This window comes from Xenorhabdus sp. Sc-CR9, assembly GCF_963897815.1.
Lineage (GTDB): Bacteria > Pseudomonadota > Gammaproteobacteria > Enterobacterales > Enterobacteriaceae > Xenorhabdus.
The window spans coordinates 1-57,671 of record NZ_CAWQTY010000167.1; the positions used below are offsets into that span (position 1 = coordinate 1).

45 protein-coding genes, 1 tRNA gene and 3 pseudogenes are annotated in these 57,671 nt (G+C 41.5%); 17 read left to right on the plus strand and 32 right to left on the minus strand.

Annotated features, from left to right (window positions below; all coding sequences use genetic code 11):
- Positions 1–204: 204 nt before the first annotated feature.
- Positions 205–519 (plus strand): annotated as a pseudogene (locus AACQ81_RS08180) (IS30 family transposase); the annotation flags it as partial.
- On the opposite strand, the gene AACQ81_RS08185 reads toward AACQ81_RS08180, so the two are convergent.
- Positions 470–808 (minus strand): hypothetical protein, encoded by a 339-nt coding sequence (locus tag AACQ81_RS08185; RefSeq protein WP_237385219.1) that lies wholly within the window; start codon positions 806–808, stop codon positions 470–472. The pseudogene AACQ81_RS08180 and the gene AACQ81_RS08185 sit on opposite strands and share 50 nt — an antisense overlap.
- Before the next feature lie 147 nt (positions 809–955).
- Positions 956–1,510 carry a hypothetical protein gene (locus AACQ81_RS08190; protein WP_237385220.1) on the minus strand — a complete coding sequence of 185 codons (555 nt, stop codon included), beginning with the start codon at positions 1,508–1,510 and terminating at the stop codon, positions 956–958.
- A gap of 40 nt (positions 1,511–1,550) precedes the next feature.
- Between AACQ81_RS08190 and AACQ81_RS08195 the strand changes: the two genes are divergently transcribed.
- Positions 1,551–1,766 (plus strand): hypothetical protein, encoded by a 216-nt coding sequence (locus AACQ81_RS08195; protein ID WP_237385221.1) that lies wholly within the window; start codon positions 1,551–1,553, stop codon positions 1,764–1,766.
- 383 nt (positions 1,767–2,149) lie between these two features.
- Entirely contained in the window at positions 2,150–3,094 is a 945-nt protein-coding gene (locus tag AACQ81_RS08200; protein ID WP_237385222.1) for a Thoeris anti-defense Tad2 family protein, read from the plus strand.
- 203 nt (positions 3,095–3,297) lie between these two features.
- Here the strand turns inward: AACQ81_RS08200 and AACQ81_RS08205 are convergent, their stop codons facing one another.
- Entirely contained in the window at positions 3,298–4,086 is a 789-nt protein-coding gene (locus AACQ81_RS08205) for a DUF2829 domain-containing protein (RefSeq protein WP_237385223.1), read from the minus strand.
- A 403-nt stretch (positions 4,087–4,489) separates the two neighbouring features.
- Between AACQ81_RS08205 and AACQ81_RS08210 the strand changes: the two genes are divergently transcribed.
- The gene (locus AACQ81_RS08210; RefSeq protein WP_237385224.1) at positions 4,490–4,873 is read left to right on the plus strand and encodes a LecA/PA-IL family lectin; all 384 of its coding nucleotides are present in this window, start codon (positions 4,490–4,492) and stop codon (positions 4,871–4,873) included.
- A 329-nt stretch (positions 4,874–5,202) separates the two neighbouring features.
- On the opposite strand, the pseudogene AACQ81_RS08215 reads toward AACQ81_RS08210, so the two are convergent.
- A pseudogene (locus AACQ81_RS08215) lies at positions 5,203–5,560 on the minus strand (Arm DNA-binding domain-containing protein); the annotation flags it as partial.
- A gap of 174 nt (positions 5,561–5,734) precedes the next feature.
- A tRNA-Ser gene (locus AACQ81_RS08220) sits at positions 5,735–5,822 on the minus strand.
- Between the two features lie 182 nt (positions 5,823–6,004).
- Here AACQ81_RS08220 and tusE point away from each other — a divergent pair.
- Complete coding sequence (gene tusE, locus AACQ81_RS08225; protein ID WP_237385225.1) at positions 6,005–6,334, plus strand: sulfurtransferase TusE; 330 nt, start codon at positions 6,005–6,007, stop codon at positions 6,332–6,334.
- Positions 6,335–6,349: 15 nt separating this feature from the next.
- On the opposite strand, the gene yccX is transcribed toward tusE, so the two are convergent.
- The gene (yccX, locus tag AACQ81_RS08230; RefSeq protein ID WP_237385226.1) at positions 6,350–6,628 is read right to left on the minus strand and encodes an acylphosphatase; all 279 of its coding nucleotides are present in this window, start codon (positions 6,626–6,628) and stop codon (positions 6,350–6,352) included.
- Positions 6,629–6,856: 228 nt separating this feature from the next.
- Between yccX and hspQ the strand changes: the two genes are divergently transcribed.
- A complete protein-coding gene (gene hspQ, locus AACQ81_RS08235; protein WP_198689250.1) occupies positions 6,857–7,177 on the plus strand; it encodes a heat shock protein HspQ in 321 nt (106 codons plus the stop codon).
- A 346-nt stretch (positions 7,178–7,523) separates the two neighbouring features.
- Here the strand turns inward: hspQ and helD are convergent, their stop codons facing one another.
- Positions 7,524–9,584: a DNA helicase IV gene (helD, locus tag AACQ81_RS08245; RefSeq protein WP_237385227.1), complete on the minus strand. Its 2,061-nt coding sequence runs from the start codon at positions 9,582–9,584 to the stop codon at positions 7,524–7,526.
- A 67-nt stretch (positions 9,585–9,651) separates the two neighbouring features.
- Between helD and yccS the strand changes: the two genes are divergently transcribed.
- Positions 9,652–11,820, plus strand: a complete 2,169-nt coding sequence (gene yccS / locus AACQ81_RS08250) for a YccS family putative transporter (protein WP_237385228.1) — start codon at positions 9,652–9,654, stop codon at positions 11,818–11,820.
- Between the two features lie 342 nt (positions 11,821–12,162).
- Here the strand turns inward: yccS and AACQ81_RS08255 are convergent, their stop codons facing one another.
- Positions 12,163–12,786 (minus strand): TfoX/Sxy family DNA transformation protein, encoded by a 624-nt coding sequence (locus AACQ81_RS08255; protein WP_237385229.1) that lies wholly within the window; start codon positions 12,784–12,786, stop codon positions 12,163–12,165.
- Between the two features lie 240 nt (positions 12,787–13,026).
- Between AACQ81_RS08255 and sulA the strand changes: the two genes are divergently transcribed.
- Together sulA and ompA are read left to right on the plus strand one after the other, a co-directional pair.
- Positions 13,027–13,599 carry an SOS-induced cell division inhibitor SulA gene (gene sulA / locus AACQ81_RS08260; RefSeq protein ID WP_237385230.1) on the plus strand — a complete coding sequence of 191 codons (573 nt, stop codon included), beginning with the start codon at positions 13,027–13,029 and terminating at the stop codon, positions 13,597–13,599.
- Positions 13,600–13,955: 356 nt separating this feature from the next.
- The gene (ompA, locus tag AACQ81_RS08265) at positions 13,956–15,077 is read left to right on the plus strand and encodes a porin OmpA (RefSeq protein ID WP_237385231.1); all 1,122 of its coding nucleotides are present in this window, start codon (positions 13,956–13,958) and stop codon (positions 15,075–15,077) included.
- A 92-nt stretch (positions 15,078–15,169) separates the two neighbouring features.
- Here ompA and matP read toward each other — a convergent pair whose 3' ends face one another.
- The gene (gene matP, locus AACQ81_RS08270) at positions 15,170–15,619 is read right to left on the minus strand and encodes a macrodomain Ter protein MatP (protein ID WP_237385232.1); all 450 of its coding nucleotides are present in this window, start codon (positions 15,617–15,619) and stop codon (positions 15,170–15,172) included.
- 205 nt (positions 15,620–15,824) lie between these two features.
- Between matP and AACQ81_RS08275 the strand changes: the two genes are divergently transcribed.
- Positions 15,825–17,555, plus strand: coding sequence for an AAA family ATPase (locus tag AACQ81_RS08275; protein WP_237385233.1), 1,731 nt, complete (start codon positions 15,825–15,827; stop codon positions 17,553–17,555).
- An 85-nt stretch (positions 17,556–17,640) separates the two neighbouring features.
- Complete coding sequence (fabA, locus tag AACQ81_RS08280) at positions 17,641–18,159, plus strand: bifunctional 3-hydroxydecanoyl-ACP dehydratase/trans-2-decenoyl-ACP isomerase (protein WP_237385234.1); 519 nt, start codon at positions 17,641–17,643, stop codon at positions 18,157–18,159.
- A gap of 104 nt (positions 18,160–18,263) precedes the next feature.
- Here the strand turns inward: fabA and rmf are convergent, their stop codons facing one another.
- The 6 genes from rmf to rlmKL all read right to left on the minus strand — a co-directional run bounded on the left by rmf (position 18,264) and on the right by rlmKL (position 26,284).
- Positions 18,264–18,422, minus strand: a complete 159-nt coding sequence (gene rmf, locus AACQ81_RS08285) for a ribosome modulation factor (RefSeq protein ID WP_237385235.1) — start codon at positions 18,420–18,422, stop codon at positions 18,264–18,266.
- Between the two features lie 204 nt (positions 18,423–18,626).
- Positions 18,627–19,265, minus strand: a complete 639-nt coding sequence (gene pqiC, locus AACQ81_RS08290; protein WP_272902952.1) for a membrane integrity-associated transporter subunit PqiC — start codon at positions 19,263–19,265, stop codon at positions 18,627–18,629.
- Entirely contained in the window at positions 19,265–20,914 is a 1,650-nt protein-coding gene (pqiB, locus tag AACQ81_RS08295; protein ID WP_237385236.1) for an intermembrane transport protein PqiB, read from the minus strand. Before pqiB ends, pqiC begins: the two co-directional genes overlap by 1 nt.
- A 1-nt stretch (position 20,915) precedes the next feature.
- Positions 20,916–22,184 (minus strand): membrane integrity-associated transporter subunit PqiA, encoded by a 1,269-nt coding sequence (pqiA, locus tag AACQ81_RS08300; protein ID WP_272902953.1) that lies wholly within the window; start codon positions 22,182–22,184, stop codon positions 20,916–20,918.
- Between the two features lie 49 nt (positions 22,185–22,233).
- Entirely contained in the window at positions 22,234–24,144 is a 1,911-nt protein-coding gene (locus AACQ81_RS08305) for an ABC transporter ATP-binding protein (protein WP_237385237.1), read from the minus strand.
- A gap of 4 nt (positions 24,145–24,148) precedes the next feature.
- Positions 24,149–26,284, minus strand: a complete 2,136-nt coding sequence (rlmKL, locus tag AACQ81_RS08310; protein ID WP_237385238.1) for a bifunctional 23S rRNA (guanine(2069)-N(7))-methyltransferase RlmK/23S rRNA (guanine(2445)-N(2))-methyltransferase RlmL — start codon at positions 26,282–26,284, stop codon at positions 24,149–24,151.
- 119 nt (positions 26,285–26,403) lie between these two features.
- Here rlmKL and AACQ81_RS08315 point away from each other — a divergent pair, with 119 nt between their 5' ends.
- Positions 26,404–27,516: a YcbX family protein gene (locus AACQ81_RS08315; RefSeq protein WP_237385239.1), complete on the plus strand. Its 1,113-nt coding sequence runs from the start codon at positions 26,404–26,406 to the stop codon at positions 27,514–27,516.
- Between the two features lie 210 nt (positions 27,517–27,726).
- On the opposite strand, the gene AACQ81_RS08320 is transcribed toward AACQ81_RS08315, so the two are convergent.
- The 3 genes from AACQ81_RS08320 to pepN form a co-directional block, all read right to left on the minus strand.
- Entirely contained in the window at positions 27,727–28,278 is a 552-nt protein-coding gene (locus AACQ81_RS08320; RefSeq protein WP_237385240.1) for a cell division protein ZapC, read from the minus strand.
- Between the two features lie 283 nt (positions 28,279–28,561).
- Positions 28,562–29,572, minus strand: a complete 1,011-nt coding sequence (gene pyrD / locus AACQ81_RS08325; protein ID WP_237385241.1) for a quinone-dependent dihydroorotate dehydrogenase — start codon at positions 29,570–29,572, stop codon at positions 28,562–28,564.
- Between the two features lie 389 nt (positions 29,573–29,961).
- Positions 29,962–32,580, minus strand: a complete 2,619-nt coding sequence (pepN, locus tag AACQ81_RS08330) for an aminopeptidase N (RefSeq protein WP_237385242.1) — start codon at positions 32,578–32,580, stop codon at positions 29,962–29,964.
- A 401-nt stretch (positions 32,581–32,981) separates the two neighbouring features.
- Between pepN and pncB the strand changes: the two genes are divergently transcribed.
- From pncB to AACQ81_RS08350, 4 genes are all read left to right on the plus strand, one after another.
- The gene (pncB, locus tag AACQ81_RS08335) at positions 32,982–34,196 is read left to right on the plus strand and encodes a nicotinate phosphoribosyltransferase (RefSeq protein ID WP_237385243.1); all 1,215 of its coding nucleotides are present in this window, start codon (positions 32,982–32,984) and stop codon (positions 34,194–34,196) included.
- 207 nt (positions 34,197–34,403) lie between these two features.
- Entirely contained in the window at positions 34,404–35,804 is a 1,401-nt protein-coding gene (asnS, locus tag AACQ81_RS08340; RefSeq protein WP_237385244.1) for an asparagine--tRNA ligase, read from the plus strand.
- A gap of 307 nt (positions 35,805–36,111) precedes the next feature.
- The gene (locus AACQ81_RS08345) at positions 36,112–37,212 is read left to right on the plus strand and encodes a porin (protein WP_237385245.1); all 1,101 of its coding nucleotides are present in this window, start codon (positions 36,112–36,114) and stop codon (positions 37,210–37,212) included.
- Positions 37,213–37,454: 242 nt separating this feature from the next.
- Positions 37,455–38,645 carry an amino acid aminotransferase gene (locus tag AACQ81_RS08350; RefSeq protein WP_237385246.1) on the plus strand — a complete coding sequence of 397 codons (1,191 nt, stop codon included), beginning with the start codon at positions 37,455–37,457 and terminating at the stop codon, positions 38,643–38,645.
- A gap of 74 nt (positions 38,646–38,719) precedes the next feature.
- Here AACQ81_RS08350 and AACQ81_RS08355 read toward each other — a convergent pair.
- From AACQ81_RS08355 to cmoM, 9 genes and pseudogenes are all read right to left on the minus strand, one after another.
- Positions 38,720–38,976: pseudogene (locus AACQ81_RS08355) on the minus strand (transposase); the annotation flags it as partial.
- Between the two features lie 43 nt (positions 38,977–39,019).
- A complete protein-coding gene (locus AACQ81_RS08360; RefSeq protein WP_237385247.1) occupies positions 39,020–39,178 on the minus strand; it encodes a hypothetical protein in 159 nt (52 codons plus the stop codon).
- A gap of 100 nt (positions 39,179–39,278) precedes the next feature.
- On the minus strand, positions 39,279–39,911 hold the full coding sequence (locus AACQ81_RS08365; RefSeq protein ID WP_237385248.1) for an MBL fold metallo-hydrolase: 633 nt from the start codon (positions 39,909–39,911) through the stop codon (positions 39,279–39,281).
- A gap of 40 nt (positions 39,912–39,951) precedes the next feature.
- The gene (locus AACQ81_RS08370; protein WP_237385249.1) at positions 39,952–40,500 is read right to left on the minus strand and encodes a YcbK family protein; all 549 of its coding nucleotides are present in this window, start codon (positions 40,498–40,500) and stop codon (positions 39,952–39,954) included.
- Between the two features lie 407 nt (positions 40,501–40,907).
- Positions 40,908–42,626 (minus strand): L,D-transpeptidase, encoded by a 1,719-nt coding sequence (gene ldtD / locus AACQ81_RS08375; protein WP_237385250.1) that lies wholly within the window; start codon positions 42,624–42,626, stop codon positions 40,908–40,910.
- A 367-nt stretch (positions 42,627–42,993) separates the two neighbouring features.
- A complete protein-coding gene (gene mukB / locus AACQ81_RS08380; protein WP_237385251.1) occupies positions 42,994–47,463 on the minus strand; it encodes a chromosome partition protein MukB in 4,470 nt (1,489 codons plus the stop codon).
- Entirely contained in the window at positions 47,460–48,182 is a 723-nt protein-coding gene (mukE, locus tag AACQ81_RS08385) for a chromosome partition protein MukE (RefSeq protein WP_237385252.1), read from the minus strand. Before mukE ends, mukB begins: the two co-directional genes overlap by 4 nt.
- Positions 48,163–49,485: a chromosome partition protein MukF gene (gene mukF, locus AACQ81_RS08390; RefSeq protein WP_237385253.1), complete on the minus strand. Its 1,323-nt coding sequence runs from the start codon at positions 49,483–49,485 to the stop codon at positions 48,163–48,165. The genes mukE and mukF overlap by 20 nt, the downstream gene beginning before the upstream one ends.
- Positions 49,482–50,267 (minus strand): tRNA uridine 5-oxyacetic acid(34) methyltransferase CmoM, encoded by a 786-nt coding sequence (gene cmoM / locus AACQ81_RS08395; RefSeq protein WP_237385254.1) that lies wholly within the window; start codon positions 50,265–50,267, stop codon positions 49,482–49,484. The genes mukF and cmoM overlap by 4 nt, the downstream gene beginning before the upstream one ends.
- A 168-nt stretch (positions 50,268–50,435) precedes the next feature.
- Between cmoM and elyC the strand changes: the two genes are divergently transcribed.
- The gene (gene elyC / locus AACQ81_RS08400; protein ID WP_237385255.1) at positions 50,436–51,245 is read left to right on the plus strand and encodes an envelope biogenesis factor ElyC; all 810 of its coding nucleotides are present in this window, start codon (positions 50,436–50,438) and stop codon (positions 51,243–51,245) included.
- Positions 51,246–51,371: 126 nt separating this feature from the next.
- Here the strand turns inward: elyC and kdsB are convergent, their stop codons facing one another.
- The 5 genes from kdsB to AACQ81_RS08425 all read right to left on the minus strand — a co-directional run bounded on the left by kdsB (position 51,372) and on the right by AACQ81_RS08425 (position 57,604).
- Positions 51,372–52,121, minus strand: a complete 750-nt coding sequence (kdsB, locus tag AACQ81_RS08405) for a 3-deoxy-manno-octulosonate cytidylyltransferase (RefSeq protein WP_237385256.1) — start codon at positions 52,119–52,121, stop codon at positions 51,372–51,374.
- 3 nt (positions 52,122–52,124) lie between these two features.
- Positions 52,125–52,304, minus strand: coding sequence for a Trm112 family protein (locus AACQ81_RS08410; RefSeq protein ID WP_237385257.1), 180 nt, complete (start codon positions 52,302–52,304; stop codon positions 52,125–52,127).
- 194 nt (positions 52,305–52,498) lie between these two features.
- Positions 52,499–53,479 (minus strand): tetraacyldisaccharide 4'-kinase, encoded by a 981-nt coding sequence (gene lpxK / locus AACQ81_RS08415; protein WP_237385258.1) that lies wholly within the window; start codon positions 53,477–53,479, stop codon positions 52,499–52,501.
- Complete coding sequence (gene msbA / locus AACQ81_RS08420; protein WP_237385339.1) at positions 53,476–55,224, minus strand: lipid A ABC transporter ATP-binding protein/permease MsbA; 1,749 nt, start codon at positions 55,222–55,224, stop codon at positions 53,476–53,478. The genes lpxK and msbA overlap by 4 nt, the downstream gene beginning before the upstream one ends.
- A 34-nt stretch (positions 55,225–55,258) precedes the next feature.
- Positions 55,259–57,604: a ComEC family protein gene (locus tag AACQ81_RS08425; RefSeq protein ID WP_237385259.1), complete on the minus strand. Its 2,346-nt coding sequence runs from the start codon at positions 57,602–57,604 to the stop codon at positions 55,259–55,261.
- Positions 57,605–57,671 lie beyond the last annotated feature (67 nt).

The window sequence follows — 57,671 nt, forward strand, 5'->3', positions numbered from 1 at the left end:
ATGGTCAAGCAATGTGATTGCGGGGCACCAAGCCAAAGAAATAAGCTTAAAAAAGCCAGCTGGTGTGATGATTACCGCGCCCAAGTTTTCTTTGGCTGAATGTTAATCAAAGTATGCTCGTGCCCTGAGGATACCATGGAGTATGAGTTAAATACTTTGTTGAAAGGTTATGGCGACAAATTTGCAATTAACTTTTCTTGAGTACTTAAAACAATTACCTTTGATAACGGCCTCGAATTTGCTGAACACGAGAGGATCAGTAAGAATTTAGAGGCAAAAATTTATTTTGCGCATCCCTATTCGCCTTGGGAAAGAGGAATAAATGAAAATACGAATGGATTAATCAGGGATTACTTCCCAAAAGGAACCGATTTTAATAAAGTATCAGAACGGGAGATTAACCTTGTGGCAAACCGATTGAATAATCGTCCTCGTAAAACGAGAGATTACAAAACACCGAATGAATTATTTAAAGGAATGCCCACTCATTTACTTCGTTCATTACGGTGTTGCGCTTAATATGTGAATCCAAGAAAAGTTTATACTTGTCACTGTGTGAAAGCTCATACCCCCCGCTAATATTAATTAAAGGATAGATAAGATCTAAATTTATTATCCGGAATTTATCTTGGTCATGCCCAAATGCAAGCATATTATTGATTTTGCCGATACCATCAATTGCAGTATCTATTGGCCCTAATTTCTTTTTACCTTTTTTGAATTCAAATTCAAGTTCTTTTGACCAACTGCGTGTTTCAGCACCTTTTTCGGCAGTAATTTCTCCTGTAATCGTTAAAGAATTACGCACTTCATAAGGACTTGTGTTCCTTCGCCACCCATGTGAGCCTCTATGTCGCAATCCATTCGCTCTATTAATTTCTATTTGTTGTTGCCGTCTTTGTTCATCGGTATATTTTTCGATCTCTTCTGCTACTCCAATAGCAACGTTGAACTTCTAGCTTTCATTCAGATATAAATGAATATTTGTACCAAGAATGACTTTATTTCCAAGCGTCATTCGCCTAATAGTTTCAGGCAAATTGAATATTTTATCGACTAAGGCTTTTCCGGCACATTCATCAACCTGAACATAATAACTTTCTCTCTTTATTTGAAAATAAAAATCTTTTTCTAAAAAACGGCGCAAAAGGGTAATAGGGCTATTTTCAGCGATAGCAAAAGAGTCAGTTTTTTTGGAATAATTCAAATTTCCTGAATACGATTTCTTGGGAGAAAATTGTGAAATTGGCTGACTTTTTTCATTATATAAATTCCCAATTGGACACATTGGACTATTAGATATGCAGCCTTTGCTAATAGAAATTAATATTATAGGTACTTGAGGAATTTCACCTTCCTTTGGTTTATCAAAAATGTAATGAATCTGATAGGGAAATACAGATTGCTCATAACTAATGGTTTTATCACCCAGCTTAATATCAATTTTATGTGTACAATCATCTGGATTGTCACAACCACATATTGCAGAACCTGCCTTTGTTGATGTCATTTTTATCTCCTTAACCAATATTTACACTGCCACATCAAAGTTGCACTGGCAGCTGGACGTCAGTTTTGGTGAAGACAGTCAGCGCCTGAGAAGTGGTCATGCCGCTGAAAACATTGCTTTAATGAATAAAATAGCGCTTAACCTGTTGAAAAATGAGAAAACGGTTAAAGTGGGTATGAAAACCAAGCGCCAGAAAGCGGGATGGGATAATGACTATATGTTGAAAGTGCTTACGATGGGTTTTATGTCAGTCTAATTTAGACCCGTTTGCCCTGGATGATCTCTTTTCCATGCGAAAAACCTTTAATTTATTGTACTTAAAAGGATTTAAGGGTGATCTCTGTAAGCTACAAAAATCATCCTGCATGTGTTGGATAACTAAGAATAAGCACACACTACATCACCCCCTTAATCATTTGAGCAAAAATTCCCTAATCTGTGAGATAACGGCGTAATTAATTCACACAGGACGCAATAAAAGATATTGTTTCAATTGGTTATTTTTATAAGTTTGTACGAGAAATTACACAAAGGTAATCAATTCATTCAACCATCACTATTCATTAATATATTCGGGCTGTCACAGCGGACGGAAGTTAAGTATCACAACTTCCAATATCATAAATATAAGGAAATAGTATGTCTGATGTTATTAAGCCTGAAAACGAATGTCCGTTTAATCCTGAGCAATACGAATGCCACTGTATTACTGCTCCGGTAGGTTCCTTCTCTTGGGCATTGATTCAATTAAAACTACGCAAGCGTGTTGCCCGTTCTGTTTGGGGTGACAAAGGGATATATCTGGCTATTACGCCACGTGTGAATGGTTTAACCGTGGAAGACAGTAGCGCTTATGCGGTCGATGGTGTCGCAGTTGGGGCTAAATACGACTACCTGACACATATTGATCTGCACAATGAACACGGTAACTTTGTGCCTTGGCAGCCGACGCAAGAAGATATGATGGCTTGTGATTGGGGGCTTGTGGAAGAAGAGGGAAAGAAAGAAGAGCCAGTGAAGCCTGAGACTGAGTCTAAACCCAAACCTACTCCAGAGCTAATGCCTGAACCTAAACCGGAACCAACACCTGATCCAAAACCAGAATTTGAATTGGATGATAGTATGTTTGTATTTGATCTTATTTTAGGCGCTGGACGTTATAGAGATAGTCAAGGGGGGAGCTCTGATGATTGGGGATATATTGTCGATGATAGATACTTAAGTACAGGAAATGAAGCCGCTTTTGGTACCTTAAATGTAATTAGAAATAAGAAAGCCATCGAAAAAATAGATATTTTTTACTGGGGTAAAAATAATAAATCTAAAGCATCGGGGATTAACTTATTAATAAGTTCTCATGAAAATGATGCAAGTTATCAGCAAATGAAAAATTTATTCAAAAACAAATCTCTTTATATAACAGTGGATAATATAACTTATAATCTGGGTATGAGTTCACCTGAAGACTCTAACAGCAAATATTATTGGGGAAATTGGTATGAAAATAATGCTGAAATAGAAAAATTAGGTGAAATATTGAGGCAAACAGGCCAAACCAAGCGCTTCTACTTCAACTGGCGTTAATCCTACCTTACTACCTTACATTTAGATTTAAGGCTACGCATCGCGTGGCCTTTCTCCAACCCCTTGATATCCCTAGTTTCCGGTTCTCTGACGGAAACTAGGGATATCAAGGAGGTTAAAGAGGAGGATTGTCCTTTATGAAGAAGGCCACGCAATGCGCAGCCTTGAGATGTTTGTCATAGAAATATAATTAATTTTTTCAATTAGTTATCAAAGAAGTTAAATTCAATTTCCAGTGTCTTATCAACTGATGCAATAAATAATTCTTCTAATGCCAATGAATTTTCAGGTTGCTTATATAATAGATTGGTAGCACTGTCTATTTCAGCTACTCCCAAATCATATTCTTTACTTAGGCATCTAACGACCAATCTTTTCGATCCAAGATGTTTTTTCGCTTCATTAAGATTTTTACTATTAAGAAGAAAATGGCGACGAGAGGATGCAACAAGCTGAATCAAACAGAAGTGAGCAACTCCTTTAAAGAGCGGGATGTTATTACTAATTTCTTCCCATTTTCCCATAACATTCGTATAACCCCAATATTGAAACTCATTTGAAGAATCGGTATGTTCACCTACAGTTAATCGTGCTTTCAATTGATATGTTGGCTCAACTGATGGCTTAAGTTTTACCTTATCTTCAAAAAATCCCCAATCACAAGCCATCATATCTTCTTGCGTCGGCTGCCAAGGCACAAAGTTACCGTGTTCATTGTGCAGATCAATATGTGTCAGGTAGTCGTATTTAGCCCCAACTGCGACACCATCGACCGCATAAGCGCTACTGTCTTCCACGGTTAAACCATTCACACGTGGCGTAATAGCCAGATATATCCCTTTGTCACCCCAAACAGAACGGGCAACACGCTTGCGTAGTTTTAATTGAATCAATGCCCAAGAGAAGGAACCTACCGGAGCAGTAATACAGTGGCATTCGTATTGCTCAGGATTAAACGGACATTCGTTTTCAGGCTTAATAACGTCAGACATACTATTTCCTTATATTTATGATATTGGAAGTTGTGATACTTAACTTCCGTCCGCTGTGACAGCCCGAATATATTAATGAATATTTATAGTTGAATGAATTGATTGGGCTTGTGTGGGAGGCTGTACAAATGGGTGATTTGGGGGTTTGAAGGTCGGTGAACATTGTCTTTATCACACCAAATTTTATCAGTAGAAGAACAGATTTTATTGATCCCCCGTTTGTTATTTTATGTCATCCTGCCATCAAAGTATGCAACTCACCTAATCGTTAAAACAAGCTTAGCCAAAACGCATTCTCCAGTATTGATGAACCTATTTGATTGATGTTCACTGGCGGAGAAGTAACCCGCCTTCATAGACTGATAAAAGTCACTTTCAAAATATAATGATTGGAGGTAATACTATGTACGATTGGTCTGGAACTGTTCCTGCTAAACTTGAACAAGGTCAACCTACAGGGCTTATTCTCAAAAAAGGGGATGTTATATCTGTTGTTGCTGAAGGGTGGGTAAAGTACGGTCATCCAAATAATTACTGGGCAGCACCTCAGAGTTCCATACCCACCAATCCAAGGCCAGAACCACTCATCACACTCGTAGCTAAAATCGGAAACAGCGCCTATAAAATAGGAAATGGTGTGCTTCATAAAACGGTCCCGGTAGACGGAGAACTAATACTTTTATTCAATGATAAACCAGGAGCTTTTGGTGATAATTCGGGTGAATTTCACGTCGTTATAAAAATAGAATCCCGATATGATCCAGATTACCTTGAGGAAATAATATAAATATTTATTCTTTTTAACCCGCGACCTCCTGCGGGTTAATTATTTCCATTAATATAACCAATTAAAACAGTATTCAATTGAAACAATATTTTTTATTGCATCCTGTGTGAATTAATTACGCCGTTATCTCACAGATTAAGAAAGTTCTGATCATATATCAAGGGGAGTGATTTAGTGTGTTGGGTTGCGTTATGTTTCCATGATACTTTCTATTAACACATAATTAACAATCAAATCAAATGGATAACCAAGATAAACACCTTCCCGGTCAACAGATAGAAATGGATATCTTCCCAGTAAAGGAAGTTGAAATTGATGCAGTGGTTGGGAGTAACCAACCGACCACCTATCTTTGCGGCTGTTATACCATTCAAGCTCAATATTCTTAAATGTGTGTTCCGTTTGATTAATAGCTGCCGTTTTTTCTGCTTTTCTGGCTTCACTTGGATTAATTCCATTAGCAACCAGTTTTCTTGCTTCGTCACGTTTAGCTCTGGCTTCCGTAAGTGTTACTACCGGATAAACCCCTAATGAGATCATTTTGGTTTTACCCACAAATTGATAACGGTATCGCCAACCTTTAGAGCCCTTGGTATCGATTAACAAAGATAGGCCGTTACCATCCGCCAGCGTATAGGCTTTTTCCTTTGGTTTGGCTCGTTTGATTGCCAAGTCTGTTAGCTTCATAAACCACCCAATATTGTATAGAAAAAATGTATAGGGAATTTCTATACAAAAAACTATACAACAAATTGTAGAGATTTAGGAAGACGACAATAGACCTTGATATAAGGAGATATTGGTTTTTGTTTGATTTTACTAAGAAAAGGAGACTTTAGGAGACGTTGCGAGAAGTATAAGTGGCGGAGGAGGAGAGATTCGAACTCTCGGATGGTTTCCCATCGGCGGTTTTCAAGACCGCTGCCTTCAGCCGCTCGGCCACCCCTCCGCGATGTCGAGCACTATAAACATCGCTGTTATCAATGTAAAGCATTTATCTGTTCAATTGCCGCCAAATCACTCACATTGCTGTCTGTTGGTCTATTTATTCAGCATTTTTTGTAATCTTTCTTGGGAATAGTGGTGATTTTTGCTAAATTGCTGTCATTGTTACTAGATGGTTAAAAGGTTATGTTGATATTTCAAGGTCGTGAGATCAAAACTGATGCTCAAGGTTATTTAAAAAACAGCAGTGACTGGCAAGAAGATATGGCGCCTTTACTTGCTGAACAGGAAGCAATCAATCTGACTGAACAGCATTGGGAAGTTATACGTTTCGTGCGGGGATTTTACGAAGAATTTAATACGTCCCCTGCTATTCGTATGCTAGTTAAAGCGATTTCACAAAAATATGGAGAGGAGAAAGGCAATAGCCGTTATCTCTACCGTTTATTTCCCAAGGGACCTGCAAAACAAGCAACAAAGATTGCAGGTCTCCCGAAACCTGTTAAATGCATTTGATTTATTCATCCGTCGTTAGTGGCGGATGCTAAAATCATTCATCTCTTCTATTTCACAAAACTGTGATTGAAAATGATCAATTTTGGAACCGGGTGGGCCACCCTGCTCCAACCATTGAGTTAATTTATTGATTTTATTATCATTACCACAAGCAACAATTTTAACACTGCCATCATTCATGTTGCGGACATATCCAACCAGCTTGTTTTTCTTTGCCCAATGGTATGTTTGATAACGAAATCCAACTCCTTGTACCCGACCGTAAACATAAATGATAATACTGTATTTAGTCATTACTGGGTTCTCCCCAAATTAAGATAGTAAGAACTTTGAAACGTTAAACCCACTTTTAGTATTGTATTTTATATACGCAGCGGCTAACCTGAAAATATGAGGTAGCGATCACATCGCTATCTTGATTTCGAGGATCATGCAAAAATTCCGGCTACCGGGTGTGCGCTTGAAATTTACCTTACTGTCCTTATATATAAGAATCATTGCAAGGTTTCTTGGGAGGTGACTATGATGATCGCCAGCAAATTCGGTATTGGCCAGCAAGTACGGCACAGTCTGCTGGGTTATTTGGGTGTTGTTGTAGATATTGATGCTGAATATTCTTTAGAACAACCGCAGGAAAATGATATTGCATCTAATGCTACCTTGCGCTCGGCTCCGTGGTATCACGTTGTGATGGAAGGTGATGATGGTCAGCCGGTGCATACATATCTGGCAGAAGCACAATTGACTTACGAAATATCAGATGATCATCCAGAGCAACCTTCTTTGGATGAATTAGCCGAATCCATCAGAAGTCAATTGCAAGCTCCACGACTACGAAATTAAACGCTCTTATCATTGTTGTCCTCGAATTATTCCAATAAGGTGGTGAATATATACCCAATGGATTTCAAAATGTAGCCAACAAATTTACGGCTTGAAAGACAAAGGGGATAAGTAAGCACTACCTTATTTATTTCTCCATTCTCAAACATGGGATTTCAATTTTAGGACAACTATCCATTACAACGTTCAGCCCTTCACTTTCTGCAAGTGATTTTGCCTCGTCATTGATAACTCATTTTTGTAACCAATGTTGATGTGGGTCAATAGCCATAAGGGTTTACTAGAAAAACATTCGCTATATCCAATAGGATTAAATACGCCTTGTTTTTATGATACTGGTATTATTCTAAGGTTTACGCAGTATCGGTACCCCGAATTGCGTCAATTGATAAATGAATACTGATGGATTTTTCGGCTCCTGCATCAACCAAACCTGTTTTTTCGCCCGTGTAAGCGCGACATATAAAAGACGGCGTTCTTCTGCATCGGGAAAATCTTCAGGTTGTGGCAATAAAACTTGTTCAATTACAGATTCTCTCACCGGTGCTGGAAATCCCTCCTTTCCCTGCCTCAACCCCAAAATAATGGCATAATCCGCTTGCTGGCCTTTAGACGCATGAATTGTCATAAATCCAATCTTCAAATTCGGCCAACGGGTAGGCGCTTTTTTCAATAGTTCAGGTTTAAGATGGTGATAACGCGCCAACAATAAGATGGTCTCCTGTTTGGTGACGTAGCCACTCATTTTGTTAAGCAATGCTTCCAATTGATCTTCAGATAAAATCACAACTGATTTTTTATTACCTTTTATCAGGCTATTGAGAGGTTTAGCCGATTGGTTAGGATTTTGTTGAATAAATCGATTAGCAATTTCACCAATGCGATCATTGAAACGATAAGTCGTATCCAACACACATTGATTCCCTTCCCCTTCACCAATGTAAGCTGAAAATGTTGTCGTTAAGGTTAGTTCCGCACCACTGAAACGGTAAATCGCCTGCCAGTCATCTCCCACAGCAAACAGATGGCTTTGTTTATTCTGCATCTTCAATGTCTTTAATAGCTTGGCTCTCAATGGTGAAATATCTTGAAATTCATCAACCAAGATATGTTTCCACGGGCTGATAAATCGCCCTTTTTGCAGAATATTCACGGCCTGATGAATTAAACCAGAAAAATCGACTGCTCCTTCAGATTTCAATGCTGCTTTCCAAGCTTTCAACAAAGGAGCCATCAACCGTATGCGTTTCTGAAATAGATCGGCAAAAGCGGCAGGTGCTTGTTCAAACATCTCTTTCTGACTACCACCGTGCATACGCATCAAACCTAACCAGCATTCCAGGCGGACAGATAAACGAACCATCAATTGTTTATCATGCCAATACTCGCCTTCGGGTAATTGCCACCCCAGCTCTTCATCCAACCACTCTCGCCAACCTTTTGCCTGAGATTTTTTTTCTGCGCACTGTTTTTGCCATTCCTGAATAAGAAAATCACGACGTTTTTGCTCATCAGTTTCCAGTTCACTAATTTTGGGTGTGTTATTACTGCCTTGCTGAATGATATGTAATGCTAAAGCATGAAATGTTTTTGCTTTTACCTTTTTTGTCCCCAAACGGGCCTGAATACGTTCATTCATCTCATCGGCAGACTGACGATCAAAAACTAACAGCAAAATTTGTTCAGGAAGTGCTTGCTGACGCAACAATAGCCATCCAGTTCGGGCAACCAGAACGGATGTTTTTCCACTTCCTGCTCCCGCCAGTACCAAAATATTTTTTTCACCATTAATTACAGCCTGACACTGAGAACGATTAAGTGGTGATGTTTCTACGGTATTGAAAAACTCCTCATACTGAACCAAGCGGCGATCAATCCAGTGCTGGTTCATGGCTTGTATTGCTTTTTTACCATTATCCAGCCAATCCAGACAGGACTGATAATCGTCACGACAGTTCCCAAATTGTTCTATTCGTTGTAATGGCAAGGGTAATGCCTGAAATGTTTCTTGGATTTGTTGCTGCAATGATGCTAAATCTGCGGTTTTCAGCCAACGATCTTGTTGCTCTACTGTATTGATGTCATTAATTTGAGCGGCCAAAACATCAGCACTGACATTACTCATATCAAGGCTCCATTTTTGCCATTCTTTGAGCAAATAATGGTAAAAACTCTGTGTTTTCTGCCACTCCGTACCATGCAGACGAACCACTTTTCCTTCAGGTAATTCAAATTCCAGTTCCCCCCAGACAATCCCTCGCTTACACTGAATACCAATTAGTTGATTAAACGGAATAAGGTACTGGTGTTTATCACCGCTGACTTCAATGCCAGCATTAAGTAGACGCACTCGATTATAAGGGTGCTGAGCGAGGCGTTGGCCGATTTGCGTTGATTTTAGTTCCATTGTCGTGGGTACCGTACCTGAAAATTGTTGAACTACTTCATCACATAAATGTTGTTAGGGGGATTTTGTGCTAACAGTTTTATCCAGCTCCCGCCATTTTCTGTATAACAGTCACGTCCTCTATTATATCCGTATATTCCTTGCACTGACAGGAACCACCCTTATTCCCTGGTTACTAGGGGAAGAACTTAAAATAACTATTCCGTTACTACTGGGCGTTGTGGCAGCAGCATTAACCGATTTAGACGATCGCTTGGTTGGTCGCCTGCATAACCTTATCATTATCTTAATTTCTTTCTTTGTTGCTTCCGCTTCTATTACACTATTATTCCCTTATCCGTGGTTTTTCATTTTTGGATTGGCTATCTCCACTTGTGGCTTTATCTTGCTTGGTGCATTAGGGCAACGTTATGCCACGATCGCATTTGGTGCTTTGCTGATTGCCATTTATACCATGCTTGGCTCGTCAATATTTCCTATCTGGTATCAGCAGCCAGTATTACTGCTCATCGGCGCAATCTGGTATAATTTGCTGACATTAACAGGTCATCTGATATTTCCGATACGTCCTTTGCAGGAAAATCTGGCTCGCTGTTATCAACAACTTTCATCTTACCTTTACGCCAAAGCCGCCCTGTTTGATCCCGATACTGAAACCGAAGAATACAAACAATCTATGTTTGATGTTGCCATATCAAACAGTGTGTTGGTAACAACACTCAATCAGGCCAAACTCTCTTTATTAAGTCGTTTGAAAGGAGATCGGGGACAAAAAGGCACACGTCATACGTTGCATTATTATTTTGTTGCTCAAGATATTCATGAGCGCGCCAGTTCATCTCATGTACAGTATCAAAAACTAAAGGAAATTTTTCGTCACAGCGACATTATGTTTCGTATTCAACGGTTGCTTTCTATGCAGGCTAAAGCGAGTGAGCAGGTTTCACAATCGATTATTCTGCATAAGCGATATCAACATAATCCGCGTTTTGAAAATGCGTTCAACTATCTTGAAAGTTCCCTAGAGAGTTTGAAAAATCAGCAATGTGCTGATACCAAAATTGTAGCATTTGACAATCTACTGAAAAATTTACGGGCGATTGACGCTCAATTGGCAGGACTTCGTTCTGACCAGCATATTCTTTCCCAAAACGCTTCTCAAAACGACAAACAACAAGAAGAAACGAATTTATCTGACGAAACCTTAACTGGTTGGCGGGATGCATGGTTTAAGATCAGCAGTAATTTGACGCCAAAGTCTGCCCTATTCCGCCATGCTATTCGGATGTCTGCTCTTCTATGTACTGGCTATGCCATAATTCAACTATTTGATTTACAAAGAGGCTATTGGATTTTACTAACAAGTTTGTTCGTCTGCCAGCCCAACTATAGTGCTACTCGCCGTCGTCTGGCACTGCGGGTTACTGGCACATTGGCAGGTATTTTACTTGGCCTGCCAATCCTTTATTTTGTGCCTTCTATCGAAGGGCAATTAGTGTTGATTGTTATTTCAGGTGTACTATTCTTTGCTTTTCGCAACAGCCAATATACTCATGCAACACTATTCATCACACTATTAGTGTTACTCAGTTTTAATTTATTAGGTGAAGGTTTTGAAGTTGCATTACCAAGAATTATCGACACATTGATAGGTTGCGGTATCGCTCTGCTTGCAGTCAGTTTCATCTGGCCGGATTGGAAGTTCCGTCAATTGCCACAAGTGATAAACCGAACCGTAAGCGCTAATTGCCGTTATCTCAATGCAATTTTGATACAATATCATCAAGGTAAAAGTAACAGTCTGGATTATCGCATTGCTCGCCGTGTTGCTCATAATTGTGATGCTGAATTAGCATCAGTAATCTCAAATATGGCGTCGGAGCCAAAAAGCTATCGTATTTCTCAAGAGGTTGAATTTCGTTTGCTATGCCTTAACCATACAATGCTGAGTTATATTTCTGCATTAGGTGCCCATCGTGACAAACTCAATGATCCTGCAATTTTGGATATTCTCAACGATGCAATCTCCCATGTTGAATCTATATTAAAACAAAACCTGAATGATGATAACTCTGTGCAATCCATTGCAAACCAATTAATTGAAAGGATCAATTTCATCCCTTCTGATAGCAATGGCAAAGCTCAGCTTGTGTTACAGCAAGTAAGATTACTGATTGAGCTTTTACCTGAATTAGTGAGTTTGATAAAACAAGTTAGTGAACAAGAACCATACTAAAAAACTATACCTATCATATTTCAAGTTACAGCTTGATTGGTCATACTGTAACTTGGAATTTCATCACAAATCCATTGTCTAATAATGATATAAATAAATATTACCTTGTTATTCAAAACAAAATAGATAAATGGTTATAAACATTAACAATACAAGTATGCATTTTTGATATTGGTTACATGTAAAACACTCTGGCACGATTAAAAAACCTGAATCAGAGAACGATTATCTATTCTAAAATCAGAAGAAATACACGACAAAGTTATTAACATTTTCATTAAATACGAATGCTAAATTTACAAGCAATAGGGGCCAATGCCCCTATTCATCAAATATCACTCATTACGAGCGGTAATCTGAATTCTGGTGAATTAATTCACTATGCCAACTGATTAATTCATCACGTAATTGCTCTGGTAATACTGCGACATGACATCCTTCTATTGCACCTGCTAAAGCAAGCAGTAAACTGACATTTGTTTTTTTCCTGTGCTGCTGTAATTTTAGATAAGTTGCTTTTGCTCCTAACATCCGTAATTCTTCTACTTTAGAAATACCAACTTTCCATAATTGTCTCTCTAATACTATCCCTAAATTAGGAAGATCTTTTAGTCTGAGCGGCATTTTCTGTCTATCAATAATTTCTTCTCTAGTATAGATATAAGCCAGATTCACATATTCAAACAATTGTTTTTGATCTTGCCAAAGTGATTCATTAACACGGTAATAACGCAAAGCAACAGGTATCCCTCTTTTTGAATAAATAAATTTTTCCATCCCTCTCGCTCTAAATAATACCTCAGCGTGACTATTCCCTCGTAAATAAAGTTCCCCATCGGAACTAATGGCAAATAAAACACCATTAATCAGCAGCCCGATGCCACCAAATTGAGATTTTTTCTTAATTTTTCCCAGTGAAGATACACCATGTTGCAATTGAGCAAAACGAGCTCCAGATAAAAGCATTTTTATCACTCCATGAATCACATTCCAATGTAATGTTTAATCATGCCTTCTATTAATAAAATAGATAACAAGAACAATTAATTAAAACCATACGCAAACTATTTCCAACTGCCAATCGTTAAGTAGGAAAAATCTTAATTTCTGTGAATTTTTGCGAAGCGCTTTGAAAAAAATAGGCTTGCTTTTAATCAAATAGCGTTATACTGTATAAATATACAGTTCATCATAGTGAGGAATATTATGAGCACTCAATCAGAGTGGGAATATTTCACTAAGCAGAAAACAGCAGTGGCTACCACAACAGTAAAAAAGCATAAAACAGATAAAGCAATGGTTGGAATGACTGTGAAAAAACTGTCTTTTGTTAAACCTTCTCACAGCTCTTCACTGACTGTGAAAGGTCTGGTCAGTGAGCTGATATACAATGAACACCAGTCTGCCATTAATCACATCCTTCTTCCTTTATTACATCGATCCGGAAATGAAGACAGGTGGTTACTTTGGGTAACACCCGATAAGAGATTAAGCCGTCAATGGTTAATAAGTTCCGGCCTTCCTATAAATAAGGTCGTCCAGCTAAATCAAATCCATCCCATTGCGTCAATCGATGCCATGGAAAAAGCGTTGGCAAGTGGAAACTATAGTGTGGTATTGGGTTGGTTACCTGAATTGTCTGAATATGAAGTTAATAAATTACAATTGGCTGCGCAAAAAGGCATGGCTCTCGGCCTCATTATGCGTCCCCAAAATCAGGCACATCAATTTATATCACAGCCGTGTAAATTACAAATACACACAAATTACTATCATTGACGAAAATTAGGATTTATCCCAATATTTTTTATAAAAAATAAGCTACCAATTGATAGTTATTCTTATTTATAGTGAAAATCAACATATTAATATGAATTTAACTGTAAATATTCGTCAAAAATATTCACGTTATGTCAGTCTATAATTGAAAATTCTGTGCAATGAATCACAGTGTACTTGTAACTTTTTAAGTTCGTTGTAGACTTTACAAAGTTTAGGGAATTGTACTTACCGCCCTTATATTTAAGGACGCATCTCCTGAGATAAGTATAGTTACCTAACAAAACATTTTAACCAATGGCTAATAATAAGGCTTTCAAGGCCAATTGCCTATTTGGATGATAACGAGGCGTAAAATGAAGAAGACAGCTATCGCAGTAGCAGTGGCAGTGGCAGCTTTCGCAACTGCTGCTCAAGCAGCTCCAAAGGATAATACTTGGTATACCGGTGCTAAGCTGGGTTGGTCTCAATACCATGACGTAAACTTCTACGGTCATGGTTATGATACCCGCATTGGTAACGGCTCTACTCACAAAAGTCAGTTAGGTGCAGGTGCCTATGTCGGTTATCAGGCAAACCCATATCTGGGCTTTGAACTGGGTTATGACTGGTTAGGTCGCATGGCTTATAAAGGCAGCGTTAATAACGGTGCTTTCCGTGCTCAAGGCATTCAATTGACCACTAAACTAAGCTATCCAGTGATGGACAATCTGGATGTTTATACTCGCCTTGGTGGTATGGTATGGCGTGCGGATTCTTCTGCGACTTACAATGCAAATGCAGTCGAAGGAACTGGTGATAAAGGCCAGCGCAGACTGAAAGACCACGATACGGGTATTTCTCCTCTGGCTGCGATTGGTGTTGAATACGCACTGACTAAAAATCTGGCAACCCGTCTGGATTACCAATGGGTTAACAACATCGGTGATGCAACTTCTGTTGGTGCCCGCCCGGATAATGGTCTGCTGAGTGTCGGTGTTTCTTACCGTTTCGGTCAAGATGAAGCTGCCCCAGTCGTTGTACCAGTGGCTCCTGCTCCAGTGATCCCTGCGCCTATTGTTGAAAACAAGAACTTCACTCTGCGTTCTGACGTTCTGTTCAATTTCAACAAATCAACACTGAAGCAAGAAGGTAAACAAGAACTGGATAACCTCTACAATCAACTGGCTAATATCGACCCAACTCAAGGCAATGTTCTGGTAATTGGTTACACCGACCGTATCGGCAGCCAGAATTTTAACCTGCCACTGTCTCAAAAACGTGCTCAATCCGTTGTAGACTATTTGGTTGCTAAAGGCATCCCTGCCGGCAGTATCCAAGCAGAAGGTCGCGGCAAAGAAAGCCCTGTTACTGGTTCTAGCTGTGACAACATTAAAATCCACGCTAAACTTATCGACTGCCTGGCTCCAGATCGCCGTGTAGTTATCAACATTCAGGGCACGAAAGAAGTTGTTACTCAACCAAAAGTAGCACAGTAATACTGCTCTAATATCGCTGAAAAACCCCATTTTAAAATGGGGTTTTATTTTTTTGCTTACTCTTTTTTTACGTTACCATCATAGATAGTGCTTTATTTCCCTAATATTGCTTCCAGATCCTGTTTTAAACTCGACATCTGATGGTTATATTTTTCCCTATATTCAGCATCTTCCAGCAATTGCACTATTGTTTCTGATAACGTATTGCCGCGACGCCGAGAAAGCGCTGAAAGCCGTTGCCAGACATGGAAATCCAAATCGATAGATTTTTTACGGGAGTATTGATGCTCAGAATTAAAATGACGTTTACGCCGTGCCCGAATCGTTTGCTTCATTCGGTTGGATAAATCGGGATTCATATGCCGCGAAATCCAAGTCAAGACTTGGACCGGCTCTTGTTCTATTTTCATCAATTCGTTGACCGCATCCTGAGCTGCGCTTTTTTCAATGTATTTAGTAATCAGCTCGCCTTCACGGTGTTTTTTCGCTAAATATGTCCATTTCCAGCCACATTCCAGATTTTCCAATTGTTGATATTTCATTTCATCTCTCAGTGACAGCGTAACTTAAATTAAGCATAGCAATTATTTCTGTGAATTGCTCATAGCAACACAAAATCTTGGAGTATTTTGCAGACAATGAATGCGTTAGCTCAAATGTCGTGTCTTTCAAGATCCTGGCATGTTTGTTCATTGCCTAATCTTGTATAATAAATGTTTCCTTTTACTATATGATGTAGCTATCACTTTGACGAATATAAAACTAGACTGGCAGGCACTACAGCCAAACAATACGCCTTATGAGGCGCTCTTTAATTCGGTATCTGAATTGCCCTCCATTACAATGGATGAGGTTCAATCCAGACTCCACAGTAGTTTATCCCTTTTTTGTCAGGCTGATTTGCGTCAACCCTTTATGCTGCTGAAAGCAGAAGAAAGTGATGCTTATCTGTCTTATTTATCTGATGCAGTTTCTTCTTTATTGCCGAAAAAAAACGGTAATATCGGTGGGTATTATCAGATAAAACACCAAACCATTACCTGGCACTCTTCAGAAGAAGGCAGTTTTGCACCCACTGAGCGGGTTGCCTATAGAGAATGGATTGAGTCAGAACAATTATTTGGCAACATCTACACACATCAAGACACATTTCAATTGCAACCCGGGCTTATCCATCAAGTAAATGGTGGCATTCTGATTTTACCATTGCGCACTTTGCTTTCTCAGCCATTGATGTGGGTTCGTCTTAAGCAGATGATCATCCAACGTCGTTTTGACTGGCTATCACATGATGAAAACCGTTCCCTCCCTCTTCCTATTCCTTCAATGGAATTGAATCTGCGTCTGATATTAGTTGGTGATAGGCTGAGTCTAGAAGAATTACAATCCATCGAACCTGAGCTGGCAAACAATGCATTATACGGTGAGTTTGAGCTGGATATGCCTCTTTATGGAGAAGACGAGCTGACGGTGTGGTGTCGCTATGTCAATGGAATTACCCAACAGCAAAACCTGCTCCCATTAAGTGCCGATGCTTGGCCTGAGTTACTCAAACAAGCAGCTCGTTATACAGAAGATCAATTCCGTTTACCTCTGGATATTCAATGGTTGCAACAGAAATTAGAAGCAGCGGCCAATTATCAGCAGGAAAACCAGCTTACCGCCGATTCTCTGCAACAAGCGGAAGAAAATCGGATCTGGCGCCATAGTTATTTATCTGAACGCAGTATGGATGAAATGCTGAAAGGTCAGATTTTGATTCGTACAAAAGGTTCAGTGATTGGCCAGATCAATGGCTTATCTGTACTCGAATATCCCGGACATCCGGATCCAATAGGTGAACCTTCCCGTATCAGCTGTGTAGCCCACTTAGGAGATGGCGAATTTATTGATGTAGAACGTAAAGTTGAGCTAGGCGGCAATATTCATGCAAAAGGCATGATGATCATGCAGGCTTACTTAATTTCTGAATTGAAACTGGATCAGCCACAACCGTTTTCTGCTTCTATTGTATTTGAACAATCTTATGGCGAAGTGGATGGTGACAGTGCTTCGTTGGCTGAATTATGTGCCCTTATCAGTACATTGTCACAACACCCTATCGATCAGCAAATTGCTGTTACAGGCGCTGTAGATCAATTTGGCTATGTACAACCAATTGGTGGTGTCAATGAGAAAATTGAAGGGTTCTTCCGCGTGTGTCACTACCGGGAGCTGACAGGCTATCAGGGTGTTATTATTCCGGCATCTAACGTCCAGCATTTATGCCTGAACCAAGATGTTATTGATGCGGTAAAAAATGGTCAATTTCATATCTGGGCTGTAGAACATGTTTCAGAGGCTGCATCATTGTTGACTGGTATTCCTTATTACGATCCGGAAAAAGAACATCTGTTAGCTATTATATATGAACGCATTACACAGGCTAATAATCAAGAGCGTCCTAGGCTTCCTTGGTTTCTTCGCTGGTTAGGTTAATTCAGTTATCATCTGATCGGAGTTGTTCAGCGTACATGCGTACGCTATTCTCTAGCCTTACACGATTATAAGGCAATCTGAGAATATGTTTAAAAAACAAGAATCCTACACGAAAGAAGAACTTCAAGCCTCTGGACAAGGTAAATTGTTTGGTGAGAATGGCCCACCACTGCCTTGCGGCAATATGCTTATGATGGATCGCATTATAAAGATGACCGAAGCTGGTGGTCTCTACGATAAGGGATATGTCGAGGCAGAATTCGACATCAATCCTGAATTGTGGTTTTTTGACTGCCATTTTGTCAACGATCCTGTAATGCCGGGCTGCCTTGGTCTTGATGCAATGTGGCAACTTGTTGGTTTCTTTCTCGGCTGGATCGGTGGAGAAGGTAAAGGTCGAGCACTCGGCGTTGGGGAAGTGAAATTTACGGGCCAGATATTGCCAACAGCAAAGAAAGTAACTTACCGCATTAATTTTAAGCGTGTCATTAATCGTAAACTAATTATGGGGCTTGCTGATGGCGAAGTCTTAGTAGATGGCAAACTGATTTATACTGCGGCTGATTTGAAAGTAGGTTTATTCAAAGATACCAGTACTTTTTGATATTCTCAGATTGGTGGCTGGCAAACTTGTCAACCTCTGTCTCCGGTGCTGAACACCTCCGCTATTGCGGAGGTCGTTCTCCCATTTAATGCCTCAATCAACCGTCACACGCGATCTTCTTTCGCCTGACGCCATCCTCCCAACCAATACGAACGAGCATCCAATGAATGATAAGGGCAATTCTCCCTCGGCCGCCCCGAAATGCCTGCTTGATAGCCTCTGGAAAGTGCCCTTGCCAAACGGTCTCTTTTTTGTCTTTTCATGCCTTACTTCCTCATTTGTTACTATGAAGATGAAATTATGATCATTTTTTATTCGATTGATTCTAGTGATACCCTGATACGAAATGAATATCAAGCAAAGATATTCATAAAATTGTCATGATTAATATCTAGAATGCTTATACCTTTCATTTTTCAAGTTATAGATTGTTGATTACACCAAAACTTGAAATCTATCAAACATAGTTAATGTTGAGAGGATATCTGTTTGGCAATAGATTGGGCCAACTGGTTGTAACCTTTTGCCAAAGTCAGCACTAATTCCACATAACCATCTTCTGGCTGCTTCAGCTCAAAATTGAATGGAAACTTAATCACATTATCCGAATTTGATAGTATCCAATATCCCTCAATCACCACTCGCCCATCATATCGCCCATGAAAAGCAGTTATTGTGACATCCAGTGCATCTGAGTCTTTTTCCAGCTCCTGTCCAGAAACTAAGCGGTGAGGAAATGCGGCGCTCAGTTCGGAGATCAACACTTGCTGTAATTGTTGCTCAAGTGGACTGGCCCATAAATGATTCGAAGCATTGGTATAACTCACTTCTCCTGTTTGATACACAATTCCGGAATTTGCAAGATAGTCAGAAAGGTGTACTCCTTTTACCCATAGTTGTCGTTCATGTTTTGCACCCAGCTTTCCCTCCTGTTGCACAACACTTTCCGGTGACAGAGACGTCTTTGGCGAAGAGTTAACTAAAGCTGGCAGCTGGTAATACGTTTTTTGTGGTTGACTGTTGCTACATCCCGAAATTAATACACTTCCAACAACAAAAACGGTGGCAGAAATAAAAAATGCCGATCTTGAAATAAATTTTTTCATTATTCAGGCGCCTTTTTAGGTTCAGGATCTTTTATCACTTCCGCTTCAAATACCAATGCATTGCTCTTGTTGTTAAGAGTCTTCAAGACAGGTTGTAGTTCACGCAGTACTTGATCCAGTCGCTGCATATTGTCAACCAACTTATTATAAGCGGGTGATCCCGGTTGAAGACCCTGCATACTGCGATTTAATTCATGCAATGTATTTTGGATATCTTTTGGAAGCCCTTGAGCTTCTTTACTCGCAAGAATACGATTTAATTCATCCATGGTTTTTTGTGCTGTTTTAATCGTTTTCTGGCTCTCTTCAAGCGCCCGTGTTGCCTGAATAAATACTGGCTCAATCGGCATGCTATTGATTTTATCTAATGTGGTGATGACCTTTTGTTGAATTTGCGCTAGACCGCCACTTATTGTAGGTAAAGTCTGGTACCCGGCTATGTCATATGGGCCTTCCCATTCTTTCTCATTAGGGTAAAAATCCAGATCAATAAACAGTGCCCCTGTCAGTAAATTGCCCGATTTCAAAGAGGCTCTCAAACCCCGGTCAGTAATCTCTTTCAGTTCTTTGTCTGTATAGAACCCATTTCCTAATTCTTTCTCAAAACGCTCAGGTTCAATATGAATCAATATAGGAATACGAAAATCATTGTCGAGACGCTGCCTGACGCCTTCAGTATAAAAAGGCACTTTTGCTACAGTTCCCATCCGAATCCCGCGGAATTCGACAGGTGCTCCCGGTTGTAAACCGCGCACTGAATCGGAGAAAAATAATAGAAAACCTTTATGCTCTGTATAAAGTGAGTTTTGGATGTTCTTCTCACTATCATAAAGTTTGAAAACTTCTTTTTCTTTGATTGGGCTTCCCAGATCCCAACCTTTCGGCACATCAAAACTAACACCACCAGAAAATAAGGTTGATAATGAAGCAATCTCAACCCGCAGGCCTTGTGATGACATATCGAAAGATACACCGCTATCTTTCCAAAATCTGACGTTCGTTGTCAGTAATCCATCGTAAGGTGCATTAATAAAAACCTGATAACAGATCAACCGGGATTCGGGATCAAAGATGCTGCTTTCAACCGACCCCACTCGGTATCCCCGGAATAACACTGGATCTCCCGGCGTTAATCGCCCCGCTTTTTCACTGGTCAGAATAAGACGCACCCCCTTTGCATCAGGGGAAGCAAGCGGCGGTGAGTCAAGCAAAGAAAACTTTCTTTCTTCCTCACCTTCCGCACCAGGCTGTAATTCGATAAATACACCTGACAATAGTGTACTCAGACCAGAAACACCCTCTCGCCCAATTTGCGGTTTTACAACCCAAAATGCAGTATCTGTGTGCAACAATCGTTCCATACCATCTTTCAGGCGGGCTTTGATGATGACTTGTCCCAAGTTATCGCTCAATGAAACCGTTTCAACAACACCAACATCAACACTACGGCTTTTAATTTTTGTTTTTCCTGCTTCGATACCTTCAGCGTTAGACGTCATCAATATCACTTCAGGTCCCTGATGGCTGAAATGGTAAAACAGTATCCAAGCTCCAATGAGTACGGTGATAACTGGTATGATCCATACAGGTGACCAACTCTTGAGTTTACTGATCCTAGCCCGGGTCAGATCTTCTTCTTTATCCGTCACCTTACGACTCCTTATCTTTATGTAATGCAAATTTACTATTAGCTTTGTCCCAGGTTAAACGTGGATCAAACGTCATTGACGCAAACATCGTCAAGATAACAACCAGAGCAAAAAGTATGGCTCCTGTGGCAGGATAAACACTCATTAATTGTCCCATGCGAACCAATGCTGACAATACGGCAATAACGAAGACATCAATCATTGACCAACGACCAACAAACTCAACCATTTCATAAATAGAATGCATCTTTTCGGAATTATGACTGCTTTGACTTTTAGCATCCCAGCACAACCAACTGATAGCTAGCATTTTCAGTAAAGGCACCATAATACTGACGATGAAAATGACCATAGCTACCGGGTAAGAACCTGAACCCCAAAGTAAAACGACCCCTTCCAGAATGGTAGAATTAATATGGCTTCCCAATGCCTGAGTCACCATAATCGGCAAAACATTAGCCGGAATATAAAGTATGACTGATGTTATCAGTAACGCTATTGTGCACTGTAAACTGTGGCGGCGTCGGGGGTGCCCTTTTGTATAACAACGTGGGCACACGGATTGCTGGGCAGGTAAAATAGCAGTACAACATTGACACAGCCTGACACCTTGTACCAAGCCGGGTTTTCCGGCCTGTAACATATGACAAAATTTTGGGGCTGGTTCTATTTCATCCCAAAACCAATGCCTGTCAAGGCATTGAAACGCCCTGATCTGAAATAAGCAAAATAAACAATAGGGCAAAAAGCTCAAACCAAGGCTGATTTCGCCATACGCCATGAGCTTAACAAAGCTGACCAGAACACCTGCAAGGAAGATTTCTGCCATGCACCATGATTTCATCTTAAACAAAATGCGCGCCAACTCGATTTTCAAGCGACGCGCTATTTTGACATTCTGGCATAAGAGAATGATGGCCACCATGCAAAATGCAGGTACAAGCTGAACAAAGATCAGGAAAAACACAGCCATGCTGGGATAGTCTTCACTAAACATCACCTTGGGAATTTCGGTCAGCTTAATTTCGCTGACGATTCCCGCAACGTTCATGCTAATGAAGGGAAACAGGCTGGCAAGAAAAAGCATTATTAATGCACTTACTGCATAGCCTGTCGGTTGGTTGCGAGGCTCTTTCCATTTTGCTGTCAGCAAAGTGTTACACCGAGGGCAAACCGCCTTTTTCCCTTGTTCCAAATCAGGTACGGCCACCAGCATGTCACACTGGGGACAAAGAACCAGCTTGTCATGCTGATGGTTATCGGAACACAAAGTGTTTCTCCTTTAGCAAAATCCACAAGTCTCTTTTATGCGGTAGCTATCATCCGTTTTTCATCATTTCTAGTTCTTGCCAACGATCAAAAGCCTTTTCTAACTCTTGTTCTTTATTTGCCAATTCATTCAGAACATTTTGTGTGATTTCATGTGATTGGTTAAAGAACTCAGCGTCACTGACCTGAGATTGTAATTTCTCTATCTCTTCTTCTAACTTTTCCAATAATGATGGTAGTTGCTCTAACTCGCGCAGTAAATGGTAACTTATCTTATTGTTTGTCCGTTTAGCTGTTTCTTTCGGTTTTACAGCCTTAGGCTCAACACTGGCTTTTTTTTCTGAAACCTGACGCAAAGAAACAGTCTGTTCCCGCTGCTGCTGTGCATCGTAATAGCCACCTACATAATTGTTGATTTCACCATTACCCTCAAAAATCCAGCATTCAGTCACTGAATTATCAACAAATTGGCGATCGTGGCTGACTAAAATCACTGTTCCAGTATAACTATCAACCAATTCTTCAAGTAATTCCAATGTTTCAACATCAAGATCATTGGTAGGTTCATCAAGAATGAGCAAATTGCTTGGTTTCAAGAACAGGCGCGCCAACAACAGACGATTACGTTCACCACCAGACAATGCCCGCACAGGTGTCATTGCACGTTTCGGATGAAAAAGGAAATCTTGCAAATAGCCCAGTACGTGACGGGGACGTCCGTTGACCATCACTTCCTGCTTACCTTCTGCAAGGTTATCTATAACGGTTCTATCAGGATCTAATGCTGCACGATGCTGATCAAAGTAAGCAATTTCAAGTTTTGTGCCACAATGAATGCGCCCGCTGTCTGCTGTCAGATCGCCCAGCATCAGCTGCAACAATGTTGTTTTTCCGCAACCATTTGGCCCCACCAGCGCAATTTTGTCACCACGTTGTACTTGAGCAGAGAAATTTTTAATCAATGTCTTATCACCAATCCGGTGATTTACATTTTCCATTTCAAACACAATTTTACCGGAGCGAGTTGCTTCTTCGACCTGCATTTTGGCCGCTCCCGTGACATTGCGGCGTTCAGTTCGTTCTACACGCAACGCTTTCAAAGCTCTTACCCGCCCTTCATTACGAGTGCGCCGTGCTTTAATACCTTGACGTATCCAAACTTCTTCCTGAGCCAGTTTTTTGTCAAATTCGGCATTTTGCATTTCTTCAACCCGCAATGCCTCCTCTTTGCCTTCAAGGTATTTATCGTAATTCCCCGGCCATGACGTCAATTTCCCTCGATCCAAATCGATGATACGTGTCGCCATGTTGTGGATGAATGAACGGTCATGGGAAATAAAAACAAGGCTACCATTGAAGTTCTTCAAGAAATTTTCCAACCATTCGATAGTGTCGATATCAAGGTGGTTGGTGGGTTCATCAAGAAACAAAACTCTTGGCGCGCATACTAATGCCCTGCCCAATGCCGCTTTGCGTAACCAGCCGCCGGACAATGAAGAGAGTTTTGCTTCTGCTGGCAATGACAATTGCTTCAATACGTCATTAATCCGGCCATCCAGTGTCCAAAGGCCACGGATATCCAATACTTCCTGCAATTGCGCAAGATAATTGAGATTTTTTTCACTCGGATCTGTTTCCACCAAACGTGAAGTGTGATGAAAAGCTTTAATATATTCAGCCTGTTCTTTTACCCCTTCCGCGACAAAATCAAATACCGTACCTTCGATATCACGCGGAGGATCTTGCTGTAAGCGTGCAACAACCAGATCCTGCTCATAAATAACAGATCCATCATCCAACGGCTGTTCTTTCGCCAGCACACGCAAGAGTGTGGATTTTCCCGCACCATTACGCCCAACCAAACAGACCCTTTCGTTTTCTTCAATATGCAGTTCAGCATAATCCAGTAATGGTGCATCACTGAAGGCCAACCAAGCACCGGATAAACTAATCAATGACATAATATTATTTTTCCTCGCCAGCGTGACGAAGCAACCAGCAGTTATGAATCTGACGGTTACGAATGAAATCCTGAGATAATGTTTTTTCTGTTATTTCTTCTGCAACCAATCCTAATGCCTCTAATTCAGCAAGATCCATTTTGAAACCCCGCTTATTATTAGAGAACATCAGGGTTCCACCACGACGTAATAAACGTTTTAGTTGCTTCATTAATACAATATGATCACGCTGAACATCAAAAGTGTCTTCCATTCTCTTTGAATTGGAGAATGTTGGCGGATCAATAAAGATCACATCAAATTGTTCACGGGTCTGGGCCAGCCATCCCAGGCAATCAGCCTGAATTAAACGGTGCTGACGACCCGTTAATCCATTCACCTGTAAATTTTTCTCTGTCCATTCAAGGTAAGTTCGCGACATATCTACTGTGGTTGTCGAACGCGCTCCACCCAATCCTGCATGAACAGTTGCCGAACCGGTATAGGCAAATAAATTGAGGAAGTCCTTGCCTTGGCTCATTTCACCCAATTTTCTGCGGGCAATGCGGTGATCAAGAAATAGCCCTGTATCCAGATAATCGGTCAGGTTAACCCAGAATTTCGCCCCATATTCGTTTACCAAAAAGTATTCTTTCTTTTCGGCCATTTTTTCATATTGGCTCTTGCCTTTCTGACGCTGGCGGGTTTTCAGGATAAGTTGATTGGATGATAAGCCCAGCACATTCATTGTTGCACTGATTATATCAAACAAACGCTGGCGAGCTTTATTGACATCCACAGACTTCGGTGGCGCATATTCTTGAACAATCACTTTGTCCGCATAGCGATCAACAGCAACATTGTATTCTGGTAAATCCGCATCATATAAGCGATAACAATCAATACCCTGCTGTTTAGCCCACTTACTGATTTTTTTCTCATTTTTTCGGAGGCGGTTGGCATAATCTTCAGCAATATCAATATTCAATAACTGAGATTTATCTGACTGCTGTTCGTTTTTCTGAATAGAATAATTCTTCTGAACACAATCCAGCGGTCCATTTTTAGCCTTAAATTCGCGCTCTGCTCGCAATTGCAAACAGCTCAACAATTCTGGCGAAGCACTGAACAGTGATAATCTCCAACCAGAAAAACGACTTTTCACCACGCGACCAAATACACTGTGCAGTGCAATCAGTGCGGGTTCACTTTCAAGACGCTCACCATAAGGTGGGTTACTTAATACAGTTCCCGATATACCTTCCTGCACTGGATTTTCCAGTTTGCTTGCATCTCCCTGTTGGAATTGGATCAGCTGGGCAACGCCCGCTCTGCGCGCATTTGAACGCGCCATATCCATTACGCGACGATCAATATCTGCGCCGAAAAAGCGGGATGTTGTTTCTTGTAATCCTTTACGGAAGCGTACTTGTGCTTCTGTAGTGATTTCGCGCCAGATAGCTTCATCGAATTTTAGCCATGATTTGAAGCCCCAATGTGTACAATGCAAGCCGGGCGCGCAATCTACCGCCATCATCGCTGCTTCTATTAACAACGTCCCTGAGCCACACATAGGATCAACCATTGGCGTTCCGATACTCCAGCCAGAGCGTAAAATAACCGCCGCAGCCAGATTTTCTTTCAGTGGTGCCTGCCCCGCCAGATCACGATAGCCACGGATATGCAGGCTATCCCCACTCAAATCGAGTGAGACAGTTGCTTTTTCTTTATTCAAAAAGACATTCACACGGATATCAGGTTGTTGTTTGGCAACATCAGGGCGTTGTTTTATTTTGCGTACAAAGCTATCAACAATGGCATCTTTTACTTTGAGTGCGCCATATTGTGTATTTCTGATTTCTTCATTTGTGCCACTGAAATGCACGGAAAACGTGCTATCAACTGAAAAAATTTCACTCCAGTCAATGGATTGGACACCAAGATATAAATCCAGATCACTATAAACCTTGAACTCATTGAGTGGCATCATGATACGGGATGCCAGTCTGCTCCATAGCAGGCTTTTATACATCACCCGATCATCACCCTGAAAATGAACCCCGCCTTGGGCAATCTTACAGGATTGCGCTCCCAGCATTTCCAGTTCGTTTTTTAACAGTTCTTCCAGCCCACGTGCCGTGCTGGCAAAGAGAGAGTTCATATTATTAATCACCACAAAAAGTCTACCACCAAAAAATTGTGGCACATTATAGCCAATACCAGCGACATGTCATAAAGTTGCTGACACGATTAAAAATAAAAATATTCTGGAGATAATGAATGTTAACGATGTCACGCCTTTATACCTACCCCATCAAGTCCATGCGGGGATTACAACTCTCACATTCCCTCGTTAATGAGAGCGGCCTTACATTTGATCGCAATTTTATGATAACCACAACAGACGGTACTTTTATTACTGGCCGCCAATACCCACAAATGCTGCTCTTTACTCCGATGATGCTCAATAACGGTTTATACTTACAGGCACCAAACGGAGAAAGTGCAACGGTGCTTTACACCGATTTTAAGGAAGAGCAGTCTCCCACCGAAGTTTGGGGCAATCATTTTACTGCCTTAGTCGCTCCTGATTCGGTAAATACCTGGCTGAGTCATTTTTTTGATAGACCCGTTCAACTTCGTTGGCTCAGTGAAGAATTAACTCGTCGGGTAAATAAGTTTCCTGATATCCCATTATCATTCGCAGATGGCTTTCCTTATTTAATTATCAATGACGCTTCTTTTCATGCCTTACAACAACGCTGCCCCGCCAGTATTAAAATAGAGCAGTTCCGTGCCAATATAATTGTCACAGGTGCTGCTCCTTTCGAAGAGGACAGTTGGCAGGTCATTCAGATAGGCGATATTATTTTCGATCTGCCAAAACCATGCAGCCGCTGTATCTTAACAACGGTCAGTCCAGAAAGAGGCCGTAAAAATCCGCAAGGTGAGCCATTGGCAACACTAAGATCTTTCAGAACTGCGGAAGAGGATGGTGCCGTCGATTTTGGACAAAATGCGGTTGCCCGCAACAGTGGTATTATTCGTGTTGGTGATCATATAACCATTTTGGAAAAGAAAACTCCACGCAAATATGGCATGGGTGAGCAAGAGAAAGATTTAAATATACAGAAAACAATCGAACAGACTGTTGCTATTGAATTCAACGGTCATCATTTTATTGGAAATAATCAACAAATCATTTTAGAGCAACTCGAGAATCAAGGTATTAAGATCCCTTATTCATGCCGCGCCGGAATTTGTGGTTCTTGTAAGATATCCTTGGTTCAAGGTGATGTACTACCACTAAAATCAACAGCTATCAAAGAAAACAGGCAGATTCTTGCGTGTAGCTGCATCCCAAAAAATGATTTAGTTATTGAATTAAACTAAGCATTAATAATACATAACAATAATATTTCCATTTTAATCAGACAGTATCGATAAAATCAGCTGTCTGATTTCCATATCCGTCTATTGTTAATTTTTAGTGGTTTTTTGAACTGGCGAATAGCCTAGAATAAAAAACATTCAGTTGAGCAATGTTATAAATATACATGATAATCCGCATTATGGAATTATGGGTATATTGGCTTAATGATATTAAATCGCCCGACCGTATATAGATACGGGGCTTGTTTCGATATAAGGCATCAAACGATCATTCATTACTTTAATAGGGTCACAAAAACTCATCACTCGATCATTCAACTCTAATGTTTGTTGCGCCAATAGACATACGCTGGCGTTGTCGCCGACTTCAGCCACCATAAAGAGCACCTCGGAACCACTCTCCTGTAAACGAGCCTGAACAATTTCTCCATGTTCCGGTTTTTCTATTAAAGAAAAACTGGAGAAATACCAACTTTTAGGCATTTGTGGTTTTATAAAACGAAATGCAACCACCCCATTCAGGGATAACTCAGCTCTGAGTGCTGGTGCAAGATTAATACGGCGTGAATGCTCTTCAAAAGCATAATAAAGTGCCGCATCATCGACAGAGAAAGACATTTCTTTCATTGTCGTAGCATAATCGGTCAACATTTTGGCGGGAAAACAGGAACGAAAAACCATGCCATTAGCAAGATCGAGCATAACCCGATTATGCTCAGGGTCAAAATACCAGCGCCACTGATCATCAGGTCTGATTTTCATTGATTACCCTTTTATACCCGTCGTCTTTCAAGTTGCAGCTTTGTTGGCTGCGCTCACTCACCCCAGTCACATAGTTAGCTATGCTCCTGGGGATTCATTCCCTTGCCGTCGTGCTGCATCTTGAAATCCATTGGGTATATGCTCAAGATAGCTTTTTTATTAAAAATAAACATCACCAGAGAAATAACAAAACAAGAAAAATGATAAAAATTTAATCTATCAGATAAAATATAGACGAGTTGGGGGCAGAAATAAACCCCCAACCCAAAAATGCGGCAAATAATCAGATATGATTGACAATATCTTTGATTAGTTTTGGTCCTTTATAAATAAAACCAGAATATATTTGAACCAATGAAGCACCAGCTTCCCTTTTTTCTCTCGCAGAAACAAGTGAATCAATTCCGCCAACACCAATAATCGGTATTTTGCCTTTTAACTCTTGAGAAAGACGGCGAATAATTTCTGTGCTGTGTAATTGAACAGGACGACCACTTAATCCTCCTGCTTGCTGGCAGTGATTCAATCCTTCGATAATTGTTCTATCCAATGTAGTATTAGTCGCGATAACCCCATCAATATGATGACGCATTAAACTATCAGCGATTTTGACTAATTCATCTTCGGAAAGATCAGGAGAAATTTTTACTGCAACTGGCACATACTTTTGGAACTTCTGTTGAAGTTCACTTTGCTTATTTTTAATCTCAGATAAGAGATCATTCAGGGCATCACCGTACTGCAATGTTCTCAGACCCGGGGTATTCGGAGAAGAAATATTGATAGTGATATAGCCTGCATGAGGATAAACTTTATCCATGCAAATTAAATAATCATCTTTTCCATTTTCAACCGGAGTATCTTTATTTTTACCAATATTGATACCGATAATACCGTCATATTTTGCTCGTTTGACATTCTCAACCAGATTATCCACACCAAGGTTATTAAACCCCATCCGGTTGATAATTCCTTCTGCTTCGACGACACGAAATAATCTTGGTTTATCATTTCCAGTTTGCGGACGCGGCGTTACCGTACCAATTTCAACAAAACCAAAGCCCATCGCACCAAAGGCATCAATGCACTCGCCATTTTTATCAAGGCCGGCAGCTAAGCCAAGTGGATTTTTAAAAGATAACCCCATGCAAGTAACGGGCTTAGTGGCAACTGATTGGCGGATAAGAAATTCGAAAGGAGTACCGATAATGCGTTTAAGCTGGCGGAAAGTTAACTCGTGGGCCTGTTCCGGATCAAGCCGGAACAATGCCTTCCGTACTAAAGAATAACACATTTAGATTAACCTATTGTTTTTATGCAGAAATTGTCAATTCTATATTTTAAGTTATGCACAATTCCATACATATATAGTTGCTACTTTGTCATGAAAGGAAAAGGCCATTAATTTACCATCATATGAGTAAACAAAAAAGCCCTCTCCACCAGCAGATAAAAAGCATACTATTCAAATAGTTCTATCTGATTCGGATATACACCCAATGAATTTCAAGATACAGCGCGACGATAAGGGAACGACAATTCGTCGGGCCAGCTAAAGTCTGGCCTCCGGTGAGAGGCAGGAACCTCTCATTAATCCCCGGAAGCAATGTGTAAACGTTGTCTGGATAGGATTTTTCTATGGTCTTGATCCCCTTCGGCAACAACCGAAGAGGATATTACAAATTAACTTTCAAGTGCCTTGGTAACTTTTTCGAACAGATCACCAGACAAGTTCTCCAGTTCTTTCAACTGATCCAATGCGGAACGCATCAAAGCCTGACGTTTCTCATCATAACGTTTCAGACGAAGCAGTGGGTCAATCAAACTTGATGCAACTTGCGGATTCCGGCTATTCAAATCTGTCAGAACTTCTACCAAGAATTGGTAACCGCTACCATCTTCAGTATGAAAAGCCATTGGATTGCTGATAAAGAATGTTCTCAACAGTGAATAAACACGGTTTGGATTACTCAAACTGAAAGAACGGTGCCGCATCAGGCCACGTACTTTATCAAGTGCGTCGAAGACCGGATTAGTAGCCTGAAGCCTGAACCATTTATCCATGACCAAGCCATCCTGATGCCAGCGCTGATCAAACTCATCCATTAATTGATAGCTGCAAGGCAATTCAGCAAACACAGCCGCAGACAGTGCCGCGATGGTATCAGTCATGTTATCAGCCTGATAATACTGTGCAGCTACTAATTTATCAGCCTGTTCTTTATCATCAATAAAGGCCAGATAATAGAGACAAGTATTCCGTAAGTCGCGTTTCGCAATATCCTGATGATCCACACGATATGTGCCAACATGAAGACTACGATAAACCGCTGCAAACTCATCTGCCATTTCATTAGCCAGCGTCCGTGTCATTACACCAAGGACATCATGGATAGCTTTAGGATCAACAATGGTAAACAGTTCTGCCATTTCATTTTCAGATGGCAGAGTTAAGATCAATGCCGCTAATGCCGGATCGATATTTTTATTCAGCAATACCGCACGGAAAGCATCGATAACATGCATTGGTAATTCCAATGGCTGGGATTTTTGATGGCGGACAACATTCAGTTTCACATAATTAGTGAGTAATGCCTGCGCAACATCCCAACGCGAGAATTCATTACGTGCATGTTTCATCAGGAATGAAAGTTGCTCATCACTGTACTGATAATTCAGTTTGACTGGTGCGGAGAATTCACGCAGTAAAGACGGAACCGGCTGTGATGGCACATTATCAAATACAAATGATTGCTCTGCATTGATGACATTCAGGACATGATGCACTGGCTGACCATCACGACGCAGCGGAATGACATTTCCATTTTCATTATAAAGCTCAATGTCCAGAGGAATGTGCAACGGTTGTTTTTCTTTCTGATCTGTTGTTGGTGGTGTCATTTGACTAACGTGTAGAACGTATTGCTGTTTTTCTGCATTGTATTCGTCACGGATAGTCAGCACTGGAGTCCCGGATTGGCTATACCAGCGGCGGAACAGTGTCAAATCGACATTTGAAGCATCTTCCATTGCCTGAACAAAATCATCACAGGTTGCCGCACTGCCATCGTGACGATGAATATAAAGCTGCATACCCGCCTGAAATTGTTCTTCACCCAATAAAGTATGGATCATCCGGATGACTTCTGAACCTTTTTCATAGACAGTACGCGTATAGAAATTATTCATTTCCATCACTTGGTCGGGACGGATCGGGTGAGCCATCGGGCTGGCATCTTCCGCAAATTGGGCAGCGCGCATAAGGCGCACGTTATCGATTCGATTAACAGAACGTGAACCCAAATCAGAACTGAATTCTTGATCACGGAATACGGTCAGACCTTCTTTCAGGCTTAACTGGAACCAATCACGGCATGTAATACGGTTTCCTGTCCAGTTATGGAAATATTCATGACCAATCACAGCTTCAATGGCAAGATAATCCTTATCTGTTGCTGTTTCTGTTTTTGCCAAAACATATTTGGAATTGAAGACGTTCAGCCCCTTGTTCTCCATTGCTCCCATATTGAAGAAATCAACGGCAACAATCATATAGATATCAAGGTCGTACTCCAATCCAAAACGAGTTTCATCCCATTTCATCGAATTTTTCAGAGATGTCATGGCCCAGTCCGCACGATCTAAATTGCCGCGATCCACAAACAGTTCCAGTGCAACTTCACGACCACTGCGAGTAACAAAAGTATCATGCAGAACATCAAAATCCCCCGCAACCAATGCAAACAAATAGGCTGGTTTTGGGAAGGGATCCTGCCATTTCACCCAATGGCGGCCATCATTCAATTCACCCTGCTCAATTCGGTTACCATTGGAGAGCAAGAATGGGTATTGGGATTTATCCGCTGTAATGCGGGTAGTAAAACGGGCCAGAACATCCGGACGATCCAAATAATAAGTAATATGGCGGAATCCTTCGGGCTCACATTGGGTACATAAGGCATCTCCAGATACATACAGCCCCTCAAGTGCTGTATTTGCCGATGGGTTGATTTCATTCACAATCTTCAACGTACATTGGGCCGGAAGTTGTTCAATCAGTAACTTTCCATCCTGTTCCTGATAATGCGCCCACGATTTATCATCTATATGGATACTTTTTAATGTAAGATTTTCTCCATCCAGAATCAGGGGGGTAATATCATTAGCCAAACGCTTTATCTGACTGATTGCCGTCACCGTTGTTTTATTTGCATCCAGATCAAAATCGAGATCAATGTCGGTAATTGTGTAATCTGGTGCTTTATAATCCAGACGGCGTTTAACAAGTCGCTGTTGTGTCATAGGGAACCTTTTCCATTACTTTTAACAGGCACATTTGATAACATTTATATAACCTTGGTTGCAAAGCGCCTAGCGCATTATGTTTCCATAGAAACATTCCAAGCGCTAACGCTGCCATAGAGAGACAACCCTTTCAATCATTAAGTTTCTTTTTTTGAATGTTAATAATTTATTAAGCAAAAGAATAAATGATGTAACCAACATATTGGTACTTTCGTGCTAATTGTCATCTCATATCTCATTTAACATGATATTATCTAGAAATGGATTAACCTTAATCTTTAGACTTGGGAAAATATATGCTGTTATGTGGCTTCAATAACCCAATAATCACTGTATACTCTCCCAACTTTATCGATTTAGCAGACACGAATACGCTCCGCGAGGATGCCTGACGCGCCATGACTTTAGACGCTACCCCGATTATCAAATCACTGCTTGATACTGACGCTTATAAATTTCATATGCAGCAAGCAGTGTATCACCATTACAGCAATATTCCTGTTGTTGCAGAATTTCGTTGCCGTGGTGATGAATTGCTCGGAGAATACGCCGAGATGTTGCGCCATCAAATTAATATGATGGCTGATTTAACACTGACAGAACGTGAAGCCGATTATCTTTCCCGCCTTCCGTTCTTTAAAGAGGATTACCTAAACTGGTGCAAAACATTCCGCTTTAATCCTAAACAAGTGGAAGTCTCCGTTACCGATGAAGGGCAATTGGCCATCCGCATTTCCGGTTTGTGGCACGAGGTTATCCTGTGGGAAGTGCCTCTACTTGCACTGATCAGCGAATTGGTTCATCGCCATCACTCGCCTGAAATAACACCAGAAGATGCCGTCATTCAGCTTAGAAAGCTTATTGAGCTGTTTCATAAAGACGCAGCGGAAGAAAATATCGATCTATCTGGTTTCAAGTTAATGGATTTTGGTACTCGCCGTCGTTTTTCACACGAAGTGCAATACGCTATTATCAATGAGCTGAAAAATAATTTCCCTTATTTGATCGGAACCAGTAATTATCAACTGGCAGAACAGCTTGACCTCCCTCCTCTTGGCACACAAGCTCATGAATGGTTCCAAGCTCATCAGCAAATTAGCCCAGAACTTGCCAATAGTCAGCGGGCAGCACTGCAAACATGGCTGAATGAGTATCCAAACCAATTAGGCATAGCCCTGACAGACTGTATCACCATGGATGCTTTCCTGCGAGACTTTGACAAACCATTAGCGACCGCTTACCAAGGTTTGCGCCATGATTCCGGTGATCCTATTAAGTGGGGTGAAAAAGCCATAGCACATTACCAGTTACTGGGCATCGATCCGATGACGAAAACATTAGTGTTCTCTGACAGTCTGGATCTGCAAAAAGCGCTGGCGCTGTACCACCATTTCCATAAGAGAATCAATGTGATTTTCGGTATTGGTACTCGGTTGACCTGCAATATTCCGGGGGTAAAACCACTGAATATAGTGATCAAACTCGTCGAATGTAATGGCAAGCCAGTGGCAAAACTTTCTGATAGTCCCGGAAAGACCATCTGTGAAGATGATGAGTTTGTCGATAGGTTACGTCGGGCATTTGACATTCCCTATATAGAAAAAGCAGTATAATTCCGCTGTTTGCCCTTGGCATAACCAGCTTTAATGCTGGTTATGCCAATAAAAAACACCTTTTCCCTGTTTTTCCTCGTTAAGACTCGCAATTTCTTCTTGTTTCCTGAGAGATGGCAAGTAAGATAGAAGATCTGCCCCTAATGGGGGGCATTTATGGTAAATCTAAAATCTATCTAATTCACTTAATAAAGAAGAGAGAAATTTATGAGCGTAGCGCCTGTAGTCGATGTACTGCAAGGCCGTGTTCCGGTTGACAGCGAAGTCACCGTTCGCGGTTGGGTACGTACAAGGAGAGATTCTAAAGCTGGTATCTCGTTCCTCGCCGTCTATGACGGTTCCTGCTTTAATCCATTACAGGCCGTCGTTAATAATAATTTACCTAATTATCAGGATGAAGTATTACATTTAACCACGGGCTGTTCTGTAGAAGTTACGGGAACAGTAGTCGCATCTCAGGGCAAGGGACAGTCTTTTGAACTGCAAGCGACTAAAATCGTTGTGGTTGGTATGGTTGATGATCCTGATACTTACCCAATGGCGGCTAAACGCCACAGTATTGAATACCTGCGTGAAGTGGCTCATCTTCGTCCACGTACCAACTTGATCGGTGCAGTTGCTCGTGTTCGTCATACATTGGCTCAAGCCCTGCATCGTTTCTTCCATGAAAAAGGCTTCTTCTGGGTATCATCCCCACTGATTACCGCATCAGATACAGAAGGTGCAGGTGAAATGTTCCGCGTTTCTACATTGGATCTGCAAAACTTGCCACGTACGGATAAAGGCGAAGTGGATTTCAGCCAAGACTTCTTCGGCCGTGAAGCTTTCTTGACGGTATCCGGTCAGTTGAACGGTGAAGCCTATGCTTGTGCATTGAGTAATGTTTATACCTTCGGACCAACTTTCCGTGCGGAAAACTCCAATACCAGCCGCCATTTGGCAGAGTTTTGGATGGTCGAACCTGAAGTCGCGTTTGCAGATCTGAATGATATCGCCAAACTTGCCGAAGATATGCTGAAATATGTCTTCAAAGCGGCATTGGAAGAACGTGCAGATGATCTGGCATTCTTTGCAGAACGTGTTGATAACGAAGTTATTACTCGTCTGGAGAAATTTGTTGATTCTGACTTTGTTCAGGTAGATTACACTGATGCAATAAAAATTCTGGAAAATTGCGGCCAGAAATTTGAGAACCCCGTTTTCTGGGGCGTGGATTTGGCATCAGAACATGAGCGTTATCTGGCAGAGAAACATTTTGAAGCGCCAGTGATCATGAAAAACTATCCAAAAGACATCAAAGCCTTCTATATGCGTATGAATGAAGACGGAAAAACTGTTGCTGCGATGGATGTTCTGGCTCCGGGAATCGGTGAAATCATCGGAGGCTCTCAGCGTGAAGAGCGTTTGGATATGCTGGATAAACGTCTGGAAGAGATGGAACTGAATAAAGAAGATTACTGGTGGTATCGTGATCTGCGCCGTTACGGCACCGTTCCTCACTCTGGTTTCGGTTTAGGCTTTGAACGTTTAGTGGCTTATGTTACTGGAGTATCAAATGTTCGTGATGTTATTCCATTCCCTCGGACGCCAAGAAACGCAAGTTTCTAATGAATCAGATCAAAAAATAATCTAAAATCAATCCTTCAAAAAGCCAGCGAAAGTTGGCTTTTTTCATTTTATTGCGAAAACTGCACGAAAAAAGTTCCCTGATATTTACATTTTGAAATATCTATTTTCACTTTGTTACTTATTTTGCACTTTTGTAGCATTTTGAGGGTAGATAAAATTCATTACCAATGGAACACTGATCGCCAATTAATAAGACACTCGATACCTACAAATAGTTCCAAAAATTTTTAGTGTTCTATTTTTGACAGTAACAAGTGTCTGGATAACACCAATGAGGGTAATAATAATGAAGCGCAATATTCTTGCAGTGGTAATCCCAGCTCTGTTGGTTGCTGGTACAGCAAACGCAGCTGAGATCTTTAACAAAGATGGCAACAAACTGGATCTGTACGGTAAAGTAGACGTTCGTCACCAAATCGCAGATACAAAAAGCAGCGAAGACGGCGATGCTTCTTATGCTCGTATCGGCATCAAAGGCGAAACTCAGATCTCTGACCAACTGACTGGTTTCGGTCGTTGGGAATACAACCTGAAAGCTCATACTGAAGAAGGTAAACAAGATACTGCTACTCGTCTGGCTTTCGCTGGCTTGAAATTCGCTAACTACGGTTCATTGGATTACGGCCGTAACTACGGCGTAAACTACGACATCAGCGCATGGACTGACGTACTGCCAATCTTTGGTGGTGATTCCATGACTAAGACTGACAACTACATGACTGGCCGTGCTACTGGCCTGCTGACATACCGTAACACTGATTTCTTCGGTCTGGTTGATGGTCTGAGCTTTGCTCTGCAATACCAAGGTCAGAACAGCGAGCGCACCAAAAATAAGCGTAGCGGTGCTACTGCAAATGGTGACGGTTACGGTTTGGCTACCACTTATGACGTAGGTTACGGTATCACTGTTGGTGGTTCTTACGCTAACTCTACTCGTGGCCATGACTGGGATACCAGTGATGCTCACGGTAAGCGTGCTGAAGCATGGAACATCGGTGCTAAATACGATGCTAACAACGTATATCTGGCAGCTATGTACGGTGAAACCCGTAATATGAGTCGTTATACTCATACTGTTACTGAAGCTACTAAAATTGCTAACAAAACTCAGAACATCGAACTAACTGCACAGTATCTGTTCAGCGACTTGGGTCTGAAACCATCTCTGGCATACGTTCAATCTAAAGGTAAGGATCTGAACCGTAACGACGGTGCTAAAGGTTTCAACGAAGATCTGGTTAAATATGTTTCTGTAGGTACTTACTACTACTTTAACAAAAACCTGTCTACTTACGTTGATTACAAAATCAACCTGCTGGACAAAAACAACAAAGCGGGTGTCCAGACTCGCAACGTATTCGGTGTTGGTCTGACTTATCAGTTCTAATCACTGCTGATAAACTGTTTAGCGAAAAGTTAAACATATTTATCTCAAAAAAGCAGCGCTCCGGCGCTGCTTTTTGCATTTTACCTCCCTGTTTTTTCAGACTATTTTTTTCACTCCGTAAACTACTTCACAAGATTTTATTCTTTTTGCTACAAGTAGTTGGCAAATGAGTTCCTTAGCGTTACCCTGAGAAGCGTGTAACTTATTTTGGGCTTAACTCTCCGAGTCTTGGAATCAAAAAAATGTTTGAGAAAATTACAGCAGCGCCTGCCGATCCTATTCTTGGTTTAGCTGATAGTTTTAAAGCTGACCCTCGTGAAAATAAAATCAACCTGGGTATCGGAGTCTACAAAGACGAAACTGGTAAAACTCCTGTTCTGGCCACCGTTAAAAAAGCAGAAAAATTCCTGCTGGAAAACGAAACCACCAAAAATTATCTGGCAATTAGCGGATTACCTGAATTTGGCCGTGTCACTCAAGAACTGCTCTTTGGCAAATCCAGCCCTGTCGTAACTGATAAGCGTGCCCGTACTGTACAAAGTCCGGGCGGAACTGGTGCACTGCGCACTGCCGCTGATTTTATTGCTAAACAGACCAATGCAAAACGTGTCTGGATCAGCAACCCTACCTGGCCAAACCACAAAGGTGTTTTCGCCAGCGCTGGTTTAGAAATTCGCGAATACAATTATTACGATGCAGAAAAACATGCACTGAATTTTGAAGGTATGTTAGCAAGCCTGTCTGAAGCACAAGCAGGTGATATTATTCTGTTGCACGGGTGCTGTCATAACCCGACCGGTATCGACCCAACACCTGAACAATGGCAGAAACTGGCTGATTTATCTGCTGCAAATGGTTGGTTGCCTGTATTTGACTTTGCTTACCAAGGTTTTGCCAAGGGATTAGATGAAGATGCAGAAGGTCTGCGCATTTTTACCAAGAATCATAATGAATTGATCGTTGCCAGCTCTTATTCCAAAAACTTCGGCCTGTATAATGAACGTGTTGGAGCCTGCACCATCGTTGCAACAGACAGCGATACCGCAGAAAAAGCATTCAGCCAAGCGAAGTCTATTGTTCGTACCAATTACTCCAACCCACCAGCCCACGGTGCTGCCGTTGTTACAACAATTCTGTCCAACGATGATTTGAAAGCTGAGTGGATTCAGGAATTGGCAACAATGCGCGAACGTATTCAACGTATGCGCCAACTGTTTGTAAACACCTTGCAGGAAAAAGGTGCGAAGCAAGATTTCAGCTTTATTATTTCTCAAAATGGTATGTTCTCATTCAGCGGTCTGACTAAAGAACAGGTTGATCGTCTGCGTGAAGAGTTTGGTATTTACGCCGTTAGTTCTGGTCGTATCAATGTAGCGGGTTTAACACTGGAGAACATGGTTCCTCTGTGTGAAGCTATCGTTGCTGTACTCTAAGTTTTATCTGAGTATTGATATATTATCTAAAAAGCCGCTGAAGTGAACTGACTCCAAAAAGTTGGACATTTTAGTTAAGCGGCGTGTAAGGCCTGATTTCGATATTCTATCGGAGTGAGGCCTTTTAATTTCACCTTAATCCGTTTTGTATTGTAATATTCGATGTATTCTTCTCTCTTTTCAATCAGTTCATCAACATCTTTAGCTGGCGGTGATACATTTCTGTTTTGAGTAAGGCAAAAAAGTTTTCTGCCATCGCATTATCCAAACAGTTCCCTTTCCTCGACATACTTTGCTTAATATCTTTATCAGCAAGTTGCTTTTGATAAGCCCTATGCCGATATTGCCAACCTTGATCACTGTGAATGAGTGGCTTAGCGTGAGCATCTATCGCCATGAATGGCAACAACTTGAGTCCAGTATCGAATTTGTCGAGAAGAGATTGAATATTCCGCTGATAGCTTATCCGATGTGTTACCTGCCAGACATCGTTTAGCAATAATGATTTTTAGTTCACGACTATATTTAGACATAAAAAACCCCCAGTCATTGGTTGTCCAACTATTGGGGGTCACTTCAGAAGGGCGGCTTTTATCTTTTAATACAAACTATTATGATAAAAAATACATCTCATTAATCTTGCAGGAAAGGGTTAGTCTTCCGTTCATATCCTAATGTTGACATCGGTCCGTGACCGGGAATAAATTGATAATCATCCCCCAAAAGCAGCACTTTTTCTTTAATGGATTGAATCAATTCATCATAATTTCCACCCGGAAAATCCGTACGACCGACACTTCCTTTAAACAACACATCTCCCATTGAGATTAATTTATCGGCATGATTAACAAGAATAATATGCCCTGGCGTGTGCCCCGGACAATGCAAAACAGACAATTCAACCTTGCCAATTTGCAACGTATTTTCTTCCTCTAACCAACGATCCGGCGTGAAAGAGGGACATGGCTCAACACCAAACATTTGACATTGAATTTCCAGCCCTTCTATCCAAAAAGCATCTCCCTTATGTGGCCCATAAACAGGTACATTAAAATGCCTGGAGACTTCAAGGGTAGCACCAACGTGATCATAGTGACCATGAGTCAGCAAAATTTGTGTCAGTTTCAACTCACGACGCTCTATTTCGGCAATAAGTTGCTCAGCATTACCACCAGGATCTACAATCGCCGCTTCCTGAGTTTCCTCACACCAAATCAATGTACAATTTTGCATCGCCATCGTGACGGGGATAATGTGGTATTTCATTATATTGTTGGACTCCACAATCAAGACTATAGGTATAAGATTACCACGTCCTGACCGGGCCTGTATCAATATGAATAAAATTACTCTTTGGATAGAACCCGACCCCTCCAGCCCCCATTTTCAACGCTGCCTTACGGATATTCACAAGTTGCATACCATCAATATGAAAATCCATTGCTTGTCCACGAGTATGGTAGCTATGTTTTGCTACGCCATCACTGGCTTGGCGTAACATATTATTTGTCATTAATGAACGATAGCCAGAAACTAATTGAACAGGTTTATTTATTCCCATCATCATCTGTAATAAATAAATTTGGTCAAATAATTTTGGATCAATCGTTTTGATCTTATTTTGACGAAAATCTCTAAATAAATAATTCAAACGGGATAATTCTGATTTGTTATAACGGCGACCATCAAAGAATTCAGCTTTGAGTTCTTCTCCTGTATGTAGGTTATTAAAATGTAAAATTCGGGGGCGTGGGGTTGTCAATGCAGCCAAAGCATGTTGAGGTAATAGACTTAACCCCAATGCGGCCACGCTTACGCCGAGCCACTTCCGGCGATCATGGTCAATATCATTCATGGATAATATGCCCTGCTATTCTATGATTTATTAAAATATTCTAAACTTCATTACTTATTGAGTTTAATCGACTAATAAGACACCAACAAATAAAACTTAGTTTCAATTTTTTTGTATATTAGTGTAAATTAATCGACCAATAATTGTGATCTATTTAACAAAATTCAAAGCGTATTAAACGAAAGTAAATATTGATGACGATAAGTTAATGGGAGATATCTCCATATGGGATATAAATGCTTCCTCAATAAGGAAGAAAAATCCGGCTAAGATTATATAACAGGAATAAAATCATTGGAAAAATAATTAGCAATGAAAAATAACGGTGAAGGAAGTGTTATTTCTTTCACCGTTCATAACATTAACATCAAATTCATTCGCTCATAAATGATGAGGAACCACAAAAATTATAAATCATTTCTGGTAGCCAGAATCTCATTAAACGCCTCTGATTGTTGTCTTGCACTTATATCATAGTCATAGATATCAGCCCGATATTGTGGCACCCCTCCTTCATCAACCCAGGCTGTTTGATAATAGAGGAAAACAGGAATTTTTTTGGGTATATTTACATATTTCGTTGTCCATGTTTTCAATGAATTATTAACTTTATTTTTATTCCAACCCGCATTTCCCAATAACATGTCAGCCAGTTCAGGCGCTTTATTTACACGCACACAGCCTGAACTGACTGCCCTCATTTCCCGATCAAAAGAAGCCTGATTTGGCGTATCGTGCAAATAAATCGCTTCTGAATTTGGCATATTAAATTTGAAACGCCCCAATGAATTAGTTGGGCCAGGAGCCTGTCGTATTCGGTAAGGAAAATTACTTGGTGTTACTGTTCCCCAATCAATTGATGAAGGTTCAATCACCTTGGCATCATTACCCCAACTGGAAAAAACTGTATAACCCCGAGTACGAAAATAACTCGAATCCCGCATTGCCCTTGGCGCGATATCTTTCCGGGTCATACTGGTAGGTACGTTCCACGGCGGATTAATCACCACATTATTCAATTGACTGCTCATAATCGGTGTTTTGCGGCTGGGGCGACCAACCACGACTTTAGAGCTTAATACTTCCTTACCATCCAAATAATAAAAAAGTGAGTAATTTGGAATATTGACAAAAATACCTGTAGGCATATCTGCCGGAATAATTCGTAATCTCTGTATATTTAGTGCCATTATACGGGCACGAGTTTGTGGTGTTGTATTTAACCATATTTTCGTGGATTGACCGATCACACCATCCGCAGATAACCCATGCAGGGCTTGAAATCGTTTTACAGCAGCAACCAGTTCTTCGCCATAAACTTTATTATCAGATTTGACTGAAGATGATTCCAGCACACCGGAACGAACTAATATCTTTCTCAATGCAACTATACTCTCACTACTTTGCCCTAACCTTAACGTCTTTTTGAAGGAGAACTCTGTCCATGGTTGCCTATCAGATAATTGTCCTAACATCTCCTTACGCATATTTTCATACATAGGATGATTAGGTAACAAGGTCGTAATATAAGAGAGGGTGTTGTTATTATTGATATGTTGTTGCCATTTATCAATTGATTGAGAGGTTGGTAAATTAATTTTATAGGGAGTTTTGCTATATAACCATGAATTTCCTTTTTTCTTAACATCATTGACAAAATGGAGATAACCTAACATAGCATCAGACAAAAGAATATCTCGTCCCATATCATTTAATTCAGGTGAATGAAGTTGTATCAACCATTTTTCAAATTGAGGCTGGAAACCAGCTAATGATAATTCAATCAATTGTTCTTCAAACTGTTGAATTGTTTTTTTATCCTGCCATAGCGGTTTCATATTATTAGCAGTATATAATGTTGCCAACCGTTCAAAGAATATCGGTTTTATTTGTTGTGGCAACCAATTTTGTAATTTTTTTCGATTTTCATCAATAGACGTTCCGGAAGATATAGGAATAGTCTTATCAACTGAATCAGTCAAATTTTCTTTTTTTTGTTCCTCTGATAATTCTTGCACATTACTTGTTATCAATCCATTTTGTTGATTTGCAAAGGTTCCCTCTGATACCGCTAATGCGCTACAGATAAAAGAAACTTTCAGAAACCTGACCGTGTTCTTCGCCATAAGAGTTCACCTCATCTTATTATGTTATGCAGCTGTCCAATGACTTATTCTAATTCTCAGTCACCCTATTTTATCAGAAAAGAATAGTAGTAATTATATACATAATTACTTCTTAAGATAGATAGACAATCATACGCAATGACACTCAACAAAATAAAATATTCACTATAATAAATTAGAGCATACTGACCTTAAAAAAGAAAAAGGCACCTCTGGTGCCTTTAGTCAGAGTATATTCTATTGATATTTCAGATTAATACTCAGATTTAACGACTACTATCACTAAATATCGGCCCATCATTTTCAGATAATACAAGAAGGGTCTCACTATGACCCCTCTTAATAACAGTATCTCTTAATAATGAAATTACTCTTCCAATATCGGTTGTGACTGCATTTGAGGTTGCGTTTGTTCTATCACAGGGGCATCCTGTCCGAAACCACGTAATCCAACAACATGTACATGTTCCTGATTATTGAAAATTTTACGAACCAATTTATAAGTTGTGCCTTTTTCCGGACTGATATTCTCTGGTGCAGCGATAATTAATTGCATTTGTAAACGTTCACACAACTCAAACAACGTTGCGATGGATTTAGCATCCAAACGTGCAGCTTCATCAAGGAACAACAGGCGGCATGGTGAAATGTCTTTACCACGCAGACGACGTGATTCCTCTTCCCAGCTCTGTACCACCATGACCAGAATAGACATCCCCGTACCAATGGCCTCACCGGTAGACAATGCCCCACTTTCCGCTTTCAGCCAACCATCCGAGCCACGGTTTACTTCAACGTCTAATTCAAGATAGTTACGGTAGTCCAGCAACTCTTCACCAATAGTCTGTGGCAAACGTTGCCCCATATCCATTTGTGGATTCAAGCGCTGATACAGTTTTGCCATCGCTTCTGAGAAGGTCAAACGCTGGCTGTTGAACAGATCCTGATGCTGTTCCTGCTGTTCGGACAACACATCCAGCAAAACAGAGTGGCTTTCACGCACATTCACATTCAGGCGCACACCGCCAACCTGTCCGAAGGAAACCGCCTGCAATCCCTGATTTAACATACGAATGCGATTCTGTTCACGTTGGATGGTTTTGCGAATGATATTAGCTACGCTCTTGGAACTGATCGCTAATTTCTGCTCACGTGCTGTTAATTCTTCAGTCAAACGCGCCAGTTCAATTTCCATTTGTTCGATCGCATCAACTGGATCATCCGTGCGGATGATATCCTGACGAATACGTTCGCGTAAATGTTGGTAAACGGCAACGAAGAATTGAATTTTTCGCTCAGGGCGTTTCGGATCTTCAGACAAGCGCAACGCATCACGCAGGTGTTCATTATCAGCTACTGCCAGACGCAATGCACCCAATGCCTTATCCGACATTGAACGCAAATCATCACCCTCCATATAGGCCAGTTCGCGGCGATGTAAGCGACGTTCAACGCCGTTGTCTCTCACCATGCGCATGACAGCACACCAGCCCGCTTTTGAAGAAACAACTTGGTCACGCTTTTGATAGTAATCACGCTCAGATTTACGTAATTTCTTCTGGAGATTTTCCATTTCAGCTTCACAGAATGCGATCTGTTTCTCAAGCTGGTTAATACGGGAACGGTTAGTATTTACAGCAGCATGAAGCTGATCACGACGTTCACGCGCACGAATTTCTGCATTAGCATCCGCCTGAACACCAATATCTTTCATCTCCTGTTCAAGCTCTTTCAACATATCCTGCTTAGTGTCATAAGAGCTTTTCAGTGATGCCAAGACTTGGCTGAACTGAGCATATTGTGCTTGCTGCTGGCGCAATTGTTCACGTGCGCGCCTACGATCCGATTCCGCGTGTTCAAGGCGTTGACGCAGTTTGTCGTTTAGATCAGAGTTTTCACTGAGCATTCCTGCGGAATCGCTATAGCTGAAATGCGCACGGCGCTGTACAACTTCCGTCAAAGCAAAAGCTTGTTGTTTAGCTCTATTCTGGCTATGTTGCGCAGCCTCATAATCTTTCTGCAACTGTTCATGTTGCTGTGGATCGCTTTGCAAAACAGAAACCAACGGTTCGAGCTTAGTCAATGCATTGCCGTGCTGTTGCAGAAATCGAGCTGCATCCTGCGCTTCATTCATTTCTTCACGAACAGTGTCCACGCGATCAATCAACGTTTCATCCAACAGGATTGTCATTTGTGGGATCAAGCGATTCAGCGCTGACAGACTTTCTTTAACCTGAACAAGTTTTTGTTGGTGCTGCTGGGTTTTGGTCTCAAATTGAGATAATTCCCGCTCCAGCTCGGTTCGGCGTTGATTCAGGCTGCGAATTTCTGCCTCTGGATCATCATCAAACGCAACAGACAGATGCTTACCCACAAAACGGCTGAAAGCCTGATGTGTCCGCTGGGTTTTTTGAACATCAAATGAGAGTGTTGCATAACGTTCAGCCAGAGTATCACGTTCAAGACTGAGTGCTTCCTGACGATTTTCTCTTGCCGCCCGACCAAACAGGGGAACTTCAGGATAGCGGGAATAACGCCACTGGCGATCAGATGATTTCACCAGAACTGCACTGTTCTGCTCTTCGAAGTGGAATACACTGTCATCGAAAGATTGCGGATCACCCGCAATCAAATAGAGATCTTCCGGACAATCTTCCAATGATTCCAAAAGTGGACGAACCAATGAAAGATCAGGCACAACAATCGCATGACGAGCAGGGCCATACAGCGCAGAGAAATAAGGCGCATCATCAAGGGTAATATCGTCATAAATTTCTGACAGTAAAACACCACCGAAACGTTCAGCTAATGCGAGTAATCGACCATCTTCTGCTCCACTTGGTTGGCTCAGGCGATCAATTTGTTTTTCCAGTTCACGTTTCTGAGCCGCTACGTCATCACGTTCAACCGTGATTTCTCGTTCTTGCTCCAGCAATTGCTGCATGTATTCAGTGACATCGTGACCACTTTCGAGCGATTCATTACTCTGTTCACAAAGCTGATTCAGGGCTTCCTGTGCTGCCAACCATACTGGCGCACGCGCTGTCAATCCCTGAATCTTCTGTTTCAGCTGTTCAAACTCCTGACGCATCTGAATGCGGCGTTCACCGCTTTCGTTGGCACTCAGGCTTAATTCTTCCAACTGGGCTTCTAATTCACTCTGTAGCGTCTCTAAATCTTCCGCCTGATATTGCTGGTTATGGCGCTTACAGAATTCTTGCAGTAAACGCTCAGCATTTTGCTGACTGTTCAGTCGTTGTTCCAATTCAGACAATTGGATACGCAACGGTTGAACCCTATCAGACAAATGGCGTTGAGATGACCATTCCCGCAATACTTCACGGGCTGCTTGCCAGGCTTCGCTGCGGCTCACTTCACCAACAATATTTTTAACCAGCTCATAAGCCTGCTCAAACTGACTGTGAGCCGCGTCAGCAACACTTAACTTCTGTTCTAATGCCAGCAAAGTTTCAGTCGCCTGCTGTGCCTTGGCTTGGTAAGTTTCTTGCCACTCATCGGCATTTTCGGTTACCAGTTCTGGAAGTTGGCAAAGCTCACGTGCTCGTTCTAGTGCTTGCAATGCCTGCTGATATTGAATTGCGCGAGTTTGCTGAACATCCAGTGCTTGCTGATAATCAGCAAGCTGGCTTTTCAATTCATCAACTTCCTGTTCTGCTGCCTCAGATGAGGTTTCATATTCCGCCTGAAGTTCTTTTGCTTCTTCAACAACTTCGACCTGTTCTTCCAACCGATAAGTCAGCTCCTCGATATCTGATTGATAACGATCAATTTTTTCCTTCTGACGCATCGCTGTCTGAACCAGATTCAAATGATCGCTGGCCGCCTGATAATCCATTTCTAAATCAGAAGATGCACCACTTTGTTCCGCCAGCTCTCTCGCCATTTCAACATGACGATACTGCTCAGCTACCAATTGACGGCGGCTACCAAACAATTCACTGCGCAAAGCCAATGATTCATCCAAATGAACACGGCGTTCGTTGGCATGACGCATATAGTCAGCAGAAACATAGGCAGTAGATTCTGTGATGAGATGCTTGAAAAGATCACGATCGGATTGCGTAACACGGATAGCTTCCAGTGTAATGCGGTTTTCACGCAATGCGGCTTCCATATCCTGAAACGCTTTTCTGACTCCACTGTTTTCTGGCAGTAGATAATCACGCAGTGAGCGGGTAATGGCGCTGGAAATACCACCATATAGCGATGCTTCTATCAGGCGATAAAACTTGCTGCGATCACTTGCTGAACGCAAACGTTTTGGTATCACCCCTAAATCAAACATCAGAGCATGATAATCTGTAATAGAGTTAAATTGTTTGAACTGGACACCTTCCATTCCATCAAGGCGTTCTTTCAGTTCATTCAAGGGCAGAACGCGTGCCTGACGTTCGCCGATATTTTCAGTTAATAACTGTGTTGGCTGAATAGATGCAGGAATTCCCTGAATCATAAACGGCTTGATATCAACCTTGCGATCACGTCCAGCAACTTGTTGTAAACGTACCCCTGCAATAATTCTCTGATGGCGGGAATTCACGACATCCAATGTGGAATAGCAGACTCCTGCCCGCAATTTACCATGTAGCCCCTTATCACGGGAGCCACTGGTTGCCCCTGCTTCTGTGGTATTGCGGAAGTGGAGTAGCGTTAAATCAGGGATCAACGTGGTCACAAATGCTGCCATCGTAGTAGATTTACCCGCTCCATTACCACCAGATAAGGTCGTCACAAGTTCGTCAAGATCAAACGTTCTGGCAAAAAAGCCGTTCCAGTTAACTAACGTCAGTGAGCGAAATTTACCGCGTTCAATCATGACTGCTCACCCTCCACATCGTCTGTTGAATGCCCTGATGTTTCTTCATGCTCATTCTCTTTTTGCAGTGCTTCCCCTTCCACAGGAATGGCCTCACCATTACGGATCATCCGCAATTGTGCTTCGCGTGGGTCGTCACCGCTGCGTACATCTGCACCGAAGCGAAATACGGCTTCAGTAATCATAAATTTATTGCTGTCATTTTGCAGGAAATAAACCATTCCCAAACGGCGTAATCGGTTTAAGGAGGTTCGTGCTTTTTCCTGTAATTTCTGTTTGTCCAAATCGGAGCCTGTAGAACGGTGATTCAGGACTTTCATCAGCTTATTTTCATCGGCCAGCGACAATAGTTCTTCGTACAACTCCTGAAAGGTAAATATTCCCTGATTGGACAAGCGTTCTGGGCTGAGATAGAGGTAACACAAGATCTTACCTACCATCATGTCCAATTCAGACAGGACAGATCGCGGGATCAATGTCGTTGAACGGGGACGCAGATAGAAAAAACCTTCTGGTGCACGGATTAACTCGACGTTATAACGCGCATAAAACATTTCCAATTCTTCCTGAAAATCCATCAGAAAAGCGTGATTATCAAGATCATCCAGACTGACGTGACGCCCAGCACGAAGCTGACTATCTAATTCAGGGAAAAGTGTATTGGATAATGCCTGAGCCAGTTTTACTGGCATAATTTGTTCAATATGTGTCGATGACATGTGCCTGCACCTTGGCTCCGTAATCATTAATCGCTAACCATTCCGCTGGCAACCCAGAGAAATCCGCTTCTGCAACGCCCAACCTTACCGCTTGATCCACCAACAGGCGCGCCACATCAAAATGGCGTTTACGTGGATACTGAGTGAGGTAATCGCGCATTACAGCGCCCAAATCCAGAGGAAGTTTTGCCTGCTGGTAAACTGCCAGTGCCTGTTCCACCATCTCAGCCAACTGTTCGTTAATTTCACTAAACTCTTCATATTCCATTTCTGGCGGTAATTCTCCCATTACCTCTTCATTACGCAAAGTTAGTTCTTCATCACGTACATCCAGCAAGCGCTCTGCGTTAGCAATGGTCAACGCCCACGGATTGTCAAAATAGTGTTGGATGGATTGGCGAAGGCGCTGGGCAAAAATCCGGTTTTTATCCATATCAATGGCAGTTCGGATAAATTTGTGAACGTGACGATCATAACCTATCCATAAATCAATAGATTGCTGTCCCCAGCTGATAATACGATCCAGTTTGCCTTGTAGATCAAAGACCAGCTTATCAACCAGCTCAGAATCGCTGCCATTTATATTGGCATCCTGAATACGCAATAGGTTGGCCTGCAATTTGTCACCCGCTGCTTCCAATGTGTCCTGAAGCTCCCGCAGAGTACCCGAGGTTTCAGACAGTAGCTGTTCACAGTTAGCGATAGCAGCCTGCCAATCCTGATTAAGCAGCGCGGCGATATCCGTTTTTACACTGTTTTGCTGTTCATCCAGCAGGCGTTGGGACATATCAATACTGTCAAAAATTTCAGCCACAGAATATTTCAGCGGAGCAAAGACATTTCGATGCCAATGGAATTCATCCCCGTCTTCTTCGGCCGCTTCTGCCGCCCGATGTAATTCGTTGGCTACGATAGATAGCTGCATGGAAAGACGCAACGTGGAGAATTCACGCTGGCGAATATAATAATCGCTAATACCAATTCCTAATGGAGTCAGACGATAGATAGCATTGCCATCTGCCAGCTCACTGGCAAAACGATTAAGTAACTTCTGGCGGACCATATCATTTATGGCATTATTTGCCCTGACGGATACCGCTTCAGAAGTCTGCTCAAAGCCTTTACATACTTCACGGAAAGCATCTACCAGCTCTCCTTCACTCATTTCACCGTCAAACCGTTCACTGTTTAATACGGCAATCACCATCAAAAACGCCAGCCGTTCTGGTGGCAACGAAATTGAAAAGTCATTTTTTCTGGCCCAGGATACAAGTTCAGGAACAGTCTGGGAATATTCACTCATAATTCGCTCTTTAAGGTAGGCTTGCGTGCCATTACATGAATGTAACGCCCCAGGCTGATATAGGGCTCTTGTCTGCAATAACGTTGTTCAAGTTCAAGTAACGCCGGAAAATCTGCGTTCTGTAATTGGCGGCTTTGCAAGTAGTCGTGAAAAACCCTCACTCCTGTCTTGCCCGTTATTTCCATGTTGAGTTCAGTCAGCCATTTATATACCTGTTCCGGTATTAATGGGTTTTGCGGCGATAGAGAACGTTTTCGGCGACGCTGAATATTAGGTGTTGCTAAATGGAAATTACCCAAGATGGCATTACGCATAACCAGCCCATTAGCATTATAAAACATTAATGAGAGTGCACCACCGGGCGTTATTATATCTCCCAATGTTTCTATTGCATCTTGTTGGTCGGTAATCCACTCCAATACAGCATGGAATAGAATCAGATCGACAGGCTGTTCAATATGCTGATTAATTTCCTGTACTGAACTTTGAATAAATTGCATCTGGTGGAGAACACCACGCTCCTCAGCGTTGTATTTTGCCCGTTGAACCATCTCTTCAGATAGATCACAAAGTATCACCTGATGGCCTAATTCAGCCAATTGGCAAGCCATATTTCCTTCACCGCCCCCCGCATCCAGAATGCGTAACGGGCGTTGAGGCAAATGGTTCAGCAATTCGTTAATATCCTGCCAGACAACGGCTTGCCTGATTTTACCCTTGGTTGTGCCGTAAATATTACGCGAAAATTTGTCTGCAATATCATCGAAATTGCGATCCCGCATGAAAAATTGCCTCACTTATAAGCTAAGTTTAATTTATCTATTGAGTAGTTATGCTATCTACTGCTATTTTTGCTACTGTTATTTTGGCACAGTAATCATTTAATTAACTACTTTTAGTCTTAAATTCGACCCTGCGCGACTATAATTCAACCAAATCAAGGTCAGTCAATGCTATTCCTGTTAAAAAAGTATATCGGCTCGTTATTAATGCCTTTGCCGTTGATTATTATTATCTCTTTCACCGCCCTGATATTACTGTGGTTCACCCGTTGGCAAAAAACAGGCAAAACCATTTTATCACTGAGCTGGCTCGCATTACTTTTATTGAGTTTACAGCCTGTTGCGGACAAACTCTTACTACCTATTGAAGGGAAATACGTTCAGCGCTATGAACCCGACATACCACAGGCCACACCTATAAAGTATATTGTAGTTCTTGGTGGTGGCTTCACTTATAATTCCCATTGGGCACCTAGTGCTAACCTTATTAGTAATAGCTTGCCTAGGGTGACTGAAGGCATTCGGTTATATCGTCTTAATCCTGGCGTTAAAATGATTTTCACGGGCGGTAAAGGCGTTAATTCAATTAGCAGTGCCGAAGTTGCTGCTATGGTAGCACAATCTGTAGGAATTCCTGTAGAGGACACGATAGCATTAAAAAAACCTTTGGATACCGAAGAAGAAGCAGCTGAGGTTGAAAAAGTGGTTGGGCAACAATCTTTTATTCTTGTTACGTCGGCTAATCACATGAAAAGATCACTGCGTTTTTTTGAGCAACGTGGTTTACACCCAATCGCAGCCCCTGCTAATCAATTGGCTGTCACAACTCCTTTGTATCCGTGGGAGAAATATATCCCCTCAGCCTATTATTTTTCACATACAGAACGTGCTTGGTATGAAACATTAGGTCGGATCTGGCAAACAATTAAACCAAAAGGTGTTGATATTGATACTGAAAAATCAGAAGATTCTCAGTAAAAATCGTTAAAATATCATCAGATTAGAAATAACATTGAGAAAGAACACTGTTGAAAAAAAGAGAATGCCGTAATAACGCATTCTCTTTTAGCTCAGATTTAATTGATACTTTCTCTGATAGAGAGATCAAAGCCCTGCAAAAACTTTTCTTACAGCATCCAGATCTTCCGGTGTATCAACACCTGCGCCAGGTGCTTGCAATGCTTTTGCCACATGAATTTTTTCACCGTACCAAAGCACACGTAATTGCTCAAGCATCTCTATATTTTCCAATGGGCTTGGTGCCCACTGTACATAACGGCGGATAAAACTGACACGATACGCATAAATCCCAATATGACGCAGGAAGTCATTTCCAATCGACTCTTTTGATTGCATAAAGCGCTCTCGTTCCCATGGAATGGTAGCGCGAGAAAAATAGAGTGCATAACCTTGCGCATCCATGACAACTTTAACAGCATTAGGATTGAACGCTTCTTCCACCTCTTTGATCTGTACGGCAAGTGTTGCCATTCCAGCATCACAGCCAGCCAGATTATCAGCCACCTGTTTGATGATCTGTTCTGGAATAAGAGGCTCATCCCCCTGAACATTTACGATGATTTCATCATCAGCAAATTGGTATTTATCAATAACCTCAGCCAAACGTTCTGTACCTGAATGGTGATTTTCATTTGTCATGCAAGCTTCGCCACCTGCGGCAATTACTGCATCAAAAACGTCTTGGTTATCTGTCGCCACAATCACTCGTTCAGCTCCGGAGCGAACAGTCCGTTCCATTACACGTACAATCATTGGCTTGCCGTGAATATCAGCCAGTGGTTTCCCTGGCAGACGTGTTGAAGCAAAACGTGCTGGAATGATAACGGTAAACATGGATTATTGGTTTTCCTCTGTAGGCAAAGTACGTGCTTCATTTTCCAGCAGTACAGGAATACCATCGCGGACAGGAAAAGCGAGACGGTCAAGTTTGCAAATCAGTTCAAAGTTTTCTTTATCGTAACTAAGCTTGCCATGACATACCGGACAAGCGATAATTTCGAGTAAACGGTGATCCATATATCCCCCAAAAGACGGGCTTCAAATTCAATGCGGCTCAGAATACCACAAGCAATGTCTCACCGTTAACTCTTGTTGTTTTGTTTATACTGGTTGCCGTGTTACGACAATATTTCAGTATTATTTATATCCCTGAACTTCCAGATATTCAGTCAATAAAGACACAACTTGAAATTTACAGGAAGTACATATGTTCAGCTAGGAAGCAAAGAGCAAATTTCATTCAATATTTTTTGCCCTTCTTTCTCCGGCAAATGAGCATATACAGGTAAATACCACCAATTGGGCTGGGCAAACTGGAAACATTTAACTGCATCTTTTTCTGTCATCAGCAAGTTCTGATTATTCCCTGCCAAAGCCAATAATTGTGATTTTTCATAAGATTGGTGATCAGCAAAAGCATGAGTTTTCTGTAAGTCGGCTCCCAATTGCTGTAATGTCGCAAAAAAACGCGGCGGATGACCAATCCCCGCCATTGCAATACCATTTGGAATATCGCTGACTTTTCGCGTTTCACCTGTCAGTAAATTAACCGCTAATTCTCCTTTCAGAGCCATGGGTAATTCGCCTGTTTGCGGTATCCCGCCATTGACAATAATGGCATTGACTGTATTTAAGCGCCCCGCCAGTTCACGCATTGGGCCTGCGGGTAACCAACAACCATTGCCAAAACGACGGATCCCATCAATCACTACAATTTCATAATCACGCTGTAAGGCATAATGTTGAAGGCCATCATCCGTAATCACGATATCAACCGGGGCATGTGCCAGCAATGCTTTAACCGCATCCGTTCGTTTCGGTGCAACTGCAACAGGAACCCCGGTGCGCCGGTGAATTAAGACCGGCTCATCTCCCGCTTGTATTGTTGTTACTTCGTCTGTAACTAATAATGGGTGGTGTTCAGATTTCCCACCATAACCACGCGAAACAACGCCTACTCGATAACCTTTAATCTGCAATTGTTCAACCAACCAGATAACAACAGGTGTTTTGCCATTTCCCCCTGCCGTCAAATTACCGACCACAACAACCGGTACTGGGGCTTTCCAAGAGCGGCTCAACCCCAATTTATAACTTAAACGAAGCAAACCGCTTATCAGCCCATAAAAGGCTGATAATGGCAAGAGTGCAATGTAAAGCCATGAGCGGCCTGACCATATGCGTTCAATCATTGGCCAAACTGCATCCGATATAATTGTGCATATGCACCTTCATTTTCCAACAAAACAGCATGGTTACCTCTTTCGATAATATTGCCATCTTCAATGACAATAATTTCATCAGCATTTTCGATGGTAGAAAGGCGATGAGCAATAACCAATGATGTTCTGTTTTTCTGCAATTCATCCAATGCTGCTTGGATAGCACGCTCAGATTCTGTATCCAATGCCGAAGTTGCTTCATCCAAGATCAAAATTGGCGAATCACGTAATAAAGCACGGGCAATGGCGATACGCTGACGTTGTCCGCCGGAAAGCAAGACACCATTTTCACCAATCATTGTATCGAGACCATTATCAAGTTTTTTGATAAAGTCCATTGCATAAGCCATCTCCGCTGCGCGTTCAATTTCTTCACGACTGAACTGCCCTTCGCTGGCATAGGCAATATTGTTGGCAACCGTATCATTGAACAAATGCACATTCTGCGATACCAAGGCTATTTGATTACGTAGTGAAGCCAACGTATATTCTCGTAAATCATGGCCATCCAGTATAATTCCGCCTTCATTCACGTCATAAAAACGGGTAAGAAGGTTTGCAATAGTCGATTTGCCTGAACCAGAGCGCCCAACCAAGGCAACAGTTTTTCCTGCCGAAATTGTCATCGAAACCTTTTTCAGTGCAGGATGGTCTTTAGTCGGATAGCAGAAAGTGGTGTCACGGAATTCAATATTGCCTTTTGCCTTTTTGATTTCTAATTTCCCGTCATCTTTCTCTTGTTCCATATCCAAAATGGCAAACAAAGTCTGACAAGCAGCCATACCACGCTGGAATTGTGCATTAACGTTAGTCAATGATTTCAATGGACGCATCAGAGCAATCATGGATGAAAATACAACGGTGATTTTCCCTGCGGTCAAAGCGCCCATAATTTCAGGGAAACTGGCTGCATATAGAATAAATGCCAGAGCAAAGGAGGCAATAATCTGAATAATCGGATCTGAAATAGAATCAGCAGAAACCATTTTCATGCCTTGTTGACGCATGTGGTTACTGACTTTATTAAAGCGTTCAGTTTCAACTTTCTGACCACCAAAAATTAAAACTTCTTTATGCCCTTTCAGCATCTGTTCTGCACTGGTAGTCACTAGTCCCATGCTGTTTTGCATATTTTTACTGATGTTGCGAAAGCGCACGGAAACAAGGCGAATAACCCCTGCAACGAGCGGCGCAATGACAATCAAAATAAGGGAAAGCTCCCAGCTGTAATAGAACATCAGTATAAACAGGCCAATAATTGATGCCCCTTCCCTAACAACTGTCACTAATGCGCCAGAAGAAGAAGAAGCAACCTGTTCAGAATCATATGTAATGCGAGAAAGTAAAGTTCCGGTGGATTGCTGGTCAAAAAAGGATACTGGCATCCCCATCATATGGTTGAACAGACGACGGCGCATCTGCATGACTACTTTGCCTGATACCCAAGAGATACAATAACTTGATACAAAACCAGATATGCCACGTAAAAACATCAATCCGATCACAACCAGTGGCATCCACTTTAATACACTAATGTCTGCCTTGCCAAAACCCTCATCCAGCAAAGGTTTCAACAAGGAAAGCATTAATGTATCACCGGCAGCATTGATAATTAACGCAACCGCCGCGACTAACAGACCGACCTTAAAGGGTTTGATGTTCGGCCACAATCGGCGAAAAGTCTGCCAGGTAGAAAGATCTTTATCATTCATTATTGAATTACCAAACCAAAAGAAATAGCGGCTCATTTTACTCATGATCACCGCGAATACCAAACCACTGATGATACCACCGTGACACTATTTGTTGTCGATAACCTTCCAATTTAATCTGATCCCGATAAAAATATCCCGTTATCTGACCGGAAACTGCGGTGCTACTCCATTGAACTCCGGAATTTTTATAACGTTGTTTCACTTTTATTGAAGGTAATTTCCATGGGCTATAGCGAGCAACAGAAGTCAAAGCATATTGAGGCATAGCATTACGTATAAACACGGCTGTAGAAGAGGTATTACTCCCATGGTGAGGAACTTGTAATACAGTTGTCCTCAGTGAGTCATTTTCAAGTTCCAACAAGCGATATTCCCCCTGTCTCTCCAAATCTCCCGTCAGTAATAGACTCTGTTTACCATCATCAATGCGAAGCACGCAAGATTGGTTATTACCGACAGTGGCTGCCTTTTGTGGCGGCCAGAGGACTTTGAAATTTAATCCCTGCCATGTCCATTGTTCACCACGAACACAAGGTAAATGGTTTTGATTCATAAAAGGGCTTCGAATTTGGATATCAGCATATCTTCCATTCAGATACTCCAGACCTCCCGTATGATCCAAATGATCATGACTCAGAATTATCTGTTCTGGTATTAACCTATGCCATTGTAAATAAGGCACAATGACTTTTTCAGCCATACTACCCGTTTCCCAACGATTTCCTGTATCGAAAATGATCGCTTTCCCTCCTTTGTCAATCACTATAGCCAACCCATGTCCAACATCCAGCATTGAAAAACGCCATTGATATTCATGGGTAGGTTTCGAGTAACAGGCAATAATGCCGATTGAGGCACCCAGTAGCCACCTATAAGACTTCCACCAACCCAAACGCCAAATCACGACAAAACTCCACCCTGCAAGCGTCATAACCACAGGATAATGACCAGTTTCAAACCATGGGCGCGCTAAAATAGGTAAAGGAACCAAAGCAAGCGAAATACTGTAATCAACAAGTAGCCATAAAACTGGCTGGATAATCGGAATTAAAATACAAGACAAACCTAACATAACTAATGGTACCGATAAAAAAGAAATTATCGGAACAGCCCATAGATTCGCGACTAATGATGCAATATTAATTCCCTGAAATAACAAAAGCTGCAACGGCAACAACATTAACATCATTCCTAGTTGCATGTGCAATCCACGCAATAAGACCCATTTCCATCCATGACGGATTTTCTCTGGCAAGGGCATCCAATGAAACCAAAATAACAACGCCATAACCGCAGTAAATGAAAGCCAAAAACTGTCAGAAAGTATTGCTAAGGGGTCGAAAAGTAAAATGAGGGCAGCACTCCATAAAGCCCATTGCCATGAAAAACAAAACCTACTTTTACACCGCAGATAAATCCATAATGTTAAACCCAATATTGCCCGAACCGAGGGAATCCCCCAACCAGATAACCATCCATATAATATTGCAGTCAACCATCCCGTTATTATTGGAAAACGAAACCCAACCCATCTTGCTGGAAAGAAAAATTGTGCCGCTCTCGCAAGAATCCAGCCAAATAAGCTCGCCATTGCAATATGCAGCCCTGAAATTGCCATCAAATGTGCGATACCAGTCTGCTGTAACAGTAAGCGAGTTGATTTATCCAACCACGCCCTTTCACCGAAAGAGAGTGCTAATGCAATGCCCGCATGTTTTATCGACTGAATCTCAGGAGCCAATTTATCAATGAAATCTTGCCGGAGACTACAACTCCCATCGAGTAATTTTGCCTTAATAATTTTGCCATTCAACGGCTGACGTATGGATAACGCATATCGCTGGCTATCATAGCTACCATGATTTAATTGAGCATGCACAGACCTCAGTTTCATTGTCACTTGCCATTTCTGACCTGCACACAGTTCTTTTTGGGAATTCCATGACACCGACGCATATAAAGCGGGGAAAATATATCTACCATTACTTTCAATTAATCGAATACGGTAATATATCTTCTGTCTATTCTCCTCTGTTTTAGTGCCTAACGATACATTATCAACCATGACGGTTGCTGTACGGGAAGTTTCACTGAAATACGTTATTTGCTCCAATATCTGGTTACCATGCCAGCTTCCGAAAATAAATGCCCATAATCCTATTGCTATTATTCGGACAAATTTATAAGGAAAAAATAATAAGAAAAATGCAAGAAAAATCAGATATTGAATAACGTTTTGTTGAGGAAGCTCTACAAGGAATAATAAAGGAAAGATTCCCGACACAACGGCTAACGCCACCAAATTTAAACTGATAACAGGTGGTGATTTTTGCCAGATAGAGAAGAAATAAATAAAATAGTAAGAGATTATAGACTGCATCCATTCACACCTCTGTGCTGATATCCCATTCACGCAGAGGAGATTATTTGATAATAGGAACAGCTGC

Bases quoted from the DNA above. Each gene is read 5' to 3' on its own strand.
- AACQ81_RS08190 (WP_237385220.1), bottom strand. From the start codon at position 1,510: ATGACATCAACAAAGGCAGGTTCTGCAATATGTGGTTGTGACAATCCA.
- AACQ81_RS08200 (WP_237385222.1), top strand. From the start codon at position 2,150: ATGTCTGATGTTATTAAGCCTGAAAACGAATGTCCGTTTAATCCTGAG.
- AACQ81_RS08205 (WP_237385223.1), bottom strand. From the start codon at position 4,086: ATGTCTGACGTTATTAAGCCTGAAAACGAATGTCCGTTTAATCCTGAG.
- AACQ81_RS08210 (WP_237385224.1), top strand. From the start codon at position 4,490: ATGTACGATTGGTCTGGAACTGTTCCTGCTAAACTTGAACAAGGTCAA.
- tusE (WP_237385225.1), top strand. From the start codon at position 6,005: ATGTTGATATTTCAAGGTCGTGAGATCAAAACTGATGCTCAAGGTTAT.
- yccX (WP_237385226.1), bottom strand. From the start codon at position 6,628: ATGACTAAATACAGTATTATCATTTATGTTTACGGTCGGGTACAAGGA.
- hspQ (WP_198689250.1), top strand. From the start codon at position 6,857: ATGATGATCGCCAGCAAATTCGGTATTGGCCAGCAAGTACGGCACAGT.
- helD (WP_237385227.1), bottom strand. From the start codon at position 9,584: ATGGAACTAAAATCAACGCAAATCGGCCAACGCCTCGCTCAGCACCCT.
- AACQ81_RS08255 (WP_237385229.1), bottom strand. From the start codon at position 12,786: ATGCTTTTATCTGGAGCTCGTTTTGCTCAATTGCAACATGGTGTATCT.
- sulA (WP_237385230.1), top strand. From the start codon at position 13,027: ATGAGCACTCAATCAGAGTGGGAATATTTCACTAAGCAGAAAACAGCA.
- ompA (WP_237385231.1), top strand. From the start codon at position 13,956: ATGAAGAAGACAGCTATCGCAGTAGCAGTGGCAGTGGCAGCTTTCGCA.
- matP (WP_237385232.1), bottom strand. From the start codon at position 15,619: ATGAAATATCAACAATTGGAAAATCTGGAATGTGGCTGGAAATGGACA.
- fabA (WP_237385234.1), top strand. From the start codon at position 17,641: ATGTTTAAAAAACAAGAATCCTACACGAAAGAAGAACTTCAAGCCTCT.
- rmf (WP_237385235.1), bottom strand. From the start codon at position 18,422: ATGAAAAGACAAAAAAGAGACCGTTTGGCAAGGGCACTTTCCAGAGGC.
- pqiC (WP_272902952.1), bottom strand. From the start codon at position 19,265: ATGAAAAAATTTATTTCAAGATCGGCATTTTTTATTTCTGCCACCGTT.
- AACQ81_RS08305 (WP_237385237.1), bottom strand. From the start codon at position 24,144: ATGTCATTGATTAGTTTATCCGGTGCTTGGTTGGCCTTCAGTGATGCA.
- rlmKL (WP_237385238.1), bottom strand. From the start codon at position 26,284: ATGAACTCTCTCTTTGCCAGCACGGCACGTGGGCTGGAAGAACTGTTA.
- AACQ81_RS08315 (WP_237385239.1), top strand. From the start codon at position 26,404: ATGTTAACGATGTCACGCCTTTATACCTACCCCATCAAGTCCATGCGG.
- AACQ81_RS08320 (WP_237385240.1), bottom strand. From the start codon at position 28,278: ATGAAAATCAGACCTGATGATCAGTGGCGCTGGTATTTTGACCCTGAG.
- pyrD (WP_237385241.1), bottom strand. From the start codon at position 29,572: ATGTGTTATTCTTTAGTACGGAAGGCATTGTTCCGGCTTGATCCGGAA.
- pepN (WP_237385242.1), bottom strand. From the start codon at position 32,580: ATGACACAACAGCGACTTGTTAAACGCCGTCTGGATTATAAAGCACCA.
- pncB (WP_237385243.1), top strand. From the start codon at position 32,982: ATGACTTTAGACGCTACCCCGATTATCAAATCACTGCTTGATACTGAC.
- asnS (WP_237385244.1), top strand. From the start codon at position 34,404: ATGAGCGTAGCGCCTGTAGTCGATGTACTGCAAGGCCGTGTTCCGGTT.
- AACQ81_RS08345 (WP_237385245.1), top strand. From the start codon at position 36,112: ATGAAGCGCAATATTCTTGCAGTGGTAATCCCAGCTCTGTTGGTTGCT.
- AACQ81_RS08350 (WP_237385246.1), top strand. From the start codon at position 37,455: ATGTTTGAGAAAATTACAGCAGCGCCTGCCGATCCTATTCTTGGTTTA.
- AACQ81_RS08360 (WP_237385247.1), bottom strand. From the start codon at position 39,178: ATGTCTAAATATAGTCGTGAACTAAAAATCATTATTGCTAAACGATGT.
- AACQ81_RS08365 (WP_237385248.1), bottom strand. From the start codon at position 39,911: ATGAAATACCACATTATCCCCGTCACGATGGCGATGCAAAATTGTACA.
- AACQ81_RS08370 (WP_237385249.1), bottom strand. From the start codon at position 40,500: ATGAATGATATTGACCATGATCGCCGGAAGTGGCTCGGCGTAAGCGTG.
- ldtD (WP_237385250.1), bottom strand. From the start codon at position 42,626: ATGGCGAAGAACACGGTCAGGTTTCTGAAAGTTTCTTTTATCTGTAGC.
- mukB (WP_237385251.1), bottom strand. From the start codon at position 47,463: ATGATTGAACGCGGTAAATTTCGCTCACTGACGTTAGTTAACTGGAAC.
- mukE (WP_237385252.1), bottom strand. From the start codon at position 48,182: ATGTCATCGACACATATTGAACAAATTATGCCAGTAAAACTGGCTCAG.
- mukF (WP_237385253.1), bottom strand. From the start codon at position 49,485: ATGAGTGAATATTCCCAGACTGTTCCTGAACTTGTATCCTGGGCCAGA.
- cmoM (WP_237385254.1), bottom strand. From the start codon at position 50,267: ATGCGGGATCGCAATTTCGATGATATTGCAGACAAATTTTCGCGTAAT.
- elyC (WP_237385255.1), top strand. From the start codon at position 50,436: ATGCTATTCCTGTTAAAAAAGTATATCGGCTCGTTATTAATGCCTTTG.
- kdsB (WP_237385256.1), bottom strand. From the start codon at position 52,121: ATGTTTACCGTTATCATTCCAGCACGTTTTGCTTCAACACGTCTGCCA.
- AACQ81_RS08410 (WP_237385257.1), bottom strand. From the start codon at position 52,304: ATGGATCACCGTTTACTCGAAATTATCGCTTGTCCGGTATGTCATGGC.
- lpxK (WP_237385258.1), bottom strand. From the start codon at position 53,479: ATGATTGAACGCATATGGTCAGGCCGCTCATGGCTTTACATTGCACTC.
- AACQ81_RS08425 (WP_237385259.1), bottom strand. From the start codon at position 57,604: ATGCAGTCTATAATCTCTTACTATTTTATTTATTTCTTCTCTATCTGG.